Raw genomic sequence first — 53,680 nt, 5'->3', positions numbered from 1 at the left:
GATTACGAACGGGTGGTCCTGTCTGGTATCGGTACCGGGATCATGGCCGCCTGCCTGGACGAGGTGATGCCCTATCTGCACGAACGCCGGCAGTTCGGGCAGAAGATCGGGGATTTTCAGCTCATGCAGGGCAAGATCGCCGACATGTACACCGCCATGAACACCGCGCGCGCCTATGTCTATGAGGTGGCGAAGGCCTGCGACCGCGGTGAGGTGACACGGCAGGACGCCGCGGCCTGCGTGCTCTACGCCTCCGAGCAGGCGCAGGTGCAGGCGCATCAGGCGGTGCAGGCCTTCGGCGGCGCCGGGTTCCTGAACGACAGCGTGGTGAGCCGCCTGTTCCGCGATGCGAAGCTCATGGAGATCGGGGCGGGCACCAGCGAAATCCGTCGTATGCTCATCGGGCGGGAACTGATGTCGGTCACGGCCTGAGGAGGGCGCCATGAAACTCGTCTCTGCGGCACTGACCGCCTCCGAAGGCTTCCGCGCCAACCGGGCCGCCCACCTGTCGTTGCTGGAAACGGCGGCGGAGGCAGCTGCGCTGGCCGCTGCCGGAGGCGGCGAGAAGGCGCGTGCCCGCCATGTGTCGCGCGGCAAGATGGCCCCGCGGGAGCGAGTCGCGAATCTGCTGGATCCCGGCTCCCCGTTTCTGGAGATCGGGGCGACCGCCGCGCATGGCATGTACGACAACGCCGCCCCCTGCGCCGGGCTGATCGCCGGGATCGGGCGGGTGGCCGGGCAGGAGGTGCTCATCGTCTGCAACGATGCGACGGTGAAGGGTGGCACCTATTATCCGATGTCGGTGAAGAAGCACCTCCGCGCGCAGGAGATCGCGGAGGAGAACCACCTTCCTTGTGTCTACCTTGTCGATTCCGGTGGCGCGAACCTGCCGCAGCAGGATGAGGTATTCCCCGACCGGGAGCATTTCGGCCGCATTTTCTACAATCAGGCACGGATGAGCGCGAAGGGCATTCCCCAGATTGCCGTCGTCATGGGGTCGTGCACGGCGGGCGGGGCCTATGTGCCCGCCATGTCCGACGTGACGATCATCGTGAAGAACCAGGGGACCATCTTCCTCGCCGGTCCACCGCTCGTGAAGGCGGCCACGGGGGAGGTCGTGTCGGCCGAGGATCTGGGCGGCGGGGATGTGCATACGCGCCTGTCGGGTGTGGCGGATTATCTGGCGGAGGACGATACCCATGCCCTCGCGCTGGCGCGGCAGGCCGTGGCGGGGCTGAACCGCACGAAGCCGTTTGCCGTGACGATGCAACCCAGCGAAGAACCGGCCTATGACCCGGAGGAGATTCTCGGCGTCGTCCCTGCCGATCTGAAGACGCCCTACGACATCCGGGAGGTCATCGCCCGCGTGGTGGACGGCTCGCGCTTCGACGAATTCAAGGCGCGGTTCGGCGAGACCCTGGTGACCGGCTTTGCCCATGTCACCGGGATACCGGTCGGTATCATCGCCAACAATGGCGTGCTGTTCTCCGAATCCGCGGTGAAGGGGGCGCATTTCGTGGAACTGTGCTCCCAGCGGGGCATTCCGCTGGTGTTCCTCCAGAATATCACTGGCTTCATGGTGGGCCGGAAATACGAGAGCGAGGGCATCGCCCGCCATGGGGCCAAGCTGGTCACGGCGGTCGCCACGACGGAAGTGCCCAAGGTCACCATGCTGGTCGGCGGCTCCTTCGGCGCGGGGAACTACGGCATGGCGGGGCGAGCGTATTCCCCGCGGTTCCTGTGGACATGGCCGAACTCCCGCATATCGGTCATGGGGGGGGAGCAGGCGGCAGGCGTGCTGGCGACGGTGAAGCGCGACGGCATCGAACGCTCCGGCGGGAGCTGGAGCGCCGATGAGGAAGCCGCCTTCAAGCGCCCCACCATCGAGATGTTCGACCGGCAGAGCCATCCCCTCTACGCCTCTGCCCGGCTGTGGGATGACGGGATCATCGACCCGCGCAAGACCCGTGATGTGCTGTCCCTCAGCCTCTCGGCCACGCTGAACGCGCCGATCGGCAAGACGCGTTTCGGCGTGTTCCGCATGTGAGGCATGGTATGAGAAACCTCTCGCAACCAGCGGATTTCGCAGGCGCCAGGCGGGATCGGCGGATTTCGCCGGAGCGGGTTGCCTTTGCTGACGGGACGGGTCAGAAGCGGGGCGATGTTCACGCTTCTTTCTCCTTCCTGGATGCTCCGCCGCGTTCTCCGGCTCCGGTCGCGGCTGCTGTTCCTCGTCCTGCTGGCGACACTGGGGCCGGCCGGGCTGGACATGGGCATGGCGGTGGTCAAACCCATTCACGAAGGCAACGGCAAGACCTGCCGCATCTGGTCGGTCACCGACGGGGATACGCTGAAGCTCGCCTGCCTGACGCGCGGTCTGGTGGACACGCGGCTGCGCGGCTTCGACACGCCGGAGCTGTTCAGCCCCGGCTGCCCCTCCGAATTCGCGCGGGCGGTCGCCGCGACATGGCTGCTCCGCTGGAAGCTCTGGGGCGCGGAGCGGATCGAGGTGCGGCTCGGCTCTCGCGATCTCTACGGTCGGTCGCTGGCGACGGTGCTGCTGGACGGCAGGCCGCTTTCGGCGATCATGGTCGGAAGCGGGCTGGCGCGGGCCTACGATGGCGGGCGCAGACAGGGCTGGTGCGGCGGGCTGATCTGAGCGGGGAGGCGGTGCGATGACCCCGCATTGCCAGCAGGGCCGCCTGTCGGTCGTCGTGGCCGATATCACCACGCTGCATGTCGACGCCGTGGTGAACGCGGCAAACCGCTCGCTTCTGGGGGGCGGCGGCGTGGATGGCGCGATCCACCGCGCCGCAGGGCCGGAGTTGCTGGCCGCGACGCGGAGCCTCGGCGGAGCTGAGACCGGAGAGGTGAAGGTCACGAAGGGTTATCGGTTGCCGGCGCGCCATGTGATCCATGCGGTTGGCCCTGTCTGGAGGGGAGGGGACGCCGGGGAGGCGGCGCTGCTCGCCTCCTGCTACCGCCGCGCGCTGGAGGAGGCAGAGAAACTCGGCCTGGCCTCCATCGCCTTTCCATCCATATCGACCGGCATCTACGGCTATCCCGCGGAAGCCGCCGCAGGGCTTGCCGTCAAAACTGTGCGGGAAGCGCAGGCGTCGCTCGACGTGATCTTCTGCTGTTTCTCCGAAGAACAGGCGCGCCTGCATTGCATGGCGCTGGGGAGGGAATGATGTTCCGCAAGATACTGATTGCCAACCGGGGCGAGATCGCCTGCCGCGTAATGGAGACAGCCCGTCGCATGGGGATCGCCACGGTGGCCGTCTACTCCGACGCGGATGCCGGAGCGAAACACGTGGCCATGGCCGATGAGGCCGTCCATATCGGCGGGCCGAAGCCTGCCGACAGCTATCTGCGCGGTGATCGGATCATCGCGGCCGCGCGGGAGACGGGCGCAGAGGCGATCCACCCCGGCTACGGCTTCCTGTCTGAGAACCCCGATTTCGTCGGTGCGGTGGAAGCGGCAGGGCTGGTGTTCATCGGCCCCTCGGCCCGCGCCATCCGCGCCATGGGCCTGAAGGACGCCGCGAAACGGCTGATGCAGGAGGCCGGCGTTCCGGTGGTGCCGGGCTATCTGGGCGCCGATCAGGATGCGGCCCGGCTGGCGGAGGCCGCGGCGGACGTGGGCTATCCGGTGCTCATCAAGGCGGTGGCCGGGGGCGGTGGCAAGGGCATGCGGCTGGTGGAGACGCCGGACGCCTTCGCCGATGCGCTGGCCTCAGCGCAGGGGGAGGCGCGCACTGCCTTCGGCAATCCCGACGTGCTGATCGAGAAATACGTCGAGAAGCCTCGGCATATCGAGGTGCAGGTGTTTGGCGACGGCACCGATGCCGTGCATCTGTTCGAGCGGGACTGCTCGCTCCAGCGCCGTCACCAGAAGGTGATCGAGGAAGCTCCGGCCCCCGGCATGACGGCGGAGATGCGCGCTGCCATGGGTGAGGCGGCTGTGAAAGCCGCCCGCGCCATCGGCTATGCCGGTGCGGGCACCATCGAATTCATCGTGGATGGGTCTCGTGGACTGCGCCCGGACGGATTCTGGTTCATGGAGATGAACACCCGCCTTCAGGTGGAGCATCCCGTGACAGAAGCGATCACCGGCATCGACCTTGTCGAATGGCAGATCCGCGTGGCGGCGGGTGAGCCGCTGCCCGCACGGCAGAGCGACCTTGCCATTCACGGGCACGCCTTCGAGGCGCGGCTCTACGCGGAGGATGTGCCGGCGGGCTTTCTGCCCGCGACCGGGCGGCTCGAACATCTTGCCTTCCCTGCGGGCGTGCGGGCCGACAGCGGCGTGCGGCCCGGTGATGTCATCAGCCCGTGGTATGATCCGATGATCGCCAAGATCATCGTTCATGGCCCGAACCGGGAGATTGCGCTTTCGCGCCTCGCCGCGGCGGTTGAAGGCACGGAAGTGGCGGGGAGCGTCACCAACCTCGCGTTTCTCGCAGCACTCGCGCGCCATCCCGGCTTCGCGGCGGGAGAGGTCGATACCGGTCTCATCGCGCGGGATCTGGCGGAACTGACCCTACCGCCCTCCGCACCGCCCGCGGTTGCGCCGCTGGCCGCGCTTGCGGTGGCGGGGCTTGCGGCGGGAGGGGGCGCGAACACCGGTTTCACGCTCTGGACGCCGCTCCGTCAGAGCGTCGCCCTCCTGCTGGATGGGGAGGAGCAAGGCGCTGTGGTGCTGCCGCTCGCGCCAGACCATTTCCGGGTGGAGATCGGCGAGGTCATCCACGATTGCGCCCTGCGACAGGGGCAGTGGTGGGTTGACGGTGAGAAGGCGGAAGTGCGGATCGTGCCGCTCTCCGCGGGCGTCGCTCTCTTTGCGCATGGCGCCCATATCGCGCGGCCCGTCGATCAACTCGCCCGTGCCGGAGAGGGCGGGGCAGGCGGCAATGCCGTGCTGGCCCCGATGCCCGGGCTGGTGAAGGCCGTTTTCGTGACGCCGGGGACGGCGGTGGAAAAGGGCCAGCGGCTCGCCGTGCTGGAGGCGATGAAGATGGAGCACACCCTTGCCGCAGGGCGGGATGGCACGGTGGCCGAAGTGCTTGCCGGCGAAGGCTCGCAGGTGGAGGCCGGCGCGCCGCTCATCCTGCTGGAGGAGGAGGCATGATCCGGCTCCATCATGTTCCGCAGGCGCGCTCGTTCCGCATCCTCTGGCTTTTGCTGGAGATGGGGGAGCAGCCGGAGGTCGTCATACACTCCATGCTCGATAGGTCTCTGCGATCACCGGACTATCTTGCCCTGTCACCGGCGGGGCGGGTTCCGGCGCTGGAGATCGACGGACGACGGCTGTTCGAATCCGGCGCGATTACCGAATATCTGTGCGAAACCCGTGCGCCGCAGCTTGGCCGTGCGCCGGGGGAGGTGGAGCGGGCGGACTGGCTGGAATGGCTGCATTTCGCGGAAACCATCGGCCAGCACCTCGCCAACCTGACGCAGCAGCATATCGTACTGCGGGAGGATCACATGCGATCGCCCACCGTGATGCGCCTGGAGGCGAAGCGGCTCGAAAAGACGGTGGAGGTGGTGGAGCGCGGTCTTGAAGGGCGCGATTTTCTGCTGCCCTCCGGCTTTTCCGCCGTGGATGTGCAGGTGGGCTATGGCGTCATGATGGCGCGCCGCTTCGTGCGTTTCGACGCCTTTCCCTCCGCTTCCCGCTGGCTGCACCACTTCGAAACGCGCCCCGCCTTCCGCCGCGCGCTGGAGGAAGATGGCGAGGCCGAAATCTATACCCGCGATTTCTATGAGGCGCCGAATGCGTGACGTCGAGATCTTCGAGGTCGGCCCCCGTGACGGGCTGCAGAACGAGAAGCGACTGATCCCGGCGGCGGAGAAGATCGCGCTGGTCGATCTGCTGTCCACCGCCGGATATCGCAGGATCGAGGTGGCGAGCTTCGTCAGCCCGAAATGGGTGCCGCAGATGGCGGATGGGGCGGCGGTGCTGGCCGGTATCCGCCGCGTACCCGGGATCAGCTATGCCGCGCTTGCGCCGAACCTCAAGGGCTATGAGGGGGCAAGGGCCGCACGGGCGGACGAGGTCGCTGTGTTCGGCTCTGCCTCGGAGGGGTTCTCGAAAGCGAACATAAACGCGACGATTGCGGAGAGCATCGAGCGCATGCGGGGGGTCGCGGCAGCAGCCCAAGCCGACGGCATTCCCGTGCGCGGCTATATCTCCTGCGTGACGGACTGCCCCTATGACGGGCCGACGCCGCCCTCCCATGTCGCGCGTGTCGCGGCGGCGCTCCGCGACATGGGCTGCTACGAGGTGAGCCTTGGCGACACGATAGGGCAGGGGACGCCGGAGACGATCCGCGCGATGCTCGAAGCCGTGTTGCAGGAAGTGCCGGCAGAGCGGCTGGCGGGGCACTACCATGACACGGCGGGACGCGCGCTCGACAATATCGCGGCGTCTCTGGAACTGGGTGTGAGGGTGTTCGATGCGGCGGTGGGCGGTCTTGGCGGTTGCCCCTATGCGCCTGGGGCCAAGGGCAATGTCGCGACGGAAGCCGCTGTGGCGTTTCTGGAGGAGAACGGCTGGCGGACCGGCCTTGACCGCAAGGTCATCGCCGAAGCGGCGCAGATGGCCCGGAGCCTCCGCAGTTCCGAAGCCGCCTGACCCACCGGCTCGAGGGGGTCCTGTGCGCGGGGGACACCCCGCCCCCCTCCTGCTGCCATGATCCTGTCCGAAACGGAGATGCCGAGATGACCGAGACCAGCCGGCCTGAGACCATACGCATTGAGATCGACGCGCGCGGTGTCGCCACGCTGACGCTCGCGCGGCCCGAACGGCACAATGCGCTTTCGGCGCAGATGATGGATGAGTTGTCCGAGGCGGCGCGGCGGCTCGGGGAAGACTCCTCGGTTCGGGTCGTGATCCTCGCCGCGGAAGGCGAGAGTTTCTGCGCAGGCGGCGACCTTGGCTGGATGCGGGAGCAGATGCGGGCCGATGCGGCGCAGCGGGCGCGAGAGGCACGACGGCTCGCCGACATGCTGGGCCTGCTGGACCGCTTGCCCAAGCCGCTGATCGGCCGCATTCAGGGACAGGCCTTCGGCGGCGGACTCGGCATGATCTCCGTCTGCGATACGGCGATCGGAGTGACAGGGCTGAAACTCGGCCTGACAGAGGTGCGGCTCGGACTGATTCCCGCGACGATCGGGCCTTACGTGATTGCGCGACTCGGGGCCGCACGGGCGCGTCGCGTGTTCTTTTCTCCCCGCATCTTCGGACCGGAGGAGGCGCTGTCGCTCGACCTGCTGGCCCGTGTTGTGCCTCCGGAGGATCTGGATGCCGCGGTTGAGGCGGAGGTGGCGCCATACCTGACCGCGGCGCCCGGAGCGGTGGCCGATTCCAAGGCGCTGGTCAGGCGACTCGGTGGCAGCGTGACGCCCGAAGCGGTGGATGCGACAATAGCGGCCCTTGTCGCGCGATGGGAGACAGCGGAGGCCGAGGAAGGCATAGCCGCATTCTTCGAAAAGCGCGCCCCGGCCTGGCGACACTCCTGACCCCCGAAAGCCTTGTTAAATCGGCCCAAGATGCCCGTTTCTCTGGCGTGCGGAGCGGGTTGCTCGGGTTTTGCCCGTCGATCTGCATGAAAACGCGACGTTTGCACACGCGGAACGTTTCTGCAGCGCCGCGGTTGGTTGACCCGGACGGGGGGCAGGGGTAAACCGCTTCGCAGCCACCCGGGATGCCACGGTATCCCAGCGAAGGAGCCACCAGTGGACGATCTGCTGAGAGAATACCTGCCGATCCTCGTCTTTCTCGGTGTTGCCGTCGCCCTCGGCCTCGTCCTGATGCTTTCGGCTGCGATTCTCGCGGTGCGGAAACCGGACCCGGAAAAGGTCTCGGCCTACGAGTGCGGCTTCAACTCGTTCGACGACGCGCGGATGAAGTTCGACATCCGCTTCTACCTTGTCTCGATCCTGTTCATCATCTTCGACCTCGAAGTCGCTTTCCTGTTCCCGTGGGCAGTGGCGTTCGGCGGCCTTACCGACGTGGCCTTCTGGTCGATGATGGTTTTCCTGGGCGTCTTGACGGTGGGCTTTGCCTACGAATGGAAGAAGGGAGCTCTCGAATGGGAGTGATGACCGGCGCGAACACGGCGGGTCCAGACCGTGAGGTCGCGACCCAGGCCCTGAACCGCGAGCTTCAGGACAAGGGTTTCCTGCTCACCTCGACAGAGGACATCATCAACTGGGCGCGCATCGGCTCGCTCCACTGGATGACGTTCGGGCTGGCGTGCTGCGCGGTCGAGATGATCCAGATGTCCATGCCGCGCTATGACGTGGAACGCTTCGGCGCCGCACCCCGCGCCTCGCCGCGTCAGTCGGACCTGATGATCGTCGCGGGGACGCTGACCAACAAGATGGCCCCCGCGCTGCGCAAGGTCTACGACCAGATGCCGGAGCCGCGCTACGTGATCTCCATGGGATCCTGCGCCAATGGTGGCGGCTATTATCACTACAGCTATTCGGTTGTCCGGGGCTGCGACAGGGTCGTTCCGGTCGATGTCTATGTACCGGGTTGCCCACCCACGGCAGAGGCGCTGCTGTACGGCATCCTCCAGTTGCAGCGGAAAATCCGCCGCACCGGCACCATAGCACGTTGAGGGTAAGATGAGCGACGCAGTCCTTGCAGATGCCCCCCTCGCCGAACTGGCGGAACATATCCAGAGCCGGCAACCGCAGCACGTCCTGTCCACCAAGGTGGATTTCGGTGAGCTGACGATAGAGGCCGACCGCAGTTCGATCGTAGCGTTTCTTGAGTTCCTCAAGACCGATCCGAACTGCCGATTCTCGACGCTGGTCGATCTGACCGCGGTTGACTACCCCGAACGCGAAGCGCGCTTCGACGTGGTCTATCACCTGCTGTCGATGTACCAGAACCAGCGCATCCGCGTGAAGATCCCGGTGCGGGAGGAGGAGCTCGTGCCCTCCGTCACAGGGATCCATGCCGGGGCGAACTGGCTGGAGCGGGAAGTATTCGACATGTTCGGCATCCTGTTCTCGGGCCATCCGGATTTGCGTCGCATCCTCACGGACTATGGTTTCCGCGGCTATCCGCTGCGCAAGGATTTCCCGACCACCGGCTACACGCAGGTGCGTTACGACGAGGAACAGAAGCGGGTCATCTATGAGCCTGTCAACCTCGTGCAGGAATATCGTCAATTCGACTTCATGTCGCCGTGGGAGGGTGCGCAATACATCCTGCCGGGCGACGAGAAGAAGTGAGGAGGGTCTGAGATGGACGGTGCTTTCGACGACGCTCTGACCGGCGAACAGAAGATCCGCAACTTCAACATCAACTTCGGGCCGCAGCACCCGGCGGCACACGGCGTGCTGCGCATGGTGCTGGAACTCGACGGTGAGGTGGTGGAGCGCGCCGACCCGCATATCGGCCTGCTGCACCGCGGCACCGAGAAGCTGATGGAGAGCCGGACCTATCTGCAGAACCTGCCCTATCTGGACCGGCTCGACTACGTCTGCCCGATGAACCAGGAGCATGCCTACTGCCTGGCCATCGAAAAGCTGACAGGAACGGTTGTTCCGCGTCGCGCCAGCCTGATCCGGGTGCTCTATTGCGAGATTGGGCGTATCCTGAACCATATCATGGTCATCACGACCGGGATCATGGACGTGGGCGCGCTGACGCCGCCGCTCTGGGGTTTCACGGCGCGCGAAGAACTGATGGTGTTCTATGAGCGGGCCTGCGGCGCGCGTCTGCACGCGGCCTATTTCCGTCCCGGTGGCGTCCATCAGGATCTGCCGCCCGACCTCATCGACGATATCGACGCCTGGGCCGACAAATTCCCGACCCTGATCGACACCCTGGACGCGCTCATCACCGAAAACCGGATCGTGAAGCAGCGGCTGGTGGACATCGCTCTGGTGACGGAGGAGGACATCCAGCAGTACGGCTTCTCCGGCGTCATGGCCCGCGGCACCGGTCTGGCATGGGATCTTCGCCGCTCGCAGCCCTATGAGTGCTACGACGAGTTCGATTTCCAGATCCCCGTCGGCACCAACGGCGATTGCTACGACCGCTATCTCTGCCGGATGCAGGAGATGCGGGAGTCGACCAAGATCATCAAGCAGGCCATCGCGAAACTCCGCCAGACCCCGGGCGACGTGCTGGCGCGTGGCAAGATCACCCCGCCCAAACGCGGTGACATGAAGCGCTCGATGGAAAGCCTCATCCACCACTTCAAGCTCTACACCGAGGGGTTCCATGTCCCTGCGGGTGAGGTCTATGCGGCGGTTGAGGCTCCCAAGGGGGAGTTCGGTGTCTATCTTGTTGCCGACGGAACCAACCGGCCCTACCGCGTGAAGCTGCGCGCTCCGGGCTACATGCACCTTCAGGCGATGGACTATCTTGCCAAGGGGCATCTTCTGGCCGATGTGACCGCCATCATCGGCACGCTCGACATCGTATTCGGCGAGGTGGACCGGTGAGCCGCCCTGCCCAAAGCCAGCTGGCCGCGCCCGTCGCGGCCCGCCAGACCGGAGCCGTCTGATGCTACGCCGTCTATACCATGCGCAGCCCAACCACTTCGAGTTTGCTCCCGCGAACCTCGACTGGGCAAAGGCGCAGATCTCGAAATATCCCGAAGGGCGTCAGGCTTCGGCGGTGATCCCGCTGCTCTGGCGCGCGCAGGAGCAGGAAGGCTGGCTGACCAAGCCCGCGATCGAATATGTCGCGGACATGCTGGGCATGGCCTATATCCGCGTGCTCGAAGTGGCGACCTTCTACTTCATGTTTCAGCTGCAACCGACCGGTTCCGTGGCCCATATCCAGATCTGCGGCACCACGTCCTGCATGATCTGCGGCGCGGAAGACCTGATGGCGGTTTGCAAGAACCGGATCAACGGCCAGCCTCATGAACTCTCGGCGGACGGGAAGTTCAGCTGGGAGGAAGTCGAATGTCTGGGCGCCTGTTCCGGCGCGCCGATGGCCCAGATCGGCAAGGACTATTACGAGAACCTCACTGAAGACAAGCTGACGGCGCTGCTCGACGATCTGGCTGCGGGCAAGGTTCCGGTGCCCGGTCCGCAGAACGGCCGCTTCTCCTCCGAACCGGCGACGGGGCTGACCAGCCTGACCGAGCTTGCGGAGGACCGGCCGGAGCGGAACGCCTCCGTGACGCTCGCACTTGCCATCGGGGATACGGTGAAGCGCATCGACGGGACGGAAGTGCCCCTCAACGCGCCCTGGCTCGACCGTTCCGACCGAAATGCGCCGGTCGAGGGGGGCGAGGAGGTCCAGCCAACTCCGGGTGCGGGCCATCCGATTGACGAGACCGGGATCTCCATCGAGGAAGCGCCCGTCGAGACCGTCGGACGGCCGGAAGTCGAGGGCACTGCCACCGGCGGCACGGCGACGGGTGAACCTGGTCAGCCAGTCGCGGGCGATGATCCCGAAGGTCGCGACGACAAGGATGTGAACCAGGAGCCGGAAAGCGATCCCGAGATTGCTGCGGAGGATGCTGTCATCCTCGGCGGTGGTGCTCCGACGCGTCCTGGCTTCCTGCCCGAGCCGCGGGAAGGCGAGGCGGACAATCTGCTCCGCATCTCCGGCGTCGGTCCGAAGCTTGAGAAGATGCTCCACGACCTCGGCATCTTCCATTTCGATCAGATCGCTGCCTGGACGGCGGAAGATCTGGCTTGGATCGACGAGCATCTGCACGAATTCAAGGGACGCGCACTCCGCGAGGACTGGGTCGGACAGGCGAGAATCCTCGCTGCCGGCGGGGAGACCGACCATTCCCGCAAGGTGGAGCGCGGGGAAATCTGATGACAGAGGACGCACACAGGGCACTGGCCATGCAGGCCAGACAGGCGGGCGGCGTGATGGCCGCCGCCATGGTGCTCTGGTTCGTCCTGCAATGGGTCGGGGGGCGCATGGGCTGGGACAGCCGCTATGCCTTCCTGATCGACTTTGCCGCGATCGGCGCCCTCGTATGGGGTATGATCGTCACATGGCGCGTCTGGCGCAAACGCCGGGCCTTGGAAGGGTGAGAAGATGCTGAAGGACCAGGACCGGATCTTCACCAACATCTACGGGATGCATGACCGCTCCCTTGCCGGCGCGAAGAAGCGCGGGCACTGGGACGGGACTGCCGGCCTCATCGGGAAGGGGCGCGACTGGATCATCGACGAGATGAAGAAGTCCGGCCTGCGCGGGCGGGGGGGTGCTGGCTTCCCGACCGGCATGAAATGGTCCTTCATGCCGAAGGAATCCGACGGGCGCCCGGCCTATCTTGTCATCAATGCTGACGAATCCGAACCCGCGACCTGCAAGGACCGGGAGATCATGCGCCACGATCCGCATACGCTGATCGAGGGTGCGCTGATCGCCTCCTTCGCGATGGGGGCGCATGCGAGCTACATTTATCTGCGTGGTGAGTATATCCGGGAGCGGGAGGCGCTGCAGGCCGCGATCGACGAATGCTATGAGGATGGTCTGCTCGGCGTGAATGCGGCGGGATCGGGCTGGGACTTCGATCTCTACCTGCACCACGGGGCGGGCGCCTATATCTGCGGCGAGGAAACGGCGCTTCTGGAAAGCCTCGAGGGCAAGAAGGGCATGCCGCGCATGAAGCCGCCGTTCCCGGCGGGCGCGGGGCTCTACGGCTGCCCGACCACGGTGAACAACGTCGAGTCCATCGCGGTCGCGCCCACGATCCTGCGCCGTGGCGGGGAGTGGTTCGCCTCCTTCGGGCGGCCCAACAACGCGGGTGTGAAGCTCTTCGGTCTGACCGGACATATCAACACGCCCTGCGTTGTCGAGGAAACCATGTCCATCTCGATGAAGGAACTCATCGAGAAACACGGCGGCGGTATCCGGGGCGGCTGGAAGAACCTCAAGGCGGTGATCCCCGGGGGCGCGTCCTGCCCGATCATCCCGGCGGATCAATGTGACGATGCCATCATGGATTATGACGGGATGCGGGAGCTGAAATCCTCCTTCGGCACCGCCTGCATGATCGTGATGGACCAGCAGACGGATGTCATCAAGGCGGTCTGGCGGCTGGCGAAATTCTTCAAGCACGAAAGCTGCGGGCAGTGCACACCCTGCCGCGAAGGCACGGGCTGGATGATGCGCGTGATGGACCGACTGGTTACCGGAGATGCAGAGGTCGAGGAAATCGACATGCTCTTCCAGGTGACCAAGCAGGTCGAGGGCCATACGATCTGTGCGCTTGGCGATGCCGCGGCCTGGCCGATCCAGGGTCTCATCCGCCATTACCGCAATGAAATCGAAGATCGCATCAAATACAAAAAGACCGGGCGCGTCTCGGCCATCGCGGCGGAGTGACGATGGCGCCCGAAGGGATGCATCTGGCCCAGCTGAACATCGGAAGGCTGATTGCCGAAACCGATGATCCGCGCGTGGCGGAGTTCATGGGAGCGCTGGACCGGGTAAACGCGCTCGGCAAGCGGACGCCGGGCTTCGTCTGGATGATGGAAGGCTCGGGAGAACCGGGCAAAGGCAATACGGAAACAAAGCTCGCGGGCGATCCGCGCTTTGTTGCCAACCTGACTGTCTGGAAAGACGTAAAGAGCCTCGAGCACTTCGTGTGGAACACCGTTCACCGCAGCTTCTATGAGCGGCGGGCGGAGTGGTTCGAGGTGCTGGGGCGGATGCATTTCGTCATGTGGTGGGTGCCCGCAGGGCATCGGCCCACCGTGGAGGAGGGACTGGCCCGGCTGGACCATCTCACAGCCCATGGCGAGAGCGACCATGCCTTCGGGTGGAAATATCTGGATGACGCGCGGCTCTGGCGGAGCCGTGGGTGCCGGCAGATCGCGGCGGAGTAAGTGATGTCGAATATCAGGAAAATCTCCATCGACGGCCTCGTCTATGAAGTGGACGGCGCGATGACCATCCTGCAGGCCTGCGAGGTCGCCGGGATCGAGGTGCCACGCTTCTGCTACCACGAGCGGCTGTCCATTGCGGGCAACTGCCGGATGTGTCTTGTCGAGGTAGTCGGTGGCCCTCCGAAGCCGACGGCATCCTGCGCGATGCAGGTGAAGGATCTGCGTCCCGGCCCGAACGGCGAGCCGCCGGTGGTCAAGACCAATTCACCCATGGTCAAGAAGGCCCGCGAAGGGGTGATGGAGTTCCTGCTCATCAACCACCCGCTCGACTGCCCGATCTGCGATCAGGGCGGCGAATGCGACCTTCAGGACCAGGCGATGGCCTATGGCGTGGACTTCTCCCGCTACCGTGAGCCGAAGCGCGCGACCGAGGATCTGAACCTCGGCCCGCTGGTCGAGACGCATATGACGCGCTGCATCTCCTGCACGCGCTGTGTCCGGTTCACCACCGAAGTCGCCGGGATCACCCAGATGGGCCAGACCGGCCGGGGTGAGGACAGCGAGATCACCAGCTATCTCAACCAGACGCTCGACAGCAATATGCAGGGCAACGTGATCGACCTGTGCCCGGTCGGCGCGCTGGTGTCGAAGCCCTATGCCTTCACCGCGCGTCCCTGGGAGCTGACCAAGACCGAGACCATCGACGTGATGGATGCGCTCGGCTCCAATATCCGCGTGGACACCAAGGGGCGGGAAGTGATGCGCATCCTGCCGCGTAACCATGACGGCGTGAACGAGGAGTGGATCTCCGACAAGACACGCTTTGTCTGGGACGGGTTGCGCCGCCAGCGGCTGGACCGGCCCTATGTGCGTGAAAATGGCAGGCTGCGTCTGGCAACCTGGGGCGAGGCTCTGCAGAAAGCCGCCGCCGCGATGAAGGGCAGGAAGGTTGCCGCCCTGGTCGGCGATCTTGCTCCGGTAGAGGCGATCTATGCTCTCAAGGAGCTCGTCCAGGGCCTTGGAGGCAATGTGGAATGCCGGACGGACGGGGCGAAGCTGCCCGCCGGCAACCGGTCGGGCTACGTCGGCACCGCCCGGATCGAGGATCTGGAAAACGCGGAACTGATCCAGCTCATCGGCACTGATCCGCGTAATGAATCGCCCGTCCTGAACGCGCGTATCCGCAAGGCGTGGATCAACGGAGCGAAGGTCGGCCTGATAGGTTCCGCGGCTGACCTGACCTATACCTATGACTATGCCGGCCCGGGGCGCGCCGCGCTGCGGGAGCTCGCCGAGAAGGATATCTCGGAGGAGACCAAGGCGAAATCCAGCGTCGTCGTCATCGGGCAGGGCGCCTTGACGGAGGCGGATGGCGCAGCGGTGCTCTCTCAGGCAATGCGGCTGGCGGAGAATACCGGCTCCGGCTTCCTCGTGCTGCACACTGCGGCGAGCCGTGTGGGCGCCATGGATGTCGGCGCGGTGACCGAGGGCGGGATGGATGCTGCGCTCAACGGTGCGGAGGTCATCTACAGCCTCGGTGCCGACGAGGTGGAGATCGCGCCCGGCCCGTTCGTCATCTATCAGGGCCACCACGGCGATCGGGGCGCGCATCGGGCGGATATCATTCTGCCGGGCGCCGCCTATACCGAGGAAGCCGGGTTGTTCGTCAATACCGAAGGCCGCCCGCAACTCGCGCTCCGCGCGGGCTTCCCGCCGGGGGAGGCGAAGGAGAACTGGGCGATCCTGCGGGCGCTTTCGGCCGAACTCGGCGCGACGCTCCCCTATGACTCGCTGGCAGCCCTGCGCCGGAAGCTGGTGGCGGAAGTGCCGCATCTCGCGCGCATCGACGAGGTGCCCGAGAACGCCTGGCAGCCGCTCGACCCCGCTGCACCGGCTGATGCCGATTTCCGTCCGGTGATCAAGGACTTCTACCTGACCAACCCCATTGCCCGGGCGTCGCAGCTGATGGCGGAGCTTTCCGCGCTTGCTGCGTCCCGGCGCTCGCCCGCCATGGCGGCGGAGTAACGTCCCGTGATCCGGTTCGACCCCACTGACAACTACAGCATCCGGGCTGGCATCTGCAGGCCGGATGCTGTTAACAGCAGCGTGACCGGAGGGAGCGAGTCTCTCTCCCCGGCCGACCCAGCGATGACCGACGGTCAATGAACGTGAGGCAAGATGGCTGACTTCTTCTCCACTACCGCAGGGACCATCGTCCTCCTCGTCGGTCAGTCCCTTCTGGTCGTCGCTTTTGTGATGCTTTCGCTGATCTATCTGGTCTATGGCGACCGGAAGATCTGGGCGGCGGTCCAGATGCGCCGCGGGCCGAACGTCGTCGGTCCCTGGGGGCTGTTCCAGACCTTCGCCGACGCTCTGAAATATGTCCTGAAGGAGATCGTGGTTCCGGCAGGTGCCGACAAATTCGTCTTCTTCCTCGCACCGCTCCTGTCCTTTGTCCTGGCGATCCTCGGCTTCGCCGTGATCCCGTTTGCGGATGGCTGGGTGCTTGCCAATATCAACGTCGCCATCCTGTTTCTTTTCGCCATCTCCTCGCTGGAGGTTTACGGCGTGATCATGGGCGGATGGGCGTCGAACTCAAAGTATCCGTTCCTCGGCTCGCTCCGGTCTGCGGCACAGATGATTTCCTACGAGGTTTCTCTCGGGCTGATCATCATCGGCGTGGTGATCTCCACCGGCTCGCTGAACCTCTCCGCCATCGTACATGCGCAGAGCGGCTCGGCGGGATTGTTCAACTGGTACTGGCTGCCCCATCTGCCGATGGTCGTGCTGTTCTTCATCTCTGCCCTGGCCGAGACGAACCGCCCGCCCTTCGACCTGCCCGAAGCGGAATCCGAACTGGTGGCGGGCTTCATGGTCGAATATTCCTCGACGCCGTATCTGCTGTTCATGGCGTCGGAATACATCGCCATCTGGCTGATGTGTGCGCTTATCTCCATCCTGTTCTTCGGCGGCTGGCTCTCGCCCATCCCGGGTCTGCCGGACGGTGCGATCTGGATGTTCCTGAAGATGTGTTTCTTCTTCTTCCTCATCGCGATGGTGAAGGCGATCGTGCCGCGTTACCGCTATGACCAGCTCATGCGGATCGGCTGGAAGGTATTCCTTCCGCTGTCGCTGATCTGGGTCGTCCTCATCGCCTTCCTTTCGCGCTACGAAGTGCTCGGTCACTTCTGGGCCCGCTGGTCGATGGGGGGCTGAGAATGAAACGGCAGCCGACGAAACAGACGCCGAAGGAAAGGGCGCACTGATGGCCACCATAAACTATGCGCGCGCAGCGAAGTACTTCCTGATGACCGATTTCATCAAGGGCTTCGGCTTGGGTCTGAAGTACTTCTTCGCCCCGAAGGAGACGGTGAACTATCCGTTCGAGAAGGGCCCGCTGTCTCCCCGCTTCCGGGGGGAGCATGCCCTGCGCCGCTATCCGAACGGCGAGGAGCGTTGCATCGCCTGCAAGCTGTGCGAAGCGATCTGCCCGGCGCAGGCCATCACGATCGACGCCGAACCGCGGGAGGACGGATCCCGCCGGACCACGCGCTATGACATCGACATGACGAAGTGCATCTACTGTGGCTTCTGCCAGGAGGCATGTCCCGTGGATGCGATCGTCGAAGGCCCCAACTTCGAGTTTTCCACCGAGACGCGGGAGGAGCTGTTCTACGACAAGGCGAAGCTTCTCGACAACGGCGCCCGCTGGGAAGCCGAGATCGCCCGTAACCTCGAGCTTGACGCTCCCTATCGGTGAGGCAGACATGAGCGACGACTTCTCCCGCATGTTCAAGGCGATGCTGGAAAGCAGCCAGGAGATGGCGCGCTCGCTCAATCCGGCGCTGGAAGACTTCCGCATGCCGGGCTTCGACGAACTGATGCCGACCATGTCCAAGAACTTCATGGAGATGGCCTTCGGCAGGACATTCAATCGCGAGGGGCTGGACAGCAAGACCCGCCTGCTCGTCATCATCGCCGCGCTCACCATGCTCGGCGCGCAGGCGGAGCCGCAGTTGAAGCTCACCATCCGCCACGCGCTGGAAGCGGGCGCGACCAAGCGGGAGATCGCGGAAGTGATCTACCAGATGGGCATGTTCGGCGGGCTGCCGTCGATGAACCGGGCGCTGGAGATCGCGCAGAGCGTCTTCGGGGCCAAGGGAACAGAAGAATGACGATGCTAACCTTTGCCTTCTATCTCTTCGCCATCACCACGGTGCTGGCCGGTCTTATGGTCGTGACGGCGCGGAACCCCGTGCATTCCGTTCTGTGGCTCATCCTGGCCTTCTTTGCTGCGGCGGGGCTGTTCGTCCTGCTCGGGGCGGAGTTCGTGGCGATGCTGCTGCTCATCGTCTATGTCGGCGCGGTTGCGGTGCTGTTCCTCTTCGTCGTCATGATGCTCGACGTCGATTTCGAGGAATTGAAGAGCGAGATGGTGCGGTACATGCCGCTTGGCCTGCTGATCGGCCTTGTCATCATCATGCAGCTCGCCATCGCTTTCGGAAGCTGGACCATGGCGCCGACGGCAGAGGCCGCACGGATGGCACCCGCGCCGGCGCCGGAGGTCATGCACAACACCGCAGCTCTCGGCCACCTGATCTATGACCGTTACGTCTACCTGTTCATGGCTTCGGCGCTGGTGCTGCTGGTTGCGATGATCGGGGCGATCGTTCTCACGCTGCGGCACCGGACGAATGTGAAGCGGCAGGACGTGATCAAACAGATGATGCGCGACCCGGCGACGGCGATCGAGCTCAAGGACATCAAGCCGGGGCAGGGACTCTGACCACCCCGACAGAACAAGGGCGGCCCGACCGCCGGTGAAGGCCGGCGCGGATGCGCCGGAAGCGAGGGACGAGGACGATGATCGGACTCACACATTATCTGACGGTGGCCTCGGCGCTGTTCGTCATCGGGATCTTCGGGATCTTCCTCAACCGGAAGAACGTGATCGTCATCCTGATGTCGATCGAGCTGATCCTGCTGTCCGTGAACATCAATTTGGTGACCTTCTCGGCCTTCCTCGGCGATCTCGTCGGGCAGGTCTTCACCCTGTTCGTGCTGACGGTCGCCGCGGCCGAAGCGGCGATCGGGCTGGCGATCCTGGTCTGTTTCTTCCGCAACCGCGGCACCATCGACGTCGAAGACGTCAACGTGATGAAGGGCTGAGGCATGGAAAAGATCATCGTCTTCGGCCCGCTTCTGGCGGCCATCGTCGGCGGCTTCGGCTGGAGGATCATCTCGGAGCGTGGGGCCCAGTTCCTCACCACGGGGCTGGTGTTCCTGGCCGCGATCCTCTCCTGGGTGCTGTTCCTGACCTATGATGGTGAGGCTTACCGTGTTCCGCTGATGACCTGGCTCGAGTCCGGTACGCTCTACGCGGACTGGTCGCTCCGCATCGACCGGTTGACGACGATCATGCTGATCGTGGTCAATACCGTGTCCGCGCTCGTGCACCTCTACAGCTTCGGCTACATGGCGCATGACGACAACTTCGGCGACACGCCCTACCGGGCGCGGTTCTTCGCCTACCTGTCGTTCTTCACCTTCACCATGCTCATGCTGGTGACATCGGACAACCTGCTCCAGATGTTCTTCGGTTGGGAGGGCGTCGGTGTCGCCTCCTACCTGCTGATCGGTTTTTACTACAAGAAACAGTCGGCGGGCGCTGCGGCGATGAAGGCGTTCATCGTCAACCGGGTCGGGGACTTCGGCTTTATCCTCGGCATTGCAGCGCTCTATTTCCTCGTGGATTCGATCCGCTTCGACGACATCTTCGCGGCGGCGCCCTCGCTCGCCACGACGGAGATCAGCTTCCTGTGGCGCGACTGGAACGCAGCGAACCTGACCGCATTTCTGCTGTTCATCGGCGCGATGGGCAAATCGGCGCAGCTGTTCCTCCACACCTGGCTTCCAGACGCCATGGAAGGTCCGACGCCGGTGTCCGCCCTGATCCACGCTGCCACCATGGTGACGGCGGGGGTGTTCCTGATCTGCCGGATGTCGCCGCTGATCGAGTTCGCGCCGGAGACCAAGACCTTCATCGTTATCATCGGTGCCTCCACCGCGTTCTTTGCGGCGACGGTTGGGCTCGTGCAGAACGACATCAAGCGCGTCATCGCCTACTCGACCTGTTCGCAGCTCGGCTACATGTTCGTGGCCGCCGGTGTTGGCGTCTATTCGGCGGCGATGTTCCACCTCTTCACGCACGCCTTCTTCAAGGCGATGCTGTTCCTGGGCGCCGGCTCCGTCATCCATGCGATGCACCATGAGCAGGACCTGCGGAACTACGGCGGATTGCGCAAGAAGCTGCCCGTCACGTTCTGGATGATGATGATCGGTACCCTTGCGATCACCGGGGTTGGCATTCCGCTCACCTATATCGGTTTCTCGGGTTTCCTTTCGAAGGATGCGATCATCGAGAGTGCCTGGGCCGGCGGCACGGGAGCATCGCAATATGCCTTCTGGATGCTGGTCATCGCGGCATTCATGACATCCTTCTACTCATGGCGTCTGATGTTCATGACCTTCTTCGGCAAGCCGCGCGATGCGCATGTCGTCGAGCATGAGGCAGAAGAGCCCGACAACCACGTGGCGGATGCACATTCCAGCCACCACGACAGCGACCATGGCCATCACGGCTCCGCTTACGACCATGCGCATGAAAGCCCACGGGTCATGCTGGTTCCCATGATCGTCCTGGCCTTCGGCGCGGTCTTTGCTGGGATGATCTGGCAAAAGCCCTTCTTCGGCGATCATCACGCGGTAATGGAGTTCTTCTCCATCCCGGCTGAGCATGAAGAAGTCGCGGCAGCCGATCATGGGGCAGCCGTTGAACCGCACGCTGAAACCGCCGCGGGTGAGGCCACTTCGGTCGAGACCAATGTTCCGGCGGAGGCGGCACCCGCGCCAGCGGAGCACGCGGCAGCCCCCGTGCAGGTGGGAGCGATCTACATGCACCCCGACAACCATGTGATGGACGATGCCCACCATGCCCCCGTCTGGGTCAAGGTTTCTCCGTTCATCGCAATGCTGCTGGGGTTGGGACTGGCCTATATCATGTACATTCGTGATCCGAGCCTTCCGGCACGTGTCGCTGCCACCAATCGCCCTCTCTACAAGTTCCTGCTGAACAAATGGTACTTCGACGAGATCTATCTGTTCCTCTTTATCCGACCGGCGCAGGCCATCGGCCGGTTCCTCTGGAAGAGCGGTGACGGCGCGACGATTGACGGCGGGATCAACGGGCTTGCCACCGGGATCATTCCGTTCTTTGCACGGCTCGCGGGGCGGCTGCAGTCGGGCTACCTGTTCCACTATGCCTTCGCCATGGTGGTCGGCATTGCCCTGCTCGTGACCTGGATGACGCTCTGGGGAGGAGCGCGCTGATGGAAAACCTCCTTTCGATCGTTACCTTCACGCCTCTCGTCGCGGCGATCATTCTCGCGCTGTTTCTGCGTGGCGACGATGCGGCAGCGCAGCGGAATGCCAAGTGGCTTGCGCTCATTGCAACGATAGCGACCTTCCTCGTCTCGCTGTTCATCCTAATCGGCTTCGATCCGTCCGATACCGGCTTTCAGTTCGTGGAGAACCGCGAGTGGATTCTCGGCCTTCGCTACAAGCTGGGTGTTGACGGGATCTCCGTACTCTTCGTCATGCTGACCACCTTCCTCATGCCGGTGACCATCGCGGCCTGCTGGGATGTCACCTACCGGGTGAAGGAGTACATGATCGCCTTCCTCGTGCTGGAAAGCCTGATGATCGGCGTCTTTGTGGCGCTGGATCTCGTGCTGTTCTACCTGTTCTTCGAAGCGGGCCTGATCCCGATGTTCCTCATCATCGGTATCTGGGGCGGGAAGGACAGGATCTACGCCTCGTTCAAGTTCTTCCTCTACACCTTCCTCGGATCGGTGCTGATGCTGGTGGCGATGGTGTCGATGTACTGGCAGGCGGGCACGACCGACATTCCGACATTGCTGAACCATCAGTTTGCATCCGCTCCGATCATGCTCTTCGGCTGGCAGATCATGGGTGGAGTGCAGACGCTGCTTTGGCTCGCCTTCTTTGCCTCTTTCGCGGTCAAGATGCCGATGTGGCCGGTCCATACCTGGTTGCCTGATGCGCACGTGCAGGCGCCCACCGGGGCGTCCGTCCTGCTGGCGGCGGTGATGCTGAAGATGGGTGGCTACGGCTTCCTGCGCTTCAGCCTGCCCATGTTCCCGGTGGCTTCCGACCTGCTCGCGCCGTTCGTGCTGTGGTTGTCGGTGATCGCGATCGTCTACACGTCGCTTGTCGCGCTTGTGCAGCAGGACATGAAGAAGCTCATTGCCTATTCGTCGGTCGCCCATATGGGATATGTGACAATGGGGATCTTTGCCGCCAACCAACAGGGCCTGGACGGAGCGATCTTCCAGATGATCAGCCACGGCTTTGTATCGGGGGCGCTCTTCCTCTGCGTCGGAGTGGTTTATGACCGGATGCACACGCGGGAGATTTCCGCCTATGGCGGTCTGGTGAACCGGATGCCCGCCTATGCGACGATCTTCCTGTTCTTCACCATGGCGAACGTGGGGCTGCCCGGCACATCCGGTTTCATCGGGGAGTTCCTGACGATTGTCGGCGTGTTCCAGGTGAACACCTGGGTCGCAACCCTTGCCGCGACCGGGGTGATCCTGTCGGCCTGCTATGCGCTCTGGCTCTACCGCCGTGTGGTGCTGGGTGATCTGGTCAAGGAAAGCCTCAAGTCCATCACCGACATGACCCGGCGCGAAAAGGCGATCTTCGCCCCGCTCGTCGCCATGACACTTCTGCTTGGCGTGTATCCGTCGCTCGTCACCGACATCATCGGGCCTTCCGTGGCCAATCTGGTGCAGGGTTACGAGACGGCGGTCGCCCAAGCTGGCGAGGCCGCGACGCGGCTCGCCCAGAACTGAACCGAAGGACCGCGCCATGATCTCTGCCGATATCGCCATCGTCCTGCCGGAGCTGCTGCTCGCGGCCTATGCGATGCTCGCGCTGCTCTTCGGGGTCTATACGGGCAAGGATGCGACCGCCACGCTGATCACCTGGGTGACGGCGGTGGTGATGGTTCTCCTCGCGTTCTGGATCGGCCTCGGCGGCGGCACGCGGCTCGCCTTCGGAGGGATGTTCATCGACGATGCCTTCTCGCGGTTTGCGAAGGCAGTCATTCTGATCTCCGGTGCTTTCGTGCTGGTCATGGGCCGGGACTATCTTGCCAAGCACGACCTGCTCCGTTTCGAATATCCGGTGCTGTTCGCTCTGGCGACCGTCGGGATGATGGGGATGGTTTCTGCCGGCGATCTGATGTCGCTCTACCTTGGACTTGAGCTTCAGTCGCTGGCGCTTTACGTGCTCGCGGCGATCCGGCGGGACAACCTCAAATCCACGGAGGCGGGGCTGAAGTACTTCGTGCTCGGCTCGCTGTCTTCGGGGATGCTGCTTTACGGCGCATCGCTCGTTTACGGTTTTGCGGGGACGACGTTGTTCAGCGGCATCACGGAAGCCGTCCGGGGATCCGAGCAGCTGCCGCTCGGCCTGCTCTTCGGGCTGGTGTTCATGCTCGCCGGTCTGGCGTTCAAGATTTCTGCCGTGCCCTTCCACATGTGGACGCCCGATGTCTACGAAGGTGCGCCGACTCCGGTCACTGCCTTCTTCGCCACGGCGCCCAAGGTCGCTGCCATGGCGCTCATCGCCCGGCTCGTTCACGGCGCCTTTGGCAATGTGGCGGGAGACTGGGGCCAGATCGTGGCATTCCTGTCGGTTTGTTCCATGTATCTCGGTTCCATCGGTGCGATCGTACAGACGGATATCAAGCGCCTGATGGCCTATTCCTCCATCGCCCACATGGGGTATGCGTTGATGGGTCTCGCGGCGGGAACGAGCTTCGGGATTCAGGCGATGCTCGTCTATATGGCGATCTACGTCACCATGAACATTGGTGCCTTTGCCTTCATCCTGTCGATGGAGCGGGATGGCCGTCCGGTGAGCGACATCGACTCGCTCCGTCAGTTCAGCAGACACGAACCGCTGAAGGCGCTGGCCCTGCTCGTGCTGTTCTTCAGCCTCGCGGGTGTGCCGCCCTTCATCGGCTTCTTCGGGAAGTTCTATGTCATCATGGCGGCGGTCGAGGGCAACATGACCTGGCTCGCGGTCCTGGGTGTCATCGCATCGGTGATCGGCGCCTATTACTACCTGCGTATCGTCTACTACATGTATTTTGGAGAAGAGGGCGCAGGCGTTGAGAGCCGGATGGGGCCGGTGCAATGGGTGATGTTGATGGGTTCGGCGGCAATCATGCTTGTCGGCGTCATCAACCTGTTCGGCATCGAACCCTATGCGCAGGCCGCAGCCACGGCGCTTGTCCCCTGAGGATGACGGGCCTCGAAGCATGACGGGGGTGGCCGATTGGCCGGCGGGCATCGGGCGGCGCGTCCATGCCGAACTGGACAGCACGCTGAACGAGGCGGCGCGTATCGCGCCGTCGCTCTCGGCACCAGCATGGATTCTCACCTATAACCAGACGCAGGGACGGGGCCGGCGCGGTCGACCATGGTCCATGCTGTCGGGCAACTTCGCCGGGGCGCTGGTGCTCCGCCCGCAGGAACCGCCGGCGACGGTGGCGCTCCGTTCCTTCGTGGCCGCGCTGGCCCTTGCTGACGCCTTGGGTGGGGTGACGGGCCGGCCGGAGCTCCTTGCGCTCAAATGGCCCAATGACGTGCTGCTCGCCGGGGGCAAGGTTGCCGGCATTCTGCTGGAAGGGATCGGGCAGGGCGCTCAGGTCAGCCATCTGGCCATCGGTATTGGCGTCAATCTGGCAGAGGCACCCCCTGTGGAGGAGCTGGAGCCGCATGCCGTGCATCCGGTGAGCCTGCTGGGGGTCACGGGCGTGCGGATCGCGCCCGAGGAATTCCTGACGGCTCTCGCCCGCAGCTATGCAGCGCGCGAGGCCGCCTTTGTGACGCAAGGCTTCGCTCCCATTCGGGAGGCATGGCTTGCACGCGCCGCGCGGCTGGGAGAGCGGATCACCGCGCGCACAGGCGGTACAGAGACGACGGGGATTTTCGAGACAATCGACGCGCAGGGCGCCCTCGTCCTCGCGACGTCGGAGGGGCGGCGGGCGATTCCCGCCGCGGAAGTGTTCTTCTGAGGGGAGAAGGCCATGCTGATGGCGATCGATTGCGGCAACACCAATACGGTGTTCTCGATCTGGGACGGCACGCGCTTCATCGCCACGTGGCGCACCGCGACGGATCATCGTCGCACGGCGGATCAATACTGGGTCTGGATCAAGCAGCTCATGACGCTGAACCAGATCGACGCGGATGTGACGGAGGTCATCATCTCCTCCACCGTGCCGCGTGTCGTGTTCAACCTCAGGGTGCTGTGCAACCGGTATTTCGACTGTCGCCCGCTGGTCGTGGGCAAGCCAGAATGCCGCCTTCCGAACCAGCCGAGGGTCGATGCCGGGACACTCGTCGGTCCGGACCGGCTGGTGAATACGGCGGGGGCCTATGACCGGCACGGGGGAGACCTGATCGTTGTCGACTTCGGCACGGCCACCACCTTCGATGTCGTGGACAGCGATGGGGCCTATATCGGCGGGGTGATCTCTCCGGGTGTGAACCTGTCGATGGAGGCGCTCCACATGGCTGCGGCCGCCCTGCCGCATGTGGATGTCACCAAGCCCGAGCACGTGATCGGAAGGAACACCGTCGCCTGCATGCAATCCGGCATATTCTGGGCCTATGTCGGTGTGGTGAAGGAGATCTGCGCGCGGATCCGGGCGGAAAGAGGCCGTTCCATGCTGGTGATCGGCACCGGGGGGCTTGCGCCTTTGTTCGCGACCGGCGAAGACCTGTTCGACCGTCTTGAAGACGACCTGACGATGCACGGGCTGCGCATCATCAACGATTACAACAAGGACACACCCCGCGAATGAGGGATACGCATGAGTGAACGGCTGATCTTCCTGCCCCTGGGCGGCGCCGGCGAAATCGGCATGAACGCCTATGTCTTCGGCTACGGGCCGGCGGGTCGGGAGCGGCTGATCCTCGTCGATCTGGGCGTGACCTTCCCCGATATGGAGACGACGCCTGGCGTCGATCTCATCATGGCGGATGTTTCGTGGCTGACCCAGCGGGCCGACCGGCTGGAGGCGATCTTCATCACCCATGCGCATGAGGATCACCTTGGCGGCATCGGTCATCTCTGGCCCAGGCTGAAAGCGCCTGTCTATACCCGCGCCTTTACCGGCGTTCTCGCCCGGCTGAAGCTGGAGGAGCAGGGTCTGGGGACAGATATGCTCCACATCGTCGGTGCCTATCCCGAGCAGGTGGAGGTGGGCCCGTTCCGTGTCTCCTTCATGCCGGTATCGCATTCCATCCCGGAAAGCGCTGCCCTGGTCATCGACACGCCCGCCGGCCGGGTGGTCCACTCCGGGGATTTCAAGCTCGACGGGACGCCCGTCGTCGGTGAGCCTTTCGATGCCGCCGCCTGGCACGCGATGGCACGGGCGAATGGCAAGGTGCAGGCCTTCACCTGTGACTCGACGAATGTCTTTTCGCCCCGTCCGGGCCGGTCTGAGGCGACGCTGGCCGCGCCGCTGCACGACCTTGTGGTGAATGCGCGCGGCATGGTGGTGGCGACGACGTTCGCCTCCAACGTCGCGCGGTTGAAGACGCTGGCGGACGCGGCGGTGGCCGCCGGGCGCTCTGTCTGCCTGCTGGGACGCGCGATGCGCAAGATGGTGGCGGCAGCGGTCGAAGCCGGCGTTCTGACGGATTTCCCCCAGACCGTGTCGCCAGAGGACGCGGCGAGCATGCCGCGAGACAACGTGATGCTCATTGTCACGGGCAGTCAGGGTGAGCGGCGGGCGGCTGCGGCACAACTGTCGCGAGGGCGCTATCTGGGGCTGGAGTTGAAGGAGGGCGATCTGTTCCTCTTCTCCTCCCGCACTATTCCGGGCAACGAGCGCGGCGTGATCCGCATCATGAACGCGCTCTCGGAAATGGGCGTGGATGTGGTCGATGACAGCGATGGCCTATACCACGTTTCCGGCCACGCCAACCGGCCGGACCTGGAGGCGGTGCATGATCTGGTCTCCGCCCGCATGGTCATCCCGATGCATGGCGAGCATCGCCACCTGCGGGAACATGCAAAGCTGGTTGCCGCCAAGGGTATCCCGTCGGAGATCGTGACCAATGGCATGATGATGGACCTCTCCGGCGATCGGCCCCGCGTGGTCGAGCATGTGGAGACGGGGCGGCTCTATCTCGACGGCAACGTGCTGATCGGTGCGACGGACGGCGTGGTGCGCGATCGCATTCGCATGGCGCTGAACGGTCATGTGCTCATCACCGTCATCATCGACGACGAGGGCGAAATCCTCGGCGATCCCTGGGCGGAGGTCATGGGCCTGCCCGCACGCGGGCGGAGCGGCGGCGCGGTGGAAGAAGTCATCGAGCAGGCGCTGGCCGACCTGCTGGAGAAGGTGTCGCACAAGGTCATCGCGGATGACGGCAAGCTCGATGAGGCGATCCGCCGTCAGGTGCGCCAGACATCCATGCAGGAAATCGGCAAGAAGCCCGAAGTCACCGTAGTGGTCAGCCGTCTGCTGGAGGAGTGAGCGTCACACCTTGATGCCGTAGGTGCGGGGCGGACTGCCCAGCATCCTGCGGAACATCGTGGTGAATGCGGCAACGCTTTCATAGCCAAGGTCAAGCGCCACCGTGGTCACCGGCTGCCCCGCGGCAAGCCGGGGCAGGGCGGCGAACAGGCTCGCCTGCTGCCGCCAGCGGGACAGGCTCAACCCGGTTTCCTGCTGAAAGTGACGGGTGAAGGAGCGGCGGCTCATCCCGGCCCGCGCGGCCCAATCGTCGATGGCGACATGGGCATCCGGCGAGGCGATGAACTCGCGGCAGAGCCGGGCAAGCCGCGGATCGGTCGGAAAGGCAAGTGCAAGCGGCCGTTCCGAAAGACGCGGTATTTCATGCAGCAGCAGATGGTTGACGAGCGTATCCCGGGCGTCCAGCGGCCCGAGCGGTGGAAGGGCGGCTGCTGCCTTCAGCAGTTCGCGCATCAGCGGCGTGACATGCACGACCCTGATGGCCTCCGGCAAGGCAGGATGCGCTCCGGGCAGGACATAGGCGGACCGCATCCGCACATTGCCGAGCATCTCGACCGAATGCACCGTTTCCGCGGGCAACCAGAGGGCATGATCTTTCGGCACCATCCAACGCCCGGCATCTGCACGAACGAGCAGAACCCCCTCCAATGCGTGGATGAGCTGGGAACGGCTGTGTTTGTGTGGTGGAACCAGCTGGTAATCCGGGTAATCTGCCGCCGCGGCGATCACCGGCGCGCTGGAAATGTCCAGCGCATCCAGAGTGGGCTGCGGAACGGCAGTCTGCTCGCGATAGCTCGGATCCGCCTCCATGCTCTCCTCCCTTGGCCCAGATGCGAAAGTCTTTGACCAAAGCACGAAAGAACTCGATTCGGAACTGCCTTAAGAACGGGCGAAAGTATTAATTGGAGCCTCTCCCTTGTCTGATGTGCCCATAACCCCGGATATGGCGGCACCGCTGCAGCCTGCACAACCCGCCCCGCGGCGGCGCCTGGATAGCACGACCTGGTCTATCATCCTCGCCGTCAGCCTGTGCCATATGCTGAACGATGTGATGCAGTCGTTGCTCGCGGCGATCTATCCGCTGCTGAAGGCCGATTTCGCGCTGGATTTCTGGCAGATCGGCGCATTGACGCTGGCGTTTCAGGGAACGGCCTCGCTTCTGCAGCCCGCGATTGGCATCTATACCGACAAGAACCCCTTGCCGATGTCGCTGCCCTGGGCATCCGTTCTTACCTTTCTGGGATTGATGGTGCTCTCAGTGGCGGGCAGCTATGCGACACTGCTTGTCGGCGCCTCGCTGGTGGGCATCGGTTCGGCCATCTTCCATCCTGAGGCGTCGCGCGTTGCCCGCTTCGCTTCGGGCGGCCGTTATGGCACGGCGCAGTCGCTTTTCCAGGTGGGCGGCAACTTCGGAACTTCGCTCGGGCCGCTTCTTGCAGCGTTCATCGTCGTGCCGCTCGGGCGTCCGGCGGTGGCGTGGTTTGGTGTGCTGGCGCTCATTGCGGGCTTCGTGCTCTATCGCGTCGGACTTTGGTATCGCGATATCCGCGAGGAGCTGCAGGCCCGCAAGGTGGCCGACAAGACCTTGCCGCTTCCCCGGGCACGGGTGATGTGGTCGATCGGGATCCTCGCCTTCCTCGTGCTGACGAAGAACGCCTATATGGCGGGGATGACCAGCTTCTACACCTTTTACCTGATCGACACCTTCGGCCTTGGTACGCAGGCGGCTCAGGTGATGCTGTTCCTGTTCCTCGGTGCCGTCGCGGTCGGCACCATCCTGGGCGGGCCCTTTGCCGACAGGTTCGGCCCGCTGGTGGTGATCTGGGTCTCCATCCTCGGCGTGCTGCCCTTCACGCTGCTGCTCCCTCATGCGAACCTGTTCTGGACAGGCGTGCTGACAGTCGTGATCGGTGTGATCCTGGCCTCCGCCTTCTCCGCGATCGTCGTCTTTGCCCAGGAACTGTTGCCGGGCCGGGTCGGGATGGTTGCGGGTATCTTCTTCGGTCTGTCCTTCGGGTTGGGGGGGATCGCTGCCGCATTGATCGGCCTTGCGGCAGACAGCCACGGGATCGCGAGCGTCTACCACGTCCTTGCATGGCTCCCCGCGTTTGGTGTGCTAACGATCTTCCTGCCGAAATCCGCAGAACTGCGGCGCAAGAGCTGATACGAAAAGGGCGCCTCCCGGGCGCCCTTCCTCAATACGGGGCTTTCACCCTCTCAATAGTCCAGCGGCCTGTCGCCGTCCTTGTCCTTCACGCGGGTCGGCAGGCCCAGACGGTCGAGTTCCTTCAGGAACGGCAGGGGTGGCAGCTCCTCCACATTGACCATCTTGCGCACGTCCCAGTCGCCACGTGCGATCAGGATCGCAGCTGCGACCGGCGGCACGCCCGCGGTGTAGGAAATGCCCTGGCTGCCGACTTCCTCATAGGCTTCCTTGTGATCCGCGACGTTGTAGATGAACACTTCCGCGGCGTCGCCATTCTTGGTTCCGGTCACGAGATCACCGATGCAGGTCTTGCCCTCGTAGTCGGGGGCGAGGCTTGCGGGGTCGGGCAGCACGGCCTTCACCACCTTCAGCGGTACGACCTCCTGTCCCTCAGCCGTCTTGACTGGCTTTTCGGAGAGCAGACCCAGATTCTTCAGGACGGTGAACACATTGATGTAATGGTCGCCGAAGCCCATCCAGAAGCGCACATCGGCCTTTGGATAGTTGGCGGAGAGGGAATGCACCTCATCATGGCCCGTGAGATAGGCCTTTTGCTTGCCGACGACCGGCAGGTCCCATTCGCGACCTACCTCGAACATGCTGTTCGACTGCCACTGGCCATCCTGCCAGGAATAGACCGTGCCGGTGAACTCGCGGAAGTTGATTTCCGGGTCGAAATTGGTGGCGAACCAGCGACCATGCGACCCCGCGTTGATGTCCACGATGTCGATCGACTTCACCTCATCCACATAGCGGTCAGCGGCGAGGCGGGCATAGGCATTGACCACGCCGGGATCGAACCCTACGCCGAGGATCGCGGTGACACCCGCTTGCGCCACGCGCTCCCGACGCTGCCATTCGTAGTTGCCATACCATGGCGGCGTCTCGCAGATCTTCGCGGGGTCTTCGTGGATGGCGGTGTCCATATAAGCCGCGCCGGTCTGGATGCAGGCTTCCAGCACAAACATGTTCACGAAGGCCGAACCGACATTGATGACGATCTGCGCACCCGTCCTCTCGATCAAAGCAGCGACCGCACCGGTATCCATCGCGTCGACGGCATGACCTTCGAACACGCCGGGAACCTTGAGGGCGCTCTTCTCATGCACGCTTTCGATGATCGCATCGCATTTCGCCTTGGTGCGCGACGCGATGTGGAGGTCGCCGAGAAGGTCGTTGTTCTGGGCGCATTTATGCGCGACGACCTGCGCCACGCCTCCGGCTCCGATGATGAGGACGTTCTTCTTCATTCCATGAGGCCTCGTTGGTCTGAGGGTGAAGGCCCCGCTAGGGGGCGCGGGGTCAGGAGAGCGCGGCGGCGAATTCGTCGTAGCCGAAGTCGCGCACCTCGGTCAGGGTTCCATCCAGTTCGCGAATGGCGATGGAAGGCATCTTCACGCCGTTGAACCAGTTCTTCTTGACCATCGTGTAACCGGCGGCGTCCTGGATCGACAACCGGTCACCGGCTTTCAGGGCCTGGGGGAAGCGGAACTCGCCGAAGATGTCGCCGGCAAGACAGGATTTCCCGCAGACCATCCATTCCTCAGGCCCTTCGTTCGGCTCCACCTTGGCGGACTGGCGGTAGATCAGCAGGTCGAGCATGTGCGCCTCGATGGAGCTGTCCACGATGGCGAGGTTCTTCCCGTTATGCAGCGTGTCGAGCACCGTCACCTCAAGCGTGGTGGATTTGGTGATCGCCGCTTCCCCCGGCTCCAGATAGACCTGAACGCCGAAGGTCTCGGAAAACCGCTTCAACCGCTCAGCGAGTTTCATCAGGGGATAACCCTCGCCGGTGAAATGAATGCCGCCGCCCAGCGAAATCCAGTCCAGTTGCCGGATCAGCCCGCCGAAGCGTTGCTCGATCAGGCCCAGCATTTCGTCAAATCGCTCGAAACTCTCGTTCTCGCAATTGTTGTGGAACATGAAGCCGGAGATGGCGTCCAGATGCGGTTCGATCCGCTGGGGATCCCATTCGCCCAGCCGCGAGAAGGGCCGCGCCGGATCCGCCAGATCAAAGCCGGAGGTGGAAACGCCGGGATTTACCCGCAGGCCGCGGACATGACCCTCCGACACGTCGCGGAAGCGTTCCAGCTGCCCCGCCGTGTTGAAGATGATCTTGTCGGAATTGGCCAGAACCTCGTCGATCTCGTCAGGCGCCCAGGCGACGGAATAGGCATGCGTCTCCCCCGGAAACTTCTCGCGTCCGAGTTTCACCTCATAGAGCGAGGAGGAGGTGGTGCCATCCATGTAATCCGACATGAAATCGAAGACCGACCAGGTGGCGAAGCACTTGAGCGCCAGCAGTGCCTTGGCGCCGGAGGCTTCGCGCAGCGCGGCGATCTTCTCCATGTTGGGCAGGAGCAGCGCCTTGTCGATCACGTAGCAGGGTGTCTGCATGGGAGCCTCCTACGGCGTCAGGGCGAGCGACCGCGCCGCCCGAGGAAGGCGACGAAATAGTCATTTTTCCCCGCCGTCTCAAGTCCCCGGGGCAAATTGCCGCTGAATCTGCCCTGCCGAAGCAACAGGATGATGACGCCCGCGCGATATGCACGGGCGTTCGATCAGCGAGAGGCGTGCGATCTAGCGGCGGCGGTCCCGGCGGGCGGACATCGGTTGGAACGCCACGCTCACATGCGCCTCGCAGTACGGCTTTCCGGGAGCAGCGGCATGGCCGCAGAACCAGAAATCCTCTGTCGCCGGGTCACCGATCGGCCATTTGCAGGTCCGTTCGGTCAGTTCCAGCAAGGTGAGCTTGCGGGCCCGCTTCTCCACCTCGCGGGCAGAGGCAAGCGTCTCCGGGCTGATCTCGTTGGTAGAGGGCTGCGGCGGAAGCGGTTGCAGACCGTTCGTCACCGGGCGGCGGGTGGAAAGCTGCGTCGGGGGCGGGGGCGCGACACGCGGTTGCGGCTCGATACGGCTCGGCTCGGCCCGTACAGGTTCGGGTTCCGGCTCCGGCACGCTCTCGACGGTAACCTCGATCACCGTTTCCTGCACCACGATCTCCTCGACCGTTTCGACGACGGTCTCCTCGTCCTTCTCACCCGGTCCACGGTTGGAAAGGCCGAGCCGATGGACCTTGCCGATGACCGCATTGCGCGTGACACCGCCAAGTTCCTTGGCGATCTGGCTGGCGCTCTGGCCTTCGCCCCACATCCGCTTCAGGGTCTCGACGCGTTCGTCGGTCCAGGACATTCAGTGCCTCCGGCTGAAAGCCGCGATCCCGGCTGCGCCAGAGGGCGCACCGGCAAGCGGCAAAATTCGGGTTCTTGGCGCCGCATTCTAAGCGGGACACGGCGAGATACAAGCGACAGGCCGACGATTCAAGCAGAACCGCACCAAACGCCACTTTCGTCGAGATGAGCACCGCGAAAAAGATTTACAACCCTGCACCGAGCCGTTATCCGCGTCACATGATCGCGAAGCTCCGCCTTTCCCTGCCGAGCCGACGTCGTCGCAACCGCGTCTGACGTCCCGATCGCCGTGCGCCTGCCGCACACCTTCTTTCAAGCCACCGTCGTTGACTCGCCCCCGCCGCTTTGGCACCTCTGGGGCGCATTTCAGAGGATGATCCCATGATCACGTCCGTCCTGCCGACCTACAACCGCGCACCACTTTCCTTTGTGAAGGGCGAAGGCGTCTGGCTGATGGAGGCAGGCGGGGAGCGATATCTCGACCTCGGCGCCGGCATCGCGGTGAACGTGCTCGGCCACGCCAATCCCGCGCTGACGGAAGTGTTGTCCGAACAGGCGCACAAGCTCTGGCATACCTCGAACCTCTACATCGTGCCCGAGCAGCAGCGGCTGGCCGATCTGCTGGTCGCGCATACTTTCGCAGACACGGTATTCTTCACCAATTCCGGGACGGAAGCGGCGGAACTGGCCATCAAGATGGCGCGGAAATACTGGTATGACGGGGGCGATACGGAAAGGGTGGAGATCATCACCTTCGAGGGCTGCTTCCATGGCCGCTCCTCCGCCGCCATTGCGGCTTCCGGCGCCGAGAAGATGGTGAAAGGCTTCGGTCCGCTGCTCCCGGGGTTCGTCCACCTGCCATTTGGCGATATCGCCGCGGTGAAGGCCGCGATCACGGAAAAGACTGCGGCGATCCTGCTCGAACCCATACAGGGGGAAGGCGGTATCCGCCCCTTCGGCGATGCCTTCCTGAAGGAACTCCGCGCCCTTTGTGATACGACCGGTACGCTCCTCATCCTTGACGAGGTTCAATGCGGTGTCGGGCGCACCGGCAAGCTCTTTGCCCACGAATGGGCCGGAATCACGCCGGATATCATGATGGTGGCCAAGGGGATCGGTGGCGGCTTCCCGCTCGGGGCCGTGCTGGCGACGGAGGCTGCTGCGCGCGGGATGACGGCGGGTACTCATGGCTCGACCTACGGCGGCAACCCGCTGGGCTGCGCGGTGGGGGCGAAGGTCATGGATATCGTGGCCGATCCGGCGTTTCTTGAGGCGGTCAACCACAAGGCCGGGTTCTTCCGCCAGAAGCTGGAGGGGCTTGTCGCGGCGCATCCCGAGGTTTTCGAGGAAGTGCGCGGGCAGGGCCTTATGCTGGGCCTCAAATGCCGCATCGCTCCCGCCGATCTGGTGACTGCGGGCTATGCGGAAAAGGTGCTGACCGTCGGCGCCGCCGATAACGTCGTTCGCCTGCTGCCCGCGCTGAACATCGCGGAGGCAGAGATGGCCGAGGCGGTGGAACGGCTCGACCGCGCCGCCGCCGCTCTCTCCCCCGAGAAGAAGGCGCAGCCCGGTGATTGAGGCCCGGCCCCCTTCCGCCGCCGGCAGTGAGGCAGTGACCGGCATCCGGCTGGCTCCGGTCACGCCTGCGGACCTGCCGCTTCTCGGCTCGTGGCTCCGCCTGTCGCATGTCCGCCGCTGGTGGGACGCGCCGGAGGAGCAACTGGCCCGCATCGGGGATCGGATCGGATCGCCTCTGATCTCGCAGCAGATTGCCAGCTATTGCGGGCGACCGTTCGGCTACGTGCAGCACTACCGCCTGCAGGACTGGCCGGGCGGGAGCGGCGGTCTGCCGTCGGGTGCGCGGGGCATCGACCTGCTGATCGGACCCGCGGACCGGCTTGGCCGGGGCTTGGGGTCCGGCCTGCTCCGGGCGCTCTCCGTGACGCTCTTTGCGGAGGGTGTGCCCGCTCTTGCGGGCGATCCGGACCCGGCGAATATTGCAGCTGTTCGGGCCTTTCGCCGGGCGGGATTCCGCGAGTATGCTGCCGCTTCCGACATGCCGCCCATAATGGTGCTTTCCGCCAATCCGACGCCGGCTCAAAACGACGAAAGACAAGCCTGATGAGTAGCTTCCTCGACATTCATACCACGTCGCCTGAAGACTTGCGGGGCATGATCGACAGCGCCCGCGCGATGAAAGTGGCACGCAACGGGCGTCCCAAAGGCGCTGAGGATGACGAATTGCCTCTGAAGGGCCGCATGGTCGCGCTCATCTTCGAGAAGCCCTCCACCCGGACCCGCGTCTCCTTTGACGTCGGCGTGCGCCAGATGGGCGGTGAGACCATGGTGCTGTCGGGCAAGGAAATGCAGCTCGGCCATGGCGAGACGATTGCCGATACCGCGCGCGTGCTGTCCCGCTATGTCGATCTGATCATGATCCGCACGTTCGAGGAGGCGACGCTCTACGAAATGGCAGAACATGCGTCCGTCCCCGTCATCAACGGTCTCACCAACCGGACGCATCCCTGCCAGATCATGGCCGATGTGATGACCTATGAGGAGCATCGCGGAAATATCGCGGGCCGCAAGGTTGTGTGGTGTGGCGATGGCAACAACGTCTGCGCCTCGCTTATCCATGCCGCAGGACAGTTCGGTTTCGACTTCACCTTCTCCGGGCCGCCGCCGCTGGATCCGGAGCGGGAATGGCTGGATTTCGCGCGTTCCCGGGGGGTGGAGGCAGAGATCGTGCGCGATCCGGCCCGCGCGGTGGAGGGTGCCGATCTGGTCGTGACCGACACCTGGGTGTCGATGCACGATCCCCAATCGGCGCGGGAGCGGCGGCACAATCAGCTTCGCCCCTATCAGGTGAACGAGGCGCTCATGGCTCATGCAAAGCCCGATGCGCTTTTCATGCATTGCCTGCCCGCCCATCGTGATGATGAGGTGACGAGCGCTGTGATGGACGGGCCGCATTCTGTCGTCTTCGATGAGGCCGAGAACCGGCTCCACGCCCAGAAGGCCGTCATGCGGTGGTGCCTCGACGTCTGACCGAGGACAGACGGGGGGTTCAAGGCCGACCGCCGCCCGGGCGCTCTAAACTCCTCGCCAGCCTACGTCCTTCCGGGTCCGGGGGCGGGGATATCGTATTCCTGCCCCTCCACCATAATCCGCGCGGCGCGGATCGTTTCCCCGCCCGACATCACGCCCACCACCTGAGCGGCCTCGCCTGCCTGCGGCGGCACTGCCGACAGGCCCGAATGGCTGATCTGAAGTTGCGAGCCGAGCAGTACGTGCCACTGATGCCCGTCGCTGTCTTCCAGCGTCATGTCCGGCTCAGGGGCGAACAGGTTCACCGCACGGACAGCGCCGTTGATCGTCACCTGATCCTGCCGATCGGTAGACCGAAGCGCATGGGCCAACTGCGGCGCAGCGTGATAGGCGAGCGCGGCAAGGAGAAACGTGGCAAGGCCGAGCCGCCCGATATCTGTCATCGTCATCCCGCCCCCTTTCCTGACCATGAAGAGCATAGTCCGGGCAGGCAAAGGCGGGGAATCACGCTTGCTTGACCCTGTGGACCGCGGCCTATCTTGTCTCTTGGCGCAGGAGGGGCAGGACATGGAAACCGAAAAATTGCATCGCGGGCGGCTGATCGACCATCTTCAGCTTGTTGTCCGCGACCTGGAGGCGAGCCGCAGGTTCTATGCTGCGGTGCTGGAGGTCTTGGGTATTCCGATTGGCGGAGAAGGAGAGGGCTTCTTCTGGGCGGACGAGCTGTTCGTCTCCTCCGCCGACAGTCCGGCGGCACTGGGGAACCTCACCGGGCGGCATCATCTGGCCTTTCAGGCGGAGGACGAAGCGCAGGTGCGTGCGTTTCATGCCGCGGGGCTTGCGGCGGGGGGCACCGACAACGGCGGTCCGGGCGAGCGGCCCTATCACCCCGGTTACTATGCTGCGTTCCTGCTGGATCCGGATGGAAACAATATCGAAGCCGTGTTCCATGGCCCCGCGCGCCGCAGCGCGGCTTCTGTGGTCGTGGAGTTCTGAACGCTTCGGAGAGGCAGGTGCGTCAGGCCGTCTGTCCGCGGGGTTTTGCCCGCAAGGTCGGTTCTGCTTGGGTCGGATCCTCGGGCCACGGGTGGCGGGGATACTGGCCCCGCATGTCCTTGCGCACGTCCGCATAGCTCGTGGCCCAGAAACGCGGCAGGTCGGTCGTCACCTGTACAGGGCGGCGCGCTGGAGAAAGTAGCGTGACGCGGAGCGGCAGCCGCTTCGGCCCGATGGCGGGATGCTCCGTCACGCCGAACATTTCCTGCAATCGCACCTCGATGCCCGGCACGCCGCCGCGATAGTCGAGCGGGATGCGGTTGCCGAGGGGTGTGGTGAAGTGGCCGGGCGCCAACCTGTCGAGGGTCTGCATCTCCTCCCACCCCAGCATCTGACGGAGCGGTTCCAGCGGGTCGAGCGCCTTCAGATCTCCCGCCGACCGCCGCCCCGCCAGATGCGGCAGGAGCCAGTCCTGCACCCCTGCGGTCAGCCCGGCGTCGGACATGTCGGGCAGGTCCACACCCTCCGCCCGAAGCAGTTCGACGCGCGCGCGAAACCGCTCCGCCGCCTCCGTCCAGCCGAGGGAGGAGAGACCCAGATCGCGCACCCCGTCCAGCAGCGCCTCTGCCACCCGTTCCTCCGGCGCGTCCTGCCAGATGCGGTCGCCGAGGATGATGGACCCCAGCCGCTCCTGACGCCGGGCGATGACGCGACGCTCACGCGGTGACCAGAGACAGACATCCTCCCAGCCGATGCGCTCGCCGTGAAAGCGCCGCACACCCGCCTCGGTGATGTCCACGGCCTGCCGGATCGTCGGCTCCCGGGCGGTACCGCTCAGATCGGTCGCGATCAGCAGGCGCTGGCCCGCCATCGGGTCGCCCGCCGCGATGGTCACGCCCTTGCCCCCCGACAGCAGCCAACGCGGTGTTTCGCCCTTGCGCCGGAGACCGATGCGGTCGGGATAGGCGAGGGAGGCCATTTCGCCGGGTGTCATCTCCGGCCCTTCGGCCTCCGTCAGCCGGGAGAGCCGCCGCGCTTCCTGCCGGATCGTTTCTACCGTCGCGCGATCGGCAGGCCAGGGGCGGCGGTCGGCATAGGCGCGCAGGTCGTGCACGGCCTCCAGCCGCAGAGAGAGATCCGCGGGCGCCCCCCGGAGGGGGTCCCGCGCCGCCATCAGCGCTGCCAGCGGCGCGGCCTTCCGGCCCGAGAGCAGCAGCATATGGCCAAGGCGGGGGTGCAGCGGTATGGGGGCCAGTTGCCGCCCGTGTTCCGTGACGCGCCCCGCATCATCCAGCGCTCCGAGATCATGCAGCAGCGCCCGTGCTTCGGCCAGCGCAGGCGCGGGCGGCGGGGTCAGGAAGGCCAGCCCGCCACCGTCCGAGGTGCCCCAGAGCGCGAGTTCCATGGCAAGCGGAGCAAGATCGGCCGTCTCCATCTCAGGTGGTGGAAAGGCGGGAAGCGCGCCTTCCTCCCCCTTGGCCCAGAGGCGGTAGCATATGCCCGGCGCCACGCGACCTGCGCGGCCCCGGCGCTGCTCCGCTTCCGCCCGGGTCACCCGCTCCGTCACGAGGCGGCTCATGCCTGAACCGGGATCGAACCGTGCCCGCCGCGCACGCCCCCCATCCACCACGACACGCACGCCTTCGATGGTCAGGGATGTTTCCGCGATGGCGGTGGAGAGCACGATCTTGCGCCCCTGTGTTGCGGGGGCGATGGCGGCACGCTGCTCCGCGAAGGGGAGCGCCCCGTAGAGCGGGCGCACCGTCGCGCCCGGGATGTCGAGCAGCGCGGCGACCTGCCTGATCTCTCCCTCTCCGGGAAGAAAGACGAGGATGTCGCCCTCCGTCTCCGCTGCCGCCTGCGTGACGAGCGCGGCAATGGCGGGAGCGAGGCGGGTTCCGGCGCGCAGTGGCGCGGGCAGCCAGCGCGTCTCTACCGGAAAGGCCCGGCCTTCCGAGGTGACAAGCGGTGCGTCCTCCAGCAGCCGCGCGACGGGCGCCGCATCCAGCGTCGCGGACATCACGATGACGATGAGCTCGGGGCGCAGGGCGCTCCTTGCCTCCCATGTCAGGGCAAGGCCCAGGTCGGCGTTCAGGGAGCGTTCGTGAAACTCGTCAAAGATCACGGCACCTACACCGGACAACTCCGGATCGGACTGGATCATGCGGGTAAGAATACCCTCCGTCACGACCTCGATCCGGGTCTTCGGGCCAATGCGGCTTTCACCCCGGACCCGGTAGCCCACGGTTTCTCCCACTTTCTCGCCCAAGGTTTCGGCCATGCGTTCGGCTGCCGCGCGGGCGGCAAGGCGACGCGGCTCCAGCATCACGATCCGGCCTCTCACCTGCGGCAGCAGGGCGAGCGGCACCCGTGTGGTCTTGCCCGCGCCGGGCGGGGCCTGCAGGACGGCGCAGCCCGCCTTCGCCACTGCCTCCGACAGCGCGGGCAGAACGGCGTCGATGGGAAGCGGTGACCAGCCCTCAGCCATCAGCGCCGCGTCAGCACCGCTGCGCCATAAAGCGTGTCCATGCTGATCTGCGAGACCTGCATGATGCCCTGACCGGCTGGGACATAGGTCATCGTGAAGTTGAACACGGTCTTTTCCGCCATTTCCCGATCCGAGAATCCTGCCACCCGCTCATAACGCCCCGTGCAAAGGATCGCATCCCCCTGCGCGCGCGGATTGGACAGCGTAACACGGCTCCGGCGTTTGCCGTCGAACATGAACCCGTCGTATTTGCACACTTCCGCCGCAGGTGTGGGGCGAAGGCCGATCCAGATGGCGGTCAAGGGGTCGATGGTGCCGCCCTGGCTCGCGGGATCGACGGTATTCCTCCGACGGTCGCGTTCGGGCGGATCATATTCCACCACCTGCGGCGTGCCCCCCTGATAGCGCATGACGGAGCGGGACTTCCGCTTGCCGGTATCGGCATCCTCCGTGTAGCGGGAGGGGGTGTAGCGCCCGCCGCTCATGGTCCCCTGAACCTGCGCATCGTAGCGCATGGTGCGAAACAGTCCGACAAGCCCCGCGCTTTGAAGCCGCCCTGCAACGGAATAACCGCTCGCTGTGTCCTGCCCTGTCGTGGAAAGCGTCGCGGCGGGAATCCCCCGGATCCGCAGGTCAAAGGTGCTGCTCGTCTGTTGCGCCTTGGCTGACGCAAGGGGGAGGGCGGCCAGAAGGACGGCGGCGAGTGCGGTGCGGATGGGCAGGGGCATGGCATGTTTCTCCGGTTCGGACTGGACATATAACCCTACCCTTGGGCAAGTAATCCCCGCGGCAGCCGGAAATGTGGCCAGCCGCCGAAACCTGCCGAAGGGATGCGATGACAGTGCAGACGACTTCCGCAAGGCGCGGCCCCGTCGGGGCGGGCGAAATCGGCATGCTCGCGCAAGGCGTTCTCTCGGGCGATCGCCGCGCTCTGGCCCGCGCGATCACGCTGGTGGAGAGCCAGCGGGCCGATCACCGCCTGCTGGCGGAGGATCTGCTCGACCGGCTGACGGGGAGCGGGCGGCAGGCGCTGCGCCTCGGCCTGTCCGGCACTCCGGGGGTGGGCAAATCCACCTTCATCGAGAGCTTCGGGCTGCGGCTGACGGGGGACGGCAAGCGGATCGCCGTGCTGGCGGTCGATCCCTCCTCTGCGCGGACGGGCGGGTCGATTCTGGGCGACAAGACGCGGATGGAACTCCTGTCCCGCGACTCGAACGCTTTCATCCGTCCCTCTCCCAGCCGCTCCGAGTTGGGCGGTGTGGCGCGCCGCACCCGGGAGGCGGTCACGCTTTGCGAGGCTGCCGGGTTCGATGTGGTCCTGGTGGAGACGGTCGGCGTCGGCCAGTCGGAAACGATGGTGGCGGAGATGACCGACATCTTCGTCCTGCTGCTGGCGCCTGCGGGGGGAGATGAGCTTCAGGGCGTGAAACGCGGGATAATGGAGATCGCCGATCTTATCCTGGTGAACAAGGCGGATGGCGACCTGAAGGCAGCGGCGACGCGGACCTGCGCGGATTATGCCGGTGCCCTGCGTCTGCTGCGCAAGCGCCCGCAGGATCCCCCGGGTTATCCCAAGGCATTGACGGTCTCTGCCCTGGAACAGGCAGGGCTGGCGGAGGCCTGGGAGGAGATCGGAGCGCTGGCGCGCTGGCGACAGGAGACCGGCTGGTGGGCCGAGCATCGCGCGGCGCAGGCTCGCCGCTGGTTCGAGGAGGAGGTGCGCCTCGGCCTCATCGCCCGCCTTTCCGCCGATCCTGCGGTGCGGGCGGAGTTGCTGGCTTTGGGGCAGGCGGTGACGGAGGGCCGCGCCGCGCCCGCCCGTGCTGCCCGAGACCTCATTGACCGCTTGTCGCAGCCTCCGGCCTGAACCCTGCGGCAAGGCAGTCCGCAACGCGGGAGCGGAGCACCGGCACGGCCTTCGGATGGGCCACGAACTCCGCAACCGGCATCAGGCGCCATTCCTGACCTTCATTGCCGAACCGGATTGCCGTCACTTCCGCCGAACTCAGCGTTCCGGCAAAGAAATGCGCAGGTAGCAGACCCGGACGCGGGTAAATCCGGTGCCAGAAAAGCCGCCCAGGCGGCAGGCGGAGGCCGAACTCTTCCTCCAGTTCCCGAAGCGCGCATGCCACGGGCGTCTCGTTTCCCTCGCGACCTCCGCCGGGAAGATCCCATGCGCCGGGCCATGACAGATCGGGCCTGTCATCCCTGAGCATGACAAGCAGGCTTTCACCCCGGAACAGCGCGATTTTCGCGCCGTCGAATGCGGGGAGCGCCTTGCTTCCGATCATCGGCCTGTCATGCGGGAAGGCCGAAGGCCGGGTGATAAAGCGCCTTGCCCTTGGGCGGCGGCGTCCATATCGCGCGGACGAGGACATGTTCGGGCGGGATGCCCGGAACCGTCACCTGCGGGGCCGCGACGAAGCCGAAGCGGCCATAGTACTCCGCATCTCCCACCACGACATAGCCCGCCGCATCCTCATCCAGACGGGCGAAGGCTGCGCGGATCAGCGCCGTGCCTATGCCCTTGCGCTGCAGGTCGGGGCGGACCGAGATGGGGCCAAGGCCCAGCCAGACGGAGCCGTTGGCCATGGTCACCGGGGAAAACACCAGGTGTCCGATGATGGCGCCGCCCGCCTCCGGGGTCTGGTCCTCCGCCACGAGCGAGGAGAGGAGGACCCCGTCGTTCCGCAGGTCGTGCACGATCCGCGCCTCGTTCCCCTCGCTATGCGGTTCCCCTGCGAAGGCGGCGATAATCAGGCGGTCGATGGCATCCACGTCGTCGGGTCGCTCGGGGCGGATGGCGAATTCAGTTGTCATTGATGTCCCGCTTCCAGATTTTCACCTCGCTCCGCCGCCCGAAGATCCGCCGGAGCAGCAGCCAGCCGGCAAGGGACAGGAGCGCGAAAAGCAGCCAGACTATCGCCGTTCCCCCGAGCGAGGGGAAGAGCAGAAGGGCCAGCCCCGTCACCATGCCCCCGATGGCGAAGCCGAGAAAGACCCATCCGGGGATCAGTACCTCCACCCCCGCCAGCACGATTGCTCCGATCATCCAGACCCACCAGGCCACGTTACCCACGCCCCTTCAGCATGCGGAAGGCGTTGGCAAAGGCCTCCACCGCATCGGCAGGCAGGACGACCGTCTGGTTTCCCTCACCCTTGGCCATCACGGCCAGCGCCTCCACCTGTTTCAGGGCGACCTGGTACTGCGCGGCCTCCAGCCCGTTGTCGGCAATGGCGCGGGCCACGACCTCCGTCGCATAAGCCTCCGCATCGGCACTGATCCGGCGCGCCTTCGCCTGCTGCTCCGCCGCATAGAGATCGGCATCCGCCGCAAGCTCCACCGCGCGTTTCCGGCCCTCCGCCTCGGTCACCTGCGCGCGGCGCGCACGTTCGGCATTGAGTTGCTGGAGCATGGCGGCGCGCGTGGCTTCGTCGAGATTGACGTCGAGTATCTCTGCCCGCGTCACCTCAATGCCCCAGTCGTCCACGATATTCGCCAGCGACTCGCGGATTTTCTCGATCAGGCGGGCACGATTCGACTGCACCTCGTCCAGTTCCATCGTGCCGATCTCCGCCCGGACGATCCCGGCCACGGTGGTGGCGATGGCGGCATCCACATCCCGAATGCGATAGACGGTCTTTTCCGGCTCGATAATGCGATAGAACACGCTGGTTTCGACCTGAAGGAGGACGTTGTCAGCGGTGATCGCATCCTGCCGCGCCACGGGAAGCTGCCGCTCCAGCACGGAGATTTTATGGGCCACACGGTCAAGGAAAGGCACGATCAGGTTGATCCCCGGTCCGAGCACGGCATGGAGTCGCCCGAACCGCTCCACGACGTATTTCTCTGACTGAGGCACGATCCTTACACCAAGGAAGATGCACAGGATGACGAACAGGGCGATGCCGATCATCACCAGCTCACTACCGCTCAGCCTTTCAAGAAACATCCCGCCCTCCGCTTTCTTGTGCAGAGAGTTGCCGCAATCGGAGTCCGCGGCAAGGGGGCGAAGACCTGCCAGACCGTGGATGTGACGCCGGAGCAGTCCGTCGGCACGCGATGGGGCTATCCATCGCCGAGCGCCCGCGCGATAATGGCGCAGGAGGCCCAAGGATGCCCGCATTATGCCGCGATTGCCTTACGCCTTTCGACGCGGGCCGGAGATGTCCGGCCTGCCGGAGCGCGCGTGTGCTGTCGCATCCTGAACTCTTCACACTCTCCGTCGCGCATATGGATTGTGACGCGTTCTATGCAAGCGTGGAGAAGCGGGACGATCCCAGCCTTGCCGACCGTCCGGTGATTGTCGGCGGCGGTCACAGGGGAGTTGTCTCCACCTGCTGTTACATCGCACGCATTCAGGGCGTGCGGTCGGCCATGCCGATGTTCCGGGCGCTGAAGCTCTGCCCCGACGCGGTGGTCATCAAGCCCCGGATGCAGGTCTATGTCGACGTCTCCCGCAAAATCCGCGCGATGATGGAGGAACTGTCCCCCGCCGTGCAGCCCCTGTCGCTGGACGAGGCGTTCATAGACCTCACCGGGACGGAGCGGCTGCACCACGCGCCGCCAGCGGTGATGCTGGCGCGGCTCGTGCGGCGAATGGAGGGGGAGCTTGGCCTGACCGGCTCCATCGGCCTGTCGCACAACAAGTTCCTCGCCAAGATCGCCTCGGACCTGGACAAGCCGCGGGGGTTCTCCGTGATCGGCAGGGCCGAGACGATGGACTTCCTCGCCGACAGGCCGATCCAGCTCATCTGGGGGGTGGGCCCCACGTTTCAGGAGGCGCTGGCGGGCGTCGGTATCCGCACATTCGCAGACCTGCGCCGCTGGAGCCGGGAGGACCTGTCCCGCCGGTTCGGCCATTCGGGCGATCGGCTGTGGCATCTGGCCCGTGGGGAGGATCACCGCCCCGTCACACCGCATGCCCCGGTCAAGTCGATCTCGCGGGAGACGACGTTCTTCGAGGACATCTCTGACCGTGACCTGCTGGAGGGGCATCTGTGGCGCTTGGCAGAGCAGGTTTCCGACCGGACCAAGGCACGCGATCTGTCAGGGCGCACGGTGACGCTGAAGCTCAAGCGTCACACCCATGCGATCCTCACGCGGAGGGAGACGCTTCGGGAGCCGACGCAGCTTGCCGACAAGATCTACCGGACGGCCCTTGATCTGATGGCCCATGTCAAGGATGCGGGGCCGTTCCGCCTGCTGGGTGTCGGGTTGAGCGATCTCATGCCTGCCGGCAAGGGCGATCTGACGGTCGATCTTTTTGATCCGACCGCCGCGCGGCGCGAACGGGCGGAGCGCGCGACCGACAGCATCCGGGCGCGGTTCGGCCGGGACGCGATCATCCGGGGCAGGGCGCTGCGCTAGCCTTCCGCGCGTGCGGCGCATCCCGTCGGCTGCGCATGGCCAAAGCCGGGGGTCGCGGGGGGCGTCCCCCGCGCCTTGCCGCGCGCGGCTGTCAGGGTGCTGATCCCCCGCGCGTGTCGCCGACTTAGCTCAACACGCGCCTTGCGCGCACGGCTGTCAGCCAGGGTCGGTCGGCGACGGTCGGTCATGTCCCACGCTGTCACGCACAGAACATCCGGCTCACATAGATGCGGTCTTTGCCTGACATGTAATAGCAATAGCCGTTTTCGTTCCGCTCATACCGGCGTGCCCCTGTCCCGGCGTTGTCGCGGTTCTGCCGCAGGGTCTCGCCCCATGCGCAGGCGAAGCCATCTCCGTCAGGGTCCAGCCCATAGCTGTCGCTTTCCGGTCCGCCCGCCGCCAGAAAGACCCGTTGTGCCGCGGCGGCAGAGTCGAACTCCCGGCAACTGCGCTTCAGTCCCGGTTCGGCGGGGCGGGGGAAGCGGGACTTGCCCACCGCGCTTGCGGATATGTTGCCAAGGTGCCGGCCTCCGAAGCGCATCTGCCCGCGCACACCCAACTCGGCTTCCACCATCATCAGATCGGTCTCGGACGGCGGCTCTCTCTGGACCTCCCAGAGCCGAAAGATCGGCATACGTTCATAACGGGCCGAGAGAGTCGCAGGGTCGGGTCTCGCGGGCGCGCAGGCGGCCGCTGCGAGCAACGCCAGCCCCGCAATCCTTCTGCCGAAACGGCGGGAAGCGCTGGCCCCGGGGGCACGGCGATGAGATGGCATGACTGTGTTCCTGTCTGGCTATTCTGCGGCGTGGCGCCGCTCGCCCCCAGCAAAGTCGCTGGCGCCTGCCGCGATTCCGGCGGCCACCCTGTCGATCAGCATCTGAAAAGCCGGATAATCATCGCTTTTCCGAAGGGTGCGTTCGTTCATGTACAAGCCGCGATCCACCTCGATCTGGATCACGTGGCGATTGCGTGTCGGGTTGCCGTAGGTCTGGGTGATATAGGCTCCCGCGAAAGGCATGTTGCGAAGCACCCGAAGCCCTTCTGCCGCCAGCAGCGATTCGACCATTTCGACCAGTCGCCCGTCGGCGCTCGATCCGAACCTGTCGCCCAGCACCACATCGGGGCGGCGCCCTGCGGCGGAAAAGTGATTCTCCACCGCTTCCCGAGGCATGGAATGGCAGTCGATCACCAGCGCGGTGCCGAAGCGGGCGATCGTCCCCTCCACCAGTTGCCCGAGGCGGGCGTGATAGGGACGCCACCAAAGCTCGATACGCTCCTCCGCAGCGCTCCGCGGCATCTTGCCGGAAACGATGGCCCGCCCGCCGGCAACCACCCGGGGAATCACCCCCAGACCCGACGAGATACGAGGATTGTGCGCGACATGGCGCACCCCTTCGATCACGGCGGGGTCGAGTTCGTCGCAGTTGCGGTTGAGGTCGATGAAGGCGCGCGGCATGGTCGCTGCGATGAGCGGCGCCCCGTGCAAAGGGGCGCAGGACCAAAGTTCTTCGACGAAAGCATCCTCGGATGACCGGATCGCGCGCGCATCGAGCAGAGATGCGTTCAGGAATGCATCCGGATAGTGTCTTCCGCTGTGGGGCGAGGAAAACACAACCGGCGTGGTCTGCGTGGAAGGCTCCGTCAGAGTATAGGGGGCAGGGCTCATCGCGATCTCCATCGAAAACGAATATAGTGCGATGAAGGTTCTCTCCAAAAGCCCTTGAACACCTTCGCGAGTCCTTTTATAGACCCGCCAACCGACAAGGACCGCCGGTTTCGCAGGAAGCTGCGGTCAGGGTCGGGTGGGGCGCGTAGCTCAGCGGTAGAGCACTACGTTGACATCGTAGTGGTCACAGGTTCGATCCCTGTCGCGCCCACCATTCTTTTCAATGACTTACCAAGAAATTGCGTAGTGCGGTCTGGTTCAACGAACCTATTTCACGCTTCTGATCCCCACAAAATCAATGGCGCGGGCCGCATCTGCCAGATAATCCGGCGAATATCTGGCATAGACTCGCTCGGTTATCGACGTGCTGGAATGGCCCAGATATTGGCTGATTGCGCTCATCGGAACGCCCGCCTCGGCCATATGAACGGCGGCTGTGTGGCGAAATACATGAGGCGTGACGTCAGATAATTTCGCCTTGCGGCAGGCCGCTTGCAGACCGGTTCGTATAGATCGCACCGGCGCCCCGGCATACTCAATTACGTGATCGGTCTGCGCCGCCTCGCGGGCCGTCAGCAGTGACGCCCGCAATCCCGGATTGATCGGCACAACCGCCCGGCCTTTTCTCGGTCCATCCATGTCCCGGCGCAGGTCGATCCTGCCGCGCTTCTCGTCTACTCTGTCCCATGTGAGATCCAGCACCGCCCCGACCCGCGCGGCGGTGGAGAGCATGAGAATCACCGCCAGACGGATATGTGGTGTCTCAACTACGGCCAGCAGGCGGTCTATCTCGGACCGGGTGAGGTATCGGTCCTTGGGGGCGGGCTTTTTAGGGCGCTGAATGTGAGGTGCGCGGTCGATGATGCGCGATTTTGCCGCCCAGTTCAGGGCGGTGCTCAGATGGCCAAGTTCGGTCCATACGGTGCCTGTTTTCCTGCCCTCTGCCGCCCGGGAGGCAGCATAGTCCCGGCAGTGCTGGCCCGTGATCTGATCGGGCAGCAGGGTTCCGAAATGCGCCAGGATAGGCAGGCCGGTGAAAGTCATGTTTTTCGTCGCGGGCCTGCCTGCGTGCTCGTCGCAGTATTCCCGCCAGATATCTCGCACGGTTCGCGGTGCACCGGAAGGGCGTGTTTCCCTGCGCAAAACGGTCAGGGCCTCTGATTCGGCCTCCCGACGCGTCTCTGCCGCAAGACGAAAGCGTCGTCGCTTGCCGTTGTCATCCCACGTGACGACGAACCGGCCATTGAGGCGTCCGACACTGTATTCCCGCACCGCTCATACTCCTCTACCGCCGAAACCGGGATTCGGATCATGCGACCGATCCTGAACCCGGGCAACTGGCCAGATTTGACCAGCTGGCGCACTTTTTCTCCGGAACAGCCCCACCGCTCGGCCAGCGTGTCGGGTGTGTATGGCTTGGCTGGCTGCATCACCCATCCCCCAGGGCGGCGCGGGCGAGCGTTCTCATTGGCCTGTCATCGCTAAGGTCCGCCACGGTTGTCAGCGCATCCCGCAGCGCCTGTTCCCGCGTGGCTTTGTCGCGGGCTGCAAGGGCGGCTGTGGCGTCGGCGGGTGTGAGTGCGCGGACGGATCGGGCGCAACGCTCTGCAGAACGCATCAGAGGCCCTTTTTCGAAGTCTGCCAGCGCCAAGGTGTCACAAGCCTTAGCCGCCACCTCAAACGCCATCGCCGTCTCTGCGCGGGCGGTGTCGCGTTCGGCTTCGGCTTTCTCCAGCCGCACAGTCATTTCCTGCAGTCGCTCGTTCTCGGCGCGGAGCCGGGCGATTTCAAGATCGGTCATTGTTCGGCCTCCCATGCGGCGAGGGCGTCGCGTGTCATGTCTTGCGCGCGACCACATAAGCTCAGGTTGCCATCCCACCATTGCTTCCAGATGCGCTCACCGTCAGGGTGTGTATCGCGAGACTGCTCGCCATAGTCAGGTCCAGCATCCTCGCTGTCGCTCCAAGCCTGATGAAGCCGAAGCGCCTCCGCCAGCTTCTCCGCCGCAATTACCTTTCGGGCGAGGGTGGGTGCCATGGCGATCAGGCGGGCGTTTTGGTCGCAATCCGCGCCGCGAATGTGGGCCTCTCCACTCTCGAAATAGACGCGGCGGAAAGGCGTTCCGTCCATCTCGTAGCTTTCAAGGCGTCCAATCTTCCACTCCCCTGGCGTCACCTCGGCCAGCAGCTTTTCAAGATCGGTCATTGATGTTTCCTGCATCACCAAAACCTCTCGATAAAATCGTCATCCTCGCCAGCGCGCAGCGGCGGCAGGCCGATCCGCGCGCGCAGGTAGGGGGGCCAGCTATCCGCAAGGTAGGGGCGCTGCAGCACAATCTGGATATGCGCGTCTGTGAGCGTGACGCCGGGGGCGAGACAGACGTCGTCGCTATGGCTGTCGTACTCGATAGTGCCAGTCTCGATTTCGCGCAGGTGTCGGAGGTAGGTTTCGCGTCGGGCAAAAAATCGGCGTATCCTGCTCATTTGGTCATCCTCAATACGATTGCGGCGGAAATCACGGCGCTGAGCAGTGTCAGCAGGGTGGACGGGAGAGGCACCGGAGATGGCGGGCGCGGCGGGTCAGGGCGGTGATTACCTCCCCCGCCGGGGGCGGTCGGGAGGATCACCGGGGGCAACCGTTCGCGCGGCTCATAGACGAAGGTCGATTTAGGCTGCATCAGCCCGGAAAAATCCACGGGCCATGCGTATGGGGTGCCGCACTCGACATCAGGGGGCAGATACACCACCCGAAAATCCCCTGGGCCAGCGGTATCGGCGGGGGCATCGGTGAGCCACAATCCCGCCCATGTGCCTAGGGCCGCAGCGGCGACGTAATGGTGGAGCCGCATCACACGTCCTCCGCAATGCAGCCGTCGAGGCAGGATTCGCGCTCCGAAGCCTGAGCGCAGGGTGCGAGCATCAAGCCCGCTGAAAGCAGGGTCGCAAATTTCATGGTGTGGTCCTGTTAGGTCAGGGGTTCCGTTTCGATGCCGGGCCGATCCTCAGCAGCCCGCCCGCGTAAAGCCGTGATTGCGTCTCCATGAGAGCGCGCAGAATGTCGTCGTATCCCCACTCCGCATCCCCAGCGCGGCGATCCAGTTGGTCGTGGCACGCGGCGCAGGCGTAGACGGCATGGAAATCGTGAGGCTTCTGGCCGATGCCTGCGGCTCCGAACATGCGCAGGTGGGCCAGAACGACGGTTTCATTTCCGGGCAGGCAGCAGGAGAGACGGAGGGCGCAGGGTTGCCCTGCCGCGCTGTCACGCACAAGCTTTGATACGGCAGAGCGGACCTTCGGGCCGAGCGGCTTTTTGGGAATAGAGAGGAAGGTCATGCAAATTCCTCCTCGTATTTCATGGCTTCCGGGTCCGTCAGACGAATACCCATCCCGCCCCAATGGCGCAGCATCTCGTCCATGTATTGGGTCATCTGGGGCATCGTCATCAGGCGGGTCACGGGGAGGTCGAACGCCTTTACCGCTCTACGCTGAGATTCGTGGCTCAGGCGTCCGAGGGACGCGTCCCATTCCGCCCCGAATGCTCCGTTTTCCGCGCGGAGGATCGGCACCCCGAAAGTGACCTTGCAATCAGCGCGGACCTCCTCATGCGTCGTGTCGCCAAGCTGGCGCGCGATGTCGGAATACCACCGCTGCGCAAGTCGGTTTTGTTGATGACTGCGGCTCGCCCCTTGGTGCCAGGACAGCGTGATCGGGAGCTTGCGATCCGCCAGAATGCGGGACAATGCCTCGATATGTTCCGGGTCGCGGATGATCTTCGTCGGCATCACCCGGCCCCCCAGCACGTGTTCCGCTCGAACAGCACGCGCTCGGCCTGTGCCCGGAAATGCGCTTCCTCGGCGGCGTTCGTGGGATCCAGCTTCTGCACGACCAGATCCACCAGCAGCGACGGCGTGCGCCATCCTGTTTCCTGCTCGGCGGCTTGTAGGGCAGTGAGAATGTCGGCGTCGGTCATAGGGGCCTCCTCAGAACGGAATAGAATCGAGGTCGTCGTCCAGATCGCCACCCGGACGCCCGCCAGCGCCATACCCACCGCCATAGCTGCCAGAGCCGCCAGAGCCGTCGGAAGTGTCGCGCTGGCGGGTGTCACGCGGCTTGGCCTCCCACATCATCAGCGTGACGCGGCCTTCGCTGTCCGCCAGCGGCAGGCTGTCGAGCACAAGCTGAAAACCGCCCTTGTCGCGCGGGAACGCTGCGCCGATCTTGTGCCAGCGGGTCTTGTCGTCCTTGCCTTTGCGCGGGCTGAGAAGATCGAAGTGGGCCATCAGAATGCCTCCTTGGCGTCCCACACGCGCAGCCCTTCGGCGCTCCGGTGGGTCTTGTGATTGCGGCGCGCCCATTCCTCGATGAATGCCGTCACGTCGTCGCGCGAGTTGCGGGCAATCCAGTTCAGCAGGGCGCGGTGATCGGTGATCTCGTAGCGCGTGACGGTGCGCAGTCCTTTGACGTCGTTCGCCCTGGTGGCGGCGCGGGCGTCCCGCTGCGCTTGCTCTGCGGCGGTTTGCGCGGCGGCTGCTTGGCGCTGTTCCTCGATGTTGCCATCATCGGCTTTCATCGCCGCTTCGCGGGCGACCCGAGCGGCTTCCTCCGCCGCGATGCGGGTAGCGCGTTCCTCCGCTGCCCTTTCAGCCGCCAGTTTTTTCTTGAAATCGTTCGAGATGGAAGCAAGGCCCTTCTGTATCCGGTCCAAGTCATCCTCGGTCGGCTTCCAGCGGGCAATCTCCGCCTTCCACGCATCATGCAGCGGGGCAGTCGCCGACTTCTTGGCATCGTCCAGTGCGCGGCGAGCGGAGCGAATGTCCTTCGCCAGCTTGTCCACCGCCTTCATCTGGCTTTCGTTTGTGACTGGCTCCCCGTCCAGCCAGTTCTCGGCTTCCGAAATGGCATCACCGAAAGGGGTGAGCGCCTCGTCCATGGGATCTGGGGGATTGTTGTTTCCGACTACAGCGCGCGGATTCATCTCGTTCATCGTGGACACCTAGTAGGGGATTTCATCGCCGATATTGTCGGCGAGGCTGGGGGCTTGGCGGGCGGGGTCGGCGTGAGCTTTCTCGCCAGCCGCCTTGAACGCCGCGACGAATTCCAGATACTTCGGCTCATCAGCCTCTTTCAGCGCTACGCGCGCTCCCTTTTCCTTGTTCCAAAGATCGGTCAGAGCTTCTTTTGTGGTGCGCCTGCTGATTGCGGAGATCAGACGATCCCGGCATCCTGCGGGGTTGAATTCTGGATCCGATTTCGGCGGCTCAAGCCTCTGCGGCGCGGCCTTGACTGCGGCGTTCCCGTCGTCGTCATCCGGGGCGACCCCCGTAACGCTCTCCGTGCCAATACGCTTGGCGTAGGTCGTTGCGGACTTCATGCCCTGCATGTCGTTCTTCGTGACGATAAGCGGCACATCGCACTCGATGCGTGTTTCGCTCTCCCCATGGATGAGGGTGGTACGCATAGCCGCAGACCCGTCGACAAAAGTGTGGAACAGGGCCAGCCCGTTCGCGTTAAGGGCCGGGAGAACAGCCTGCATAACGTCCGCGAGGTCGGCATAACGGCTTGTGAATGCTCTGTTAACCGCCCCCTTTGTGACGGTTCCCATCTCCATTTGTGCGGCGGCGAGCGCCATGTAGACGTTCTTGTGGACGGCAATCTTCGGCGCGTCATGCTTGGTAACAGCGTTCATTCTTTGCCTCCTTACTAAAGGGCGCTTGGCGTCGCGGTGGCGGGCGAAGCGTCCGTGTTGGGTGCCCCTGCCGGGGATCATTGCCCGGCAGGAGGCGCGGTCATGACGATGCGAGGGCGTCGCGCAGCCGGAAGCCCAGAAGGGGCCAGAGCTTATCGCGGGCGTTGGCGCGGGCGATCTTCTTGCCAATCTCGGGGTCGAAGTTCGTGGGGCTTGCCGCAGCGCTTTCCCCGGTCACGATGAACCCGTTTCTCAGCTTGAGGGCGCAGATCGTCAGGGTCGTTCCGGGGAAGACGTGGTAGTCACAATCGGCAATCTCGGCATCCAGATCCCCCGGCGTGATGCGCGGGGCGGTTTTACCGGACGCTTGCAGTTCTGCTTCGATTTCTGCTTCGTTGACGCTCATTCGGTTCTCCTGTGAGATTCTGGGTTGGGTGCCCCTGCCTGTCCACGGCTCGCCCAGCTGGCAGGGGCGGGGGGGTATCAGTCGGCGACGCGGCGAGCCATCTCCATGAAGGGGTTGAACTCGCGCTTGATGCGAATTTCGTATTTTCCCGGCGCGATCTCATGTGACCCGTGGGGATTGCCCGCCGTCTGGCGGAGCCGCGTCGGCTTCTCCACGATGGCTTCAAGAATGCGCATTCCAGCCGGGACGTTGATGCGCTCCATGACCGTCACGCCATCCGCATCTAGCACGTGGTGGTGGTGGCTTTCGCTCTCACCCACGATGATGACGCCATTCGTGGCGACGATGGGGCGGGTTTCGTGCGACCCTAAGTCATCCACCGGGATGAAACGGACCTCTCCTTGACGAATATTCATCAGCTTATACCTCGCTGTTAGCTGACTGCGGTGGGATAGGTGAAAGCGTCTGTCGCGACGCCGAAGCTCCAGGCTTGCGCCGCCTTGACGGTGTTGATCGGCCTGCTGTCGATGTCGGAAACGTAAGGCACGCCCTCCACGATCTGCCCATTGCGGGGGCAGTAGGCACGGAGGAACCGACCGGGTTCGGAAAGACCGGGAAGGGTCAGCTCGATCAGGTCGCCATGGTCTGGGTCGGGGTCGCTATCGATGACCTTGCATTGCAGCAGATCGATAGCCTTCGACCATCCGACGATCTCCATTCCAGCGGCGCGCTGCTCGACGTTTTCACAGGCGAGCACTTCGGCTGGGTCCATATGATCCCGTTCATCGATCCATTTGGACGGAACGCGAACTCCATGCCACGCGTGTAGCGAATACCCGCTTGAAAAGCGCATCGCGGGTCCGATCTCGCTATGCAGCCTCTGCTGATCATCAAAGGCCAGCAGTTCCGGACGTTTGCTTACAAAAGCCACTCCGTCATATGGGTAAAGGGGTCCGCAAAGCCGGGCATAGTCCGACCACGCTTCCAAGGCGGCTGATTGCTCATCGGTGTACTCGACGCCGATCTTCTGCGCGAACTTATATAAGGCAATCCAATAGAACTCGGAGCCTCCGGCGAACCAAAGCGTGTCGTAAGCGAGCTGGCCCCCGAGCTGGTCCCTGAGCTGGACCCCGATCTGG

General features: G+C 64.5%; 63 protein-coding genes and 1 tRNA gene (1 of these 64 cut by a window edge). 36 read left to right on the top strand and 28 right to left on the bottom strand.

Going from position 1 to position 53,680, the window contains the following annotated elements:
- The 28 genes from CN97_RS16975 to CN97_RS16840 all read left to right on the top strand — a co-directional run.
- Window positions 1–432, top strand: the 3' end of a protein-coding gene (locus CN97_RS16975) for an isovaleryl-CoA dehydrogenase (protein WP_035713933.1). The gene continues 732 nt to the left of window position 1, outside the view; 432 of the gene's 1,164 nt are visible here — the last part of the coding sequence; the start codon falls outside the window, past its left edge; its stop codon occupies window positions 430–432.
- 10 nt (window positions 433–442) lie between these two features.
- Window positions 443–2,047: a carboxyl transferase domain-containing protein gene (locus CN97_RS16970; protein ID WP_035713930.1), complete on the top strand. Its 1,605-nt coding sequence runs from the start codon at window positions 443–445 to the stop codon at window positions 2,045–2,047.
- A gap of 114 nt (window positions 2,048–2,161) precedes the next feature.
- Window positions 2,162–2,659, top strand: a complete 498-nt coding sequence (locus CN97_RS20000) for a thermonuclease family protein (protein ID WP_051911364.1) — start codon at window positions 2,162–2,164, stop codon at window positions 2,657–2,659.
- A 16-nt stretch (window positions 2,660–2,675) separates the two neighbouring features.
- Complete coding sequence (locus CN97_RS16960; protein ID WP_035713927.1) at window positions 2,676–3,191, top strand: O-acetyl-ADP-ribose deacetylase; 516 nt, start codon at window positions 2,676–2,678, stop codon at window positions 3,189–3,191.
- Window positions 3,191–5,131, top strand: coding sequence for an acetyl-CoA carboxylase biotin carboxylase subunit (locus tag CN97_RS16955; protein ID WP_035713924.1), 1,941 nt, complete (start codon window positions 3,191–3,193; stop codon window positions 5,129–5,131). The genes CN97_RS16960 and CN97_RS16955 overlap by 1 nt, the downstream gene beginning before the upstream one ends.
- Window positions 5,128–5,784: a glutathione S-transferase family protein gene (locus tag CN97_RS16950; protein WP_035713921.1), complete on the top strand. Its 657-nt coding sequence runs from the start codon at window positions 5,128–5,130 to the stop codon at window positions 5,782–5,784. The genes CN97_RS16955 and CN97_RS16950 overlap by 4 nt, the downstream gene beginning before the upstream one ends.
- The gene (locus CN97_RS16945; protein ID WP_035713918.1) at window positions 5,777–6,637 is read left to right on the top strand and encodes a hydroxymethylglutaryl-CoA lyase; all 861 of its coding nucleotides are present in this window, start codon (window positions 5,777–5,779) and stop codon (window positions 6,635–6,637) included. Before CN97_RS16950 ends, CN97_RS16945 begins: the two co-directional genes overlap by 8 nt.
- An 86-nt stretch (window positions 6,638–6,723) precedes the next feature.
- Window positions 6,724–7,524 (top strand): crotonase/enoyl-CoA hydratase family protein, encoded by an 801-nt coding sequence (locus CN97_RS16940; protein WP_035713916.1) that lies wholly within the window; start codon window positions 6,724–6,726, stop codon window positions 7,522–7,524.
- Between the two features lie 216 nt (window positions 7,525–7,740).
- Window positions 7,741–8,106, top strand: coding sequence for an NADH-quinone oxidoreductase subunit A (locus CN97_RS16935; RefSeq protein ID WP_035713914.1), 366 nt, complete (start codon window positions 7,741–7,743; stop codon window positions 8,104–8,106).
- Complete coding sequence (locus CN97_RS16930; RefSeq protein ID WP_176408582.1) at window positions 8,097–8,630, top strand: NuoB/complex I 20 kDa subunit family protein; 534 nt, start codon at window positions 8,097–8,099, stop codon at window positions 8,628–8,630. Before CN97_RS16935 ends, CN97_RS16930 begins: the two co-directional genes overlap by 10 nt.
- A 7-nt stretch (window positions 8,631–8,637) precedes the next feature.
- Complete coding sequence (locus CN97_RS20795; RefSeq protein WP_035713913.1) at window positions 8,638–9,252, top strand: NADH-quinone oxidoreductase subunit C; 615 nt, start codon at window positions 8,638–8,640, stop codon at window positions 9,250–9,252.
- Between the two features lie 12 nt (window positions 9,253–9,264).
- Complete coding sequence (locus CN97_RS16920) at window positions 9,265–10,473, top strand: NADH-quinone oxidoreductase subunit D (protein WP_035713910.1); 1,209 nt, start codon at window positions 9,265–9,267, stop codon at window positions 10,471–10,473.
- A gap of 61 nt (window positions 10,474–10,534) precedes the next feature.
- Entirely contained in the window at window positions 10,535–11,812 is a 1,278-nt protein-coding gene (locus CN97_RS16915) for an NADH-quinone oxidoreductase subunit E (RefSeq protein ID WP_035713907.1), read from the top strand.
- A complete protein-coding gene (locus CN97_RS16910; RefSeq protein WP_035713905.1) occupies window positions 11,812–12,036 on the top strand; it encodes a DUF5337 domain-containing protein in 225 nt (74 codons plus the stop codon). The genes CN97_RS16915 and CN97_RS16910 overlap by 1 nt, the downstream gene beginning before the upstream one ends.
- Before the next feature lie 4 nt (window positions 12,037–12,040).
- Window positions 12,041–13,336: an NADH-quinone oxidoreductase subunit NuoF gene (gene nuoF / locus CN97_RS16905; RefSeq protein WP_035713902.1), complete on the top strand. Its 1,296-nt coding sequence runs from the start codon at window positions 12,041–12,043 to the stop codon at window positions 13,334–13,336.
- Window positions 13,337–13,338: 2 nt separating this feature from the next.
- Complete coding sequence (locus tag CN97_RS16900) at window positions 13,339–13,839, top strand: DUF3291 domain-containing protein (RefSeq protein WP_035713900.1); 501 nt, start codon at window positions 13,339–13,341, stop codon at window positions 13,837–13,839.
- 3 nt (window positions 13,840–13,842) lie between these two features.
- Window positions 13,843–15,864, top strand: coding sequence for an NADH-quinone oxidoreductase subunit NuoG (gene nuoG, locus CN97_RS16895; protein ID WP_035713898.1), 2,022 nt, complete (start codon window positions 13,843–13,845; stop codon window positions 15,862–15,864).
- Between the two features lie 153 nt (window positions 15,865–16,017).
- Window positions 16,018–17,055: an NADH-quinone oxidoreductase subunit NuoH gene (nuoH, locus tag CN97_RS16890; protein ID WP_035713896.1), complete on the top strand. Its 1,038-nt coding sequence runs from the start codon at window positions 16,018–16,020 to the stop codon at window positions 17,053–17,055.
- 49 nt (window positions 17,056–17,104) lie between these two features.
- Window positions 17,105–17,599, top strand: coding sequence for an NADH-quinone oxidoreductase subunit NuoI (nuoI, locus tag CN97_RS16885; RefSeq protein WP_035713893.1), 495 nt, complete (start codon window positions 17,105–17,107; stop codon window positions 17,597–17,599).
- 7 nt (window positions 17,600–17,606) lie between these two features.
- Window positions 17,607–18,014: a carboxymuconolactone decarboxylase family protein gene (locus tag CN97_RS16880; RefSeq protein WP_035713892.1), complete on the top strand. Its 408-nt coding sequence runs from the start codon at window positions 17,607–17,609 to the stop codon at window positions 18,012–18,014.
- 2 nt (window positions 18,015–18,016) lie between these two features.
- Window positions 18,017–18,625, top strand: coding sequence for an NADH-quinone oxidoreductase subunit J (locus tag CN97_RS16875; protein ID WP_035713891.1), 609 nt, complete (start codon window positions 18,017–18,019; stop codon window positions 18,623–18,625).
- A 77-nt stretch (window positions 18,626–18,702) separates the two neighbouring features.
- Window positions 18,703–19,008: an NADH-quinone oxidoreductase subunit NuoK gene (gene nuoK / locus CN97_RS16870; RefSeq protein WP_035713889.1), complete on the top strand. Its 306-nt coding sequence runs from the start codon at window positions 18,703–18,705 to the stop codon at window positions 19,006–19,008.
- 3 nt (window positions 19,009–19,011) lie between these two features.
- Window positions 19,012–21,228: an NADH-quinone oxidoreductase subunit L gene (gene nuoL, locus CN97_RS16865; RefSeq protein WP_035713887.1), complete on the top strand. Its 2,217-nt coding sequence runs from the start codon at window positions 19,012–19,014 to the stop codon at window positions 21,226–21,228.
- Window positions 21,228–22,772, top strand: coding sequence for an NADH-quinone oxidoreductase subunit M (locus CN97_RS16860; RefSeq protein WP_035713885.1), 1,545 nt, complete (start codon window positions 21,228–21,230; stop codon window positions 22,770–22,772). Before nuoL ends, CN97_RS16860 begins: the two co-directional genes overlap by 1 nt.
- Window positions 22,773–22,788: 16 nt before the next feature.
- Complete coding sequence (gene nuoN, locus CN97_RS16855) at window positions 22,789–24,228, top strand: NADH-quinone oxidoreductase subunit NuoN (RefSeq protein ID WP_088217076.1); 1,440 nt, start codon at window positions 22,789–22,791, stop codon at window positions 24,226–24,228.
- 19 nt (window positions 24,229–24,247) lie between these two features.
- Window positions 24,248–25,006: a biotin--[acetyl-CoA-carboxylase] ligase gene (locus CN97_RS16850; RefSeq protein ID WP_035713883.1), complete on the top strand. Its 759-nt coding sequence runs from the start codon at window positions 24,248–24,250 to the stop codon at window positions 25,004–25,006.
- 12 nt (window positions 25,007–25,018) lie between these two features.
- Entirely contained in the window at window positions 25,019–25,798 is a 780-nt protein-coding gene (locus CN97_RS16845) for a type III pantothenate kinase (protein WP_035713880.1), read from the top strand.
- A 9-nt stretch (window positions 25,799–25,807) separates the two neighbouring features.
- Window positions 25,808–27,484 (top strand): ribonuclease J, encoded by a 1,677-nt coding sequence (locus CN97_RS16840; RefSeq protein ID WP_035713877.1) that lies wholly within the window; start codon window positions 25,808–25,810, stop codon window positions 27,482–27,484.
- 3 nt (window positions 27,485–27,487) lie between these two features.
- Here the strand turns inward: CN97_RS16840 and CN97_RS16835 are convergent, their stop codons facing one another.
- Window positions 27,488–28,294, bottom strand: coding sequence for an AraC family transcriptional regulator (locus CN97_RS16835; RefSeq protein WP_035713875.1), 807 nt, complete (start codon window positions 28,292–28,294; stop codon window positions 27,488–27,490).
- Window positions 28,295–28,427: 133 nt separating this feature from the next.
- Between CN97_RS16835 and CN97_RS16830 the strand changes: the two genes are divergently transcribed.
- A complete protein-coding gene (locus CN97_RS16830) occupies window positions 28,428–29,648 on the top strand; it encodes an MFS transporter (protein WP_035713873.1) in 1,221 nt (406 codons plus the stop codon).
- Between the two features lie 53 nt (window positions 29,649–29,701).
- Here CN97_RS16830 and CN97_RS16825 read toward each other — a convergent pair whose 3' ends face one another.
- The 3 genes from CN97_RS16825 to CN97_RS16815 form a co-directional block, all read right to left on the bottom strand.
- Window positions 29,702–30,940: a saccharopine dehydrogenase family protein gene (locus CN97_RS16825; protein ID WP_035713871.1), complete on the bottom strand. Its 1,239-nt coding sequence runs from the start codon at window positions 30,938–30,940 to the stop codon at window positions 29,702–29,704.
- A gap of 52 nt (window positions 30,941–30,992) precedes the next feature.
- Window positions 30,993–32,087, bottom strand: coding sequence for a carboxynorspermidine decarboxylase (locus tag CN97_RS16820; RefSeq protein ID WP_035713869.1), 1,095 nt, complete (start codon window positions 32,085–32,087; stop codon window positions 30,993–30,995).
- A 183-nt stretch (window positions 32,088–32,270) separates the two neighbouring features.
- Window positions 32,271–32,882, bottom strand: a complete 612-nt coding sequence (locus CN97_RS16815) for a GcrA family cell cycle regulator (RefSeq protein WP_035713867.1) — start codon at window positions 32,880–32,882, stop codon at window positions 32,271–32,273.
- Between the two features lie 380 nt (window positions 32,883–33,262).
- Here CN97_RS16815 and CN97_RS16810 point away from each other — a divergent pair, with 380 nt between their 5' ends.
- From CN97_RS16810 to argF, 3 genes are read left to right on the top strand one after another with little or no spacing between them, the layout of a single operon-like run.
- Window positions 33,263–34,459: an aspartate aminotransferase family protein gene (locus CN97_RS16810; RefSeq protein ID WP_035713865.1), complete on the top strand. Its 1,197-nt coding sequence runs from the start codon at window positions 33,263–33,265 to the stop codon at window positions 34,457–34,459.
- Window positions 34,452–35,003: a GNAT family N-acetyltransferase gene (locus CN97_RS16805; protein WP_051911362.1), complete on the top strand. Its 552-nt coding sequence runs from the start codon at window positions 34,452–34,454 to the stop codon at window positions 35,001–35,003. Before CN97_RS16810 ends, CN97_RS16805 begins: the two co-directional genes overlap by 8 nt.
- Complete coding sequence (argF, locus tag CN97_RS16800) at window positions 35,003–35,929, top strand: ornithine carbamoyltransferase (RefSeq protein ID WP_035713862.1); 927 nt, start codon at window positions 35,003–35,005, stop codon at window positions 35,927–35,929. Before CN97_RS16805 ends, argF begins: the two co-directional genes overlap by 1 nt.
- Before the next feature lie 62 nt (window positions 35,930–35,991).
- Here the strand turns inward: argF and CN97_RS16795 are convergent, their stop codons facing one another.
- On the bottom strand, window positions 35,992–36,378 hold the full coding sequence (locus CN97_RS16795) for a hypothetical protein (protein WP_035713860.1): 387 nt from the start codon (window positions 36,376–36,378) through the stop codon (window positions 35,992–35,994).
- 118 nt (window positions 36,379–36,496) lie between these two features.
- On the opposite strand from CN97_RS16795, the gene CN97_RS16790 reads away from it, so the two are divergent.
- Window positions 36,497–36,925, top strand: a complete 429-nt coding sequence (locus CN97_RS16790) for a VOC family protein (RefSeq protein ID WP_035713857.1) — start codon at window positions 36,497–36,499, stop codon at window positions 36,923–36,925.
- A gap of 22 nt (window positions 36,926–36,947) precedes the next feature.
- Here CN97_RS16790 and hrpB read toward each other — a convergent pair whose 3' ends face one another.
- The gene (hrpB, locus tag CN97_RS16785) at window positions 36,948–39,413 is read right to left on the bottom strand and encodes an ATP-dependent helicase HrpB (protein WP_035713855.1); all 2,466 of its coding nucleotides are present in this window, start codon (window positions 39,411–39,413) and stop codon (window positions 36,948–36,950) included.
- Window positions 39,413–40,141, bottom strand: coding sequence for a DUF3108 domain-containing protein (locus tag CN97_RS16780; protein WP_051911360.1), 729 nt, complete (start codon window positions 40,139–40,141; stop codon window positions 39,413–39,415). The genes hrpB and CN97_RS16780 overlap by 1 nt, the downstream gene beginning before the upstream one ends.
- Before the next feature lie 164 nt (window positions 40,142–40,305).
- Here CN97_RS16780 and meaB point away from each other — a divergent pair, with 164 nt between their 5' ends.
- Window positions 40,306–41,280: a methylmalonyl Co-A mutase-associated GTPase MeaB gene (gene meaB / locus CN97_RS16775; protein ID WP_035713979.1), complete on the top strand. Its 975-nt coding sequence runs from the start codon at window positions 40,306–40,308 to the stop codon at window positions 41,278–41,280.
- On the opposite strand, the gene CN97_RS16770 is transcribed toward meaB, so the two are convergent.
- Genes CN97_RS16770 through CN97_RS16755 form a run of 4 tightly spaced genes read right to left on the bottom strand, consistent with a single transcriptional unit; the run spans window position 41,249 to window position 43,330 of the window.
- A complete protein-coding gene (locus tag CN97_RS16770; protein ID WP_051911356.1) occupies window positions 41,249–41,704 on the bottom strand; it encodes an NUDIX hydrolase in 456 nt (151 codons plus the stop codon). The two genes, meaB and CN97_RS16770, sit on opposite strands and share 32 nt — an antisense overlap.
- 7 nt (window positions 41,705–41,711) lie before the next feature.
- Window positions 41,712–42,233 carry a GNAT family N-acetyltransferase gene (locus CN97_RS16765; RefSeq protein ID WP_035713852.1) on the bottom strand — a complete coding sequence of 174 codons (522 nt, stop codon included), beginning with the start codon at window positions 42,231–42,233 and terminating at the stop codon, window positions 41,712–41,714.
- Window positions 42,223–42,465 carry an NfeD family protein gene (locus CN97_RS16760; RefSeq protein ID WP_035713974.1) on the bottom strand — a complete coding sequence of 81 codons (243 nt, stop codon included), beginning with the start codon at window positions 42,463–42,465 and terminating at the stop codon, window positions 42,223–42,225. Before CN97_RS16760 ends, CN97_RS16765 begins: the two co-directional genes overlap by 11 nt.
- A gap of 19 nt (window positions 42,466–42,484) precedes the next feature.
- Complete coding sequence (locus CN97_RS16755) at window positions 42,485–43,330, bottom strand: SPFH domain-containing protein (RefSeq protein ID WP_407059740.1); 846 nt, start codon at window positions 43,328–43,330, stop codon at window positions 42,485–42,487.
- Between the two features lie 200 nt (window positions 43,331–43,530).
- Between CN97_RS16755 and CN97_RS16750 the strand changes: the two genes are divergently transcribed.
- Window positions 43,531–44,784 carry a DNA polymerase IV gene (locus CN97_RS16750; protein WP_084684234.1) on the top strand — a complete coding sequence of 418 codons (1,254 nt, stop codon included), beginning with the start codon at window positions 43,531–43,533 and terminating at the stop codon, window positions 44,782–44,784.
- Between the two features lie 199 nt (window positions 44,785–44,983).
- Here the strand turns inward: CN97_RS16750 and CN97_RS16745 are convergent, their stop codons facing one another.
- Both CN97_RS16745 and CN97_RS16740 read right to left on the bottom strand, forming a co-directional pair.
- The gene (locus CN97_RS16745) at window positions 44,984–45,559 is read right to left on the bottom strand and encodes a hypothetical protein (RefSeq protein WP_131389441.1); all 576 of its coding nucleotides are present in this window, start codon (window positions 45,557–45,559) and stop codon (window positions 44,984–44,986) included.
- A gap of 18 nt (window positions 45,560–45,577) precedes the next feature.
- On the bottom strand, window positions 45,578–46,450 hold the full coding sequence (locus CN97_RS16740) for an N-formylglutamate amidohydrolase (protein ID WP_035713971.1): 873 nt from the start codon (window positions 46,448–46,450) through the stop codon (window positions 45,578–45,580).
- 139 nt (window positions 46,451–46,589) lie between these two features.
- On the opposite strand from CN97_RS16740, the gene CN97_RS16735 reads away from it, so the two are divergent.
- Window positions 46,590–46,664: transfer RNA gene (locus CN97_RS16735), tRNA-Val, on the top strand.
- A 53-nt stretch (window positions 46,665–46,717) separates the two neighbouring features.
- Here the strand turns inward: CN97_RS16735 and CN97_RS16730 are convergent.
- The 15 genes from CN97_RS16730 to CN97_RS20980 form a co-directional block, all read right to left on the bottom strand.
- Window positions 46,718–47,494: a tyrosine-type recombinase/integrase gene (locus tag CN97_RS16730; RefSeq protein ID WP_248700112.1), complete on the bottom strand. Its 777-nt coding sequence runs from the start codon at window positions 47,492–47,494 to the stop codon at window positions 46,718–46,720.
- 104 nt (window positions 47,495–47,598) lie between these two features.
- On the bottom strand, window positions 47,599–47,880 hold the full coding sequence (locus CN97_RS21480) for a helix-turn-helix domain-containing protein (protein ID WP_084684233.1): 282 nt from the start codon (window positions 47,878–47,880) through the stop codon (window positions 47,599–47,601).
- Window positions 47,880–48,251 carry a hypothetical protein gene (locus CN97_RS16725; RefSeq protein WP_035713839.1) on the bottom strand — a complete coding sequence of 124 codons (372 nt, stop codon included), beginning with the start codon at window positions 48,249–48,251 and terminating at the stop codon, window positions 47,880–47,882. Before CN97_RS16725 ends, CN97_RS21480 begins: the two co-directional genes overlap by 1 nt.
- Complete coding sequence (locus tag CN97_RS16720; protein ID WP_035713836.1) at window positions 48,248–48,655, bottom strand: hypothetical protein; 408 nt, start codon at window positions 48,653–48,655, stop codon at window positions 48,248–48,250. The genes CN97_RS16725 and CN97_RS16720 overlap by 4 nt, the downstream gene beginning before the upstream one ends.
- 14 nt (window positions 48,656–48,669) lie before the next feature.
- Window positions 48,670–48,933, bottom strand: coding sequence for a hypothetical protein (locus CN97_RS16715; protein ID WP_035713834.1), 264 nt, complete (start codon window positions 48,931–48,933; stop codon window positions 48,670–48,672).
- Complete coding sequence (locus CN97_RS16710; RefSeq protein WP_035713831.1) at window positions 48,930–49,298, bottom strand: hypothetical protein; 369 nt, start codon at window positions 49,296–49,298, stop codon at window positions 48,930–48,932. The genes CN97_RS16715 and CN97_RS16710 overlap by 4 nt, the downstream gene beginning before the upstream one ends.
- 121 nt (window positions 49,299–49,419) lie before the next feature.
- Window positions 49,420–49,782, bottom strand: a complete 363-nt coding sequence (locus tag CN97_RS16705; protein WP_084684232.1) for a nuclease domain-containing protein — start codon at window positions 49,780–49,782, stop codon at window positions 49,420–49,422.
- A complete protein-coding gene (locus tag CN97_RS16700) occupies window positions 49,779–50,231 on the bottom strand; it encodes a hypothetical protein (RefSeq protein ID WP_035713966.1) in 453 nt (150 codons plus the stop codon). The genes CN97_RS16705 and CN97_RS16700 overlap by 4 nt, the downstream gene beginning before the upstream one ends.
- Entirely contained in the window at window positions 50,231–50,419 is a 189-nt protein-coding gene (locus tag CN97_RS16695; protein ID WP_035713828.1) for a hypothetical protein, read from the bottom strand. The genes CN97_RS16700 and CN97_RS16695 overlap by 1 nt, the downstream gene beginning before the upstream one ends.
- A gap of 10 nt (window positions 50,420–50,429) precedes the next feature.
- Window positions 50,430–50,729 carry a hypothetical protein gene (locus tag CN97_RS16690; protein ID WP_035713825.1) on the bottom strand — a complete coding sequence of 100 codons (300 nt, stop codon included), beginning with the start codon at window positions 50,727–50,729 and terminating at the stop codon, window positions 50,430–50,432.
- The gene (locus tag CN97_RS16685; protein ID WP_140418212.1) at window positions 50,729–51,379 is read right to left on the bottom strand and encodes a hypothetical protein; all 651 of its coding nucleotides are present in this window, start codon (window positions 51,377–51,379) and stop codon (window positions 50,729–50,731) included. Before CN97_RS16685 ends, CN97_RS16690 begins: the two co-directional genes overlap by 1 nt.
- Window positions 51,380–51,442: 63 nt before the next feature.
- The gene (locus CN97_RS19995) at window positions 51,443–52,135 is read right to left on the bottom strand and encodes an ERF family protein (RefSeq protein ID WP_051911353.1); all 693 of its coding nucleotides are present in this window, start codon (window positions 52,133–52,135) and stop codon (window positions 51,443–51,445) included.
- Window positions 52,136–52,235: 100 nt separating this feature from the next.
- Window positions 52,236–52,541, bottom strand: a complete 306-nt coding sequence (locus CN97_RS16675; protein ID WP_035713821.1) for a Gp49 family protein — start codon at window positions 52,539–52,541, stop codon at window positions 52,236–52,238.
- A gap of 77 nt (window positions 52,542–52,618) precedes the next feature.
- The gene (locus CN97_RS16670; protein WP_035713817.1) at window positions 52,619–52,957 is read right to left on the bottom strand and encodes a hypothetical protein; all 339 of its coding nucleotides are present in this window, start codon (window positions 52,955–52,957) and stop codon (window positions 52,619–52,621) included.
- Window positions 52,958–52,974: 17 nt separating this feature from the next.
- Window positions 52,975–53,680: DUF6745 domain-containing protein (locus CN97_RS20980; RefSeq protein WP_211253709.1), on the bottom strand; the 706-nt coding region annotated here is incomplete at its 5' end.

Origin of the sequence: Haematobacter massiliensis (assembly GCF_000740795.1) — a bacterium.
GTDB lineage: Bacteria > Pseudomonadota > Alphaproteobacteria > Rhodobacterales > Rhodobacteraceae > Haematobacter > Haematobacter massiliensis.
This window is presented reverse-complemented; position numbering and strand designations above follow the sequence as displayed.

Excerpts from the sequence above, each read along its gene's own strand:
- CN97_RS16970 (WP_035713930.1), top strand. The coding sequence starts at position 443 with ATGAAACTCGTCTCTGCGGCACTGACCGCCTCCGAAGGCTTCCGCGCC.
- CN97_RS20000 (WP_051911364.1), top strand. The coding sequence starts at position 2,162 with ATGTTCACGCTTCTTTCTCCTTCCTGGATGCTCCGCCGCGTTCTCCGG.
- CN97_RS16960 (WP_035713927.1), top strand. The coding sequence starts at position 2,676 with ATGACCCCGCATTGCCAGCAGGGCCGCCTGTCGGTCGTCGTGGCCGAT.
- CN97_RS16955 (WP_035713924.1), top strand. The coding sequence starts at position 3,191 with ATGTTCCGCAAGATACTGATTGCCAACCGGGGCGAGATCGCCTGCCGC.
- CN97_RS16950 (WP_035713921.1), top strand. The coding sequence starts at position 5,128 with ATGATCCGGCTCCATCATGTTCCGCAGGCGCGCTCGTTCCGCATCCTC.
- CN97_RS16945 (WP_035713918.1), top strand. The coding sequence starts at position 5,777 with ATGCGTGACGTCGAGATCTTCGAGGTCGGCCCCCGTGACGGGCTGCAG.
- CN97_RS16940 (WP_035713916.1), top strand. The coding sequence starts at position 6,724 with ATGACCGAGACCAGCCGGCCTGAGACCATACGCATTGAGATCGACGCG.
- CN97_RS16930 (WP_176408582.1), top strand. The coding sequence starts at position 8,097 with ATGGGAGTGATGACCGGCGCGAACACGGCGGGTCCAGACCGTGAGGTC.
- CN97_RS20795 (WP_035713913.1), top strand. The coding sequence starts at position 8,638 with ATGAGCGACGCAGTCCTTGCAGATGCCCCCCTCGCCGAACTGGCGGAA.
- CN97_RS16920 (WP_035713910.1), top strand. The coding sequence starts at position 9,265 with ATGGACGGTGCTTTCGACGACGCTCTGACCGGCGAACAGAAGATCCGC.
- CN97_RS16915 (WP_035713907.1), top strand. The coding sequence starts at position 10,535 with ATGCTACGCCGTCTATACCATGCGCAGCCCAACCACTTCGAGTTTGCT.
- CN97_RS16910 (WP_035713905.1), top strand. The coding sequence starts at position 11,812 with ATGACAGAGGACGCACACAGGGCACTGGCCATGCAGGCCAGACAGGCG.
- nuoF (WP_035713902.1), top strand. The coding sequence starts at position 12,041 with ATGCTGAAGGACCAGGACCGGATCTTCACCAACATCTACGGGATGCAT.
- CN97_RS16900 (WP_035713900.1), top strand. The coding sequence starts at position 13,339 with ATGGCGCCCGAAGGGATGCATCTGGCCCAGCTGAACATCGGAAGGCTG.
- nuoG (WP_035713898.1), top strand. The coding sequence starts at position 13,843 with ATGTCGAATATCAGGAAAATCTCCATCGACGGCCTCGTCTATGAAGTG.
- nuoH (WP_035713896.1), top strand. The coding sequence starts at position 16,018 with ATGGCTGACTTCTTCTCCACTACCGCAGGGACCATCGTCCTCCTCGTC.
- nuoI (WP_035713893.1), top strand. The coding sequence starts at position 17,105 with ATGGCCACCATAAACTATGCGCGCGCAGCGAAGTACTTCCTGATGACC.
- CN97_RS16880 (WP_035713892.1), top strand. The coding sequence starts at position 17,607 with ATGAGCGACGACTTCTCCCGCATGTTCAAGGCGATGCTGGAAAGCAGC.
- CN97_RS16875 (WP_035713891.1), top strand. The coding sequence starts at position 18,017 with ATGCTAACCTTTGCCTTCTATCTCTTCGCCATCACCACGGTGCTGGCC.
- nuoK (WP_035713889.1), top strand. The coding sequence starts at position 18,703 with ATGATCGGACTCACACATTATCTGACGGTGGCCTCGGCGCTGTTCGTC.
- nuoL (WP_035713887.1), top strand. The coding sequence starts at position 19,012 with ATGGAAAAGATCATCGTCTTCGGCCCGCTTCTGGCGGCCATCGTCGGC.
- CN97_RS16860 (WP_035713885.1), top strand. The coding sequence starts at position 21,228 with ATGGAAAACCTCCTTTCGATCGTTACCTTCACGCCTCTCGTCGCGGCG.
- nuoN (WP_088217076.1), top strand. The coding sequence starts at position 22,789 with ATGATCTCTGCCGATATCGCCATCGTCCTGCCGGAGCTGCTGCTCGCG.
- CN97_RS16850 (WP_035713883.1), top strand. The coding sequence starts at position 24,248 with ATGACGGGGGTGGCCGATTGGCCGGCGGGCATCGGGCGGCGCGTCCAT.
- CN97_RS16845 (WP_035713880.1), top strand. The coding sequence starts at position 25,019 with ATGCTGATGGCGATCGATTGCGGCAACACCAATACGGTGTTCTCGATC.
- CN97_RS16840 (WP_035713877.1), top strand. The coding sequence starts at position 25,808 with ATGAGTGAACGGCTGATCTTCCTGCCCCTGGGCGGCGCCGGCGAAATC.
- CN97_RS16835 (WP_035713875.1), bottom strand. The coding sequence starts at position 28,294 with ATGGAGGCGGATCCGAGCTATCGCGAGCAGACTGCCGTTCCGCAGCCC.
- CN97_RS16830 (WP_035713873.1), top strand. The coding sequence starts at position 28,428 with ATGGCGGCACCGCTGCAGCCTGCACAACCCGCCCCGCGGCGGCGCCTG.
- CN97_RS16825 (WP_035713871.1), bottom strand. The coding sequence starts at position 30,940 with ATGAAGAAGAACGTCCTCATCATCGGAGCCGGAGGCGTGGCGCAGGTC.
- CN97_RS16820 (WP_035713869.1), bottom strand. The coding sequence starts at position 32,087 with ATGCAGACACCCTGCTACGTGATCGACAAGGCGCTGCTCCTGCCCAAC.
- CN97_RS16815 (WP_035713867.1), bottom strand. The coding sequence starts at position 32,882 with ATGTCCTGGACCGACGAACGCGTCGAGACCCTGAAGCGGATGTGGGGC.
- CN97_RS16810 (WP_035713865.1), top strand. The coding sequence starts at position 33,263 with ATGATCACGTCCGTCCTGCCGACCTACAACCGCGCACCACTTTCCTTT.
- argF (WP_035713862.1), top strand. The coding sequence starts at position 35,003 with ATGAGTAGCTTCCTCGACATTCATACCACGTCGCCTGAAGACTTGCGG.
- CN97_RS16795 (WP_035713860.1), bottom strand. The coding sequence starts at position 36,378 with ATGACGATGACAGATATCGGGCGGCTCGGCCTTGCCACGTTTCTCCTT.
- CN97_RS16790 (WP_035713857.1), top strand. The coding sequence starts at position 36,497 with ATGGAAACCGAAAAATTGCATCGCGGGCGGCTGATCGACCATCTTCAG.
- hrpB (WP_035713855.1), bottom strand. The coding sequence starts at position 39,413 with ATGGCTGAGGGCTGGTCACCGCTTCCCATCGACGCCGTTCTGCCCGCG.
- CN97_RS16780 (WP_051911360.1), bottom strand. The coding sequence starts at position 40,141 with ATGCCCCTGCCCATCCGCACCGCACTCGCCGCCGTCCTTCTGGCCGCC.
- meaB (WP_035713979.1), top strand. The coding sequence starts at position 40,306 with ATGCTCGCGCAAGGCGTTCTCTCGGGCGATCGCCGCGCTCTGGCCCGC.
- CN97_RS16770 (WP_051911356.1), bottom strand. The coding sequence starts at position 41,704 with ATGATCGGAAGCAAGGCGCTCCCCGCATTCGACGGCGCGAAAATCGCG.
- CN97_RS16765 (WP_035713852.1), bottom strand. The coding sequence starts at position 42,233 with ATGACAACTGAATTCGCCATCCGCCCCGAGCGACCCGACGACGTGGAT.
- CN97_RS16760 (WP_035713974.1), bottom strand. The coding sequence starts at position 42,465 with ATGATCGGAGCAATCGTGCTGGCGGGGGTGGAGGTACTGATCCCCGGA.
- CN97_RS16755 (WP_407059740.1), bottom strand. The coding sequence starts at position 43,330 with ATGATCGGCATCGCCCTGTTCGTCATCCTGTGCATCTTCCTTGGTGTA.
- CN97_RS16750 (WP_084684234.1), top strand. The coding sequence starts at position 43,531 with ATGCCCGCATTATGCCGCGATTGCCTTACGCCTTTCGACGCGGGCCGG.
- CN97_RS16745 (WP_131389441.1), bottom strand. The coding sequence starts at position 45,559 with ATGCCATCTCATCGCCGTGCCCCCGGGGCCAGCGCTTCCCGCCGTTTC.
- CN97_RS16740 (WP_035713971.1), bottom strand. The coding sequence starts at position 46,450 with ATGAGCCCTGCCCCCTATACTCTGACGGAGCCTTCCACGCAGACCACG.
- CN97_RS16730 (WP_248700112.1), bottom strand. The coding sequence starts at position 47,494 with ATGACTTTCACCGGCCTGCCTATCCTGGCGCATTTCGGAACCCTGCTG.
- CN97_RS21480 (WP_084684233.1), bottom strand. The coding sequence starts at position 47,880 with ATGCAGCCAGCCAAGCCATACACACCCGACACGCTGGCCGAGCGGTGG.
- CN97_RS16725 (WP_035713839.1), bottom strand. The coding sequence starts at position 48,251 with ATGACCGATCTTGAAATCGCCCGGCTCCGCGCCGAGAACGAGCGACTG.
- CN97_RS16720 (WP_035713836.1), bottom strand. The coding sequence starts at position 48,655 with ATGACCGATCTTGAAAAGCTGCTGGCCGAGGTGACGCCAGGGGAGTGG.
- CN97_RS16715 (WP_035713834.1), bottom strand. The coding sequence starts at position 48,933 with ATGAGCAGGATACGCCGATTTTTTGCCCGACGCGAAACCTACCTCCGA.
- CN97_RS16710 (WP_035713831.1), bottom strand. The coding sequence starts at position 49,298 with ATGCGGCTCCACCATTACGTCGCCGCTGCGGCCCTAGGCACATGGGCG.
- CN97_RS16705 (WP_084684232.1), bottom strand. The coding sequence starts at position 49,782 with ATGACCTTCCTCTCTATTCCCAAAAAGCCGCTCGGCCCGAAGGTCCGC.
- CN97_RS16700 (WP_035713966.1), bottom strand. The coding sequence starts at position 50,231 with ATGCCGACGAAGATCATCCGCGACCCGGAACATATCGAGGCATTGTCC.
- CN97_RS16695 (WP_035713828.1), bottom strand. The coding sequence starts at position 50,419 with ATGACCGACGCCGACATTCTCACTGCCCTACAAGCCGCCGAGCAGGAA.
- CN97_RS16690 (WP_035713825.1), bottom strand. The coding sequence starts at position 50,729 with ATGGCCCACTTCGATCTTCTCAGCCCGCGCAAAGGCAAGGACGACAAG.
- CN97_RS16685 (WP_140418212.1), bottom strand. The coding sequence starts at position 51,379 with ATGGACGAGGCGCTCACCCCTTTCGGTGATGCCATTTCGGAAGCCGAG.
- CN97_RS19995 (WP_051911353.1), bottom strand. The coding sequence starts at position 52,135 with ATGAACGCTGTTACCAAGCATGACGCGCCGAAGATTGCCGTCCACAAG.
- CN97_RS16675 (WP_035713821.1), bottom strand. The coding sequence starts at position 52,541 with ATGAGCGTCAACGAAGCAGAAATCGAAGCAGAACTGCAAGCGTCCGGT.
- CN97_RS16670 (WP_035713817.1), bottom strand. The coding sequence starts at position 52,957 with ATGAATATTCGTCAAGGAGAGGTCCGTTTCATCCCGGTGGATGACTTA.